Here is a 57,060-nt window from a genome sequence, read left to right as displayed (position 1 = left end):
GCATGGCCGAGGAGCCGCCCTCGCCCGCTCCGAGGCTCTCGCCGAGCTCGGCGGTCTCGGTGCGGGCGAGCAGGGTGACGTCGAGGGCCACGGCGCCCGCGGCTCCGGCGGCGAGCCCGAGTGCGGAGGCCAGCTCGACGACGGGGGTGCGGTCGGTGTGCCAGACGGCGGCCGGTGCGCGGAGTCCGAGGCGGTCGGCGTATCCGGCGACCACGCGGAGGGTCCGCTCGACGGCGTCGGCGGGGGAGGTGCGCTCGCCGACGACCGCCACGAGCGCCGCGAGGGTCCCGACCGCTCCGCCGAGCTGTGCGGGCAGGGCGGTCCGGGTGCGCCGGACGGCGGCGAGGGCGGCAGTGACTGCGCCGAGGCGCTCGGCGGAGACGGCTCCGAAGACGGTGGGGGCGGCGTGCTGACCGAGCGTCCGGCCGACCATCGGCGTCGCCCGGTGCCGGTCGGCGAGCGCCGCCAGGGCCTCGCCCAGCCGGACGAGCTCCTCGTCGATCCGCTCGAGGACGGCCGCGGCGCGGACCATCACGGCCGTGTCGAGGACGTCCTGGCTGGTCGCGCCCAGGTGGAGCGCGGCGCCGGAGCCGGGGGAGGCCGCCTCGGCGGCGGCGCGGAGGCGCGGCACGAGGGGGATGACCGGGTTGCCGCCGGCTCGGGCCTCCTCGGCGACGGCGTCGAGCTGCTCCAGCACCGCGGAGCGGATCTCCTCGGCGTGCGGAGAGAGGTCGGTGTCGACCACTCCCACCTCCCGGAGGGCGGCCGCGAGGGCGAGCTCGGCGTCGATCATCGCGCCGAGCAGCGCCTCGTCGCCGGTCAGCTCGCGGATCGCGGGCGAGGCCAGCGGGTCGACGAGGCTCCGCCGCTCAGCCATCGAGTCCTCCCGAGAGGTCGAGGAAGACGGTCTCGCCCTCGCCCTGCAGCCGGATGTCGAACCGCACGACGGGCAGACCGGTCGCCGCGCCCTCCTCGACGACGAGCAGGGTGCGCCCGCGGGCCGGGTCGAGCGAGCGGAGCAGCGCGTCCTCGCCCGAGAAGTAGGCGCGGGTCCCGAGGTGGTGGGTGACGCCGCGGGCGAAGACGGTGACGACGACGAACGCCGCGCCTCCCTCCGGAGCCCCCGGTCGGAGCGTGGTGAAGGCGTACTCGCCGGCGCGGGTCGTGGCCGTGCGGCCGAATCCCGTGAAGGCGATCCCGTCGCGCAGGAGGCTGCCGCGCTCGCGGGGGATGCGGCCCTCCGCGTCGCGCTGCCAGATCTCGACGACCGCGTCGGGGACGGGCTCGCCCGCGCCGTCGGTGATCGTGCCGCGGAGGCGGATCGCTCCGGGGTGCGTCGCCGCGACGAGCTCCGGCCCGCCGTCGTAGGGCAGCGCGTAGCCGAAGAAGGGGCCGACCGTCTGCGACGGCGTGGGTGCGCGCTCAGGCATCGTCGTCCTCCGCTTCGAGGGGGGTCGACCGCGCCCCGGTGAGCACGACGTCCCAGCGGTAGCCGAGCGAGGACTCGGGCGTGCTCGCCTCGTGGTCGTAGGCGCCGACGAGCCGCTCGCGCGCCGCCGGGTCGGTGATCGACTGCAGGATCGGGTCGAGCGGGAAGAGCGGATCGCCGGGGAAGTACATCTGCGTGATCAGGCGCTGCGTGAACGCGGTGCCGAAGAAGGAGAAGTGGATGTGCGCGGGCCGCCAGGCGTTCCGGTGGTTGCGCCACGGGTAGGCGCCCGGCTTGATCGTCGTGAAGCGGTAGCCGCCGTCCGGCCCGGTGATGAGCCTGCCGACCCCGGTGAAGTTCGGGTCGAGCGGCGCCGGGTGCTGGTCGCGCTTGTGCACGTAGCGGCCCGAGGCGTTCGCCTGCCAGAGCTCGACGAGCTGCCCGGCCACCGGCCGCCCGTCGCCGTCGAGCACACGGCCCGACACGGTGATCCGCTCGCCGAGGGGCTCGCCCGCGTGCTGGATCGTCAGGTCGCTCTCGTACTCGTCGACGTCGGTGTGGCCGAACGCCGGCGAGGTGAGCTCGATCTCCTCCGGATCGGCGCGCACCAGCTCGTGCGTCGGGTGCCGGAGGGCGGTGCTCCGGTACGGCGGGTAGTCGCGGCGGGGGTGCAGCTCGGCGGCGGCGCCGGAGCGGACGCGGTCGCGCGCCTCCTGCTCGATCGCGGCGATCTCTGCCGACACGGCGGCCTGGCCGAGCGGCTCCGGCGCGCTCACAGCGGCAGTCCCGTGTACTGCTCGGCGAGCGAGCGCTGGGCGTGCACCGAGCCGATCACGTAGTCGAGGCGCCCGAGCTGCGCGCGGAAGTCGAACTCGCCGCCCGCCTCGAGGGTCTGCCGGTGCAGCAGCTCGGTCATCCACACCGAGAACTGCTGGACCCGCCACTGGCGGGCGAGGGCGGCCGCCTCGTAGCCCTCCAGCAGCGTCTCGTCGCCCCCGTCGGCCGCGATGAGGCCGCGCACGAGCAGGACGACGTCGGCGATGGCCGAGTTCAGACCCTTGGCTCCCGTCGGCGGGACGATGTGGCCCGCGTCCCCGACGAGGAACAGGCGGCCGTGGGCGAGGCGGGACGAGACGAAGCTGCGCATCGGAGTGATCGACTTCTCGGTGATCGGCCCCTCCTGCAGGGACCAGCCCTCGACGCCCAGGCGCTCCTGCAGCGCCGCCCAGATCCGCTCGTCCGGCCAGGCCGCGATGTCGTCGTCGGGGTCGACCTGGAGGTAGAGGCGCGAGACCGAGGGGCTGCGCATCGAGTGCATGGCGAAGCCGTCGGGGTGCAGCGCGTAGATGAGCTCGTCGGTCGACGGCGCGACGTCGGCGAGGACGCCGAGCCAGGCGTAGGGGTAGGCGCGGTCGAGCTCGGCGCGCTCGGCCGCCGGGATGCTGGGTCGGCTGATCCCGTGGAAGCCGTCGGCCCCCACGATGTACGCCGCCTCGAGCCGGTGCTCCTCGCCGTCGTGCGTGAAGGTCACAGACGGCCGATCACTCTCGAGGTCGTGCAGCGCCACGTCGGAGACGCCGTAGCGGACGTCCGAGCCCTCGGCCTCGTGCGCGGCGACGAGGTCCTTGACCACCTCCTGCTGGCCGTAGACCGTGACGGTCCGGCCGATCAGCTCGTCGAAGTCGACGTGGTGGCGCCGGCTGACGCCCTGCGCGTCCGGGCCCTGGAGGTAGATGCCGCTGTGCTGCATCCCCTCGCGCGCCAGGCGCTCGCCGAGGCCGAGACCAGTGAGCACGTCGACCGAGCTCTGCTCGAGCACGCCGGCGCGGATGCGCGAGAGGACGTAGTCGCGCGAGCGGTTCTCGAGGACGACGGAGTCGATGCCGGCGCGCCGGAGCGCCCAGCTGAGCAGCAGGCCCGCGGGCCCGGCGCCGATGACGGCGACACGTGTGGTGGGAGTGGGCACGGGGTTCCTCGCGACGGTGACAGGGACACCACGATGCTCGGGGCGGGACCGGTCGCGGGGAGCGGGGTTTCCATCCAGTGGAAGGAACGTGCTCGAGCCCGCCTGGGGAGGAGCCTCGCCGGCCCCGCTCACGCGACCACCGAGCGCCGGTAGCCGAGCGCCCGGCTCACTCCGGCCGCAGCTGCGCGCACCTCGCGCTCGAGGAGGTCGTCCGGCCGCGGCTCCGAGCCAGTGACCACCGAGAGTGCAGCGACGACGCGGGAGGCGCGGTCGCGGATGGGAGCAGCCACCGAGCTCGTCCCCGCCGTCATCTCCTCGGAGGAGAGCGCGACGCCGCAGTGCCGGATCTCGGCCAGCCGCCGGCGCAGCGCGTCGGGCGAGGTCACCGTGCGCGGGAGGAAGCGCGGGAGGTCGCGGGCGACGTACTCCTCGAGGTCCTCGGCCGGGGCGTGCGCGAGCAGCACCAGTCCGACTCCGGTCGCGTGCAGGGGCAGGCGCGCCCCGACGCTCGAGACGACGGGCACCGCGCGGTGCGCCGACAGCTTCTCGATGTAGAGCGCCTCGGCGCCGTCGAGCACGGCGAGGTGGACGTGCTGGTGGGTCGCCTCGTACAGGTCCTCGAGGAACGGCAGGGCGATCGCGCGGAGCGACCGGGTCGCGGGGACCCGGGTCCCGAGCTCCCACAGGCGCAGGCCCAGCGTGTACCGGCCGTCGTCGCGACGCGCGAGCCCGCCCCACTCCACGAGCTCGGCGAGCATCCGGTGCACGGTCGACAGCGGCAGCCCCGTCCGCTGGGCGATCTCCGAGAGGCTGAGCGAGGCCCGCGCCCCGGGCTCGGCGAACACGTCGAGGATGGACAGCAGCCTCGACGCCACCGACACCGGCGCGGTCACGGGCTCAGTCCACGGCCGAGAGGACGAGCGCGGAGCCCTGGCCGCCGCCGCCGCAGATGCCCGCGGCGCCGATCGAGCCGGGTCCGAGCGCGGCGAGCCGGCGGGCGAGGTGGCCGACGATCCGGGCGCCGGACGCGCCGATGGGGTGACCGAGGGCGATCGCGCCGCCGTGCGGGTTCACCAGGGCGGGATCCACGCCGAGGTCGGCGGTCGACTGCACGGCCACCGCGGCGAAGGCCTCGTTGATCTCGACCGCGGCGAGGTCCGCGACGCTCCACGGCGTCCGCTCGAGGGCGCGGAGGATCGCGGCGGAGGGCTGCGAGTGCAGGGTGAGCCCGGGGCCGGCGACCATCGCGGCCGCCTCCACGCGGGCGAGCGGGACGAGGCCGCGGCGTCGCGCCTCCGACTCCTCCATCAGCACGAGGGCGGCGGCGCCGTCGGTGATCTGCGAGGAGTTGCCCGCCGTGATCGTGCCGTCGGCGGCGAACGCGGGGCGGAGGGCGCCGAGCGCCTCGACCGTGCTGTCGGGGCGCACGCCGTCGTCCGCCGATACGAGCGCTCCGTCGCGGCCGTGCGTGGTGAGCGGAGCGATCTCCTCGGCCAGCACGTCGGCCGCGGCCGCCGCCCGGGCGTGCGAGGAGGCGGCGAACGCGTCCTGCTCGGCACGGCCGAGGCCGAGCCGTCCGTTCTCCTCCTCGGTCGACGCTCCCATCGAGCGGCGCTCGAACGTGTCGCTCAGGCCGTCGACCTCCATCGAGTCCAGCATCGCCACCTCGCCGAAGCGGCGGCCGCGGCGCGAGCCCGGCCAGACGTGCGGGGCGAGCGACATCGACTCCTGGCCCCCGGCGACCGCGACGTCGACCTCGCCGAGGACGATGCGGCGCGCCGCGTCGGCGACCGCCTCCGCCCCCGAGAGGCAGACGGCGTTCAGCGTCAGGGCCGGGACGTGCAGCGGGACGCCCGCACCCCGGGCGGTCTGCCGTGCCGGGTTCTGGCCGGCGCCGGCCTGCAGCACCTGGCCCATCAGCACGATCTCGACGTCGTCGGGCGAGACGCCCGAGCGCGAGAGGGCCGCGGCGACGGCGTGGGCGCCGAGCTCCGTGGCGGGAAGGGAGGCGAAGCGGCCGAGGTACCGCGCGAACGGGGTCCGGGCGTAGCCGACGACGACGGCGCGGCGGGTGGGCGTGGTGATCATCGGCGATCCTCCGGTCGAGCAGGGCTGCCCTCATCCTCGCCGCGCGGATCGCGCCTGCGAAGACGCGATCGGTGATGCCGCGCTTCGTCCCCGTGGATGCGCTCGCGCGGCGGGCCGGATACGCAGCGTCGGAGCCGATCGGGGCGGCGGCCCCGGAGGAGCCTGCCGGGCCAGGCGCTACCGTGAGGGGGGCGCGCCGACGCGTCCGCGAGAGGAGCCGGACATGAGCCGGACAGCACCCGCTCCGCGCGACAGCACGACAGGGCGGTCGACCGCGTGAGCACCGGCCGGATGAGCCCGCGGCCCGACATGAACCTCCTCGTCGTCCTCGACGCCCTCCTCGCGGAGCGCAGTGTCACCCGGGCGGCCCGCAGCCTCGGCCTGAGCCAGCCCGCGGTCAGCGCCTCGCTCGCCCGCCTGCGCATCCACTTCGACGACGAGATCCTCACCCGGGTGGGAAACACCTACCGGCTGACTCCGCTCGCGATCCGGCTGATCGATCAGACGAGCTCGGCGCTGGAGGCGACCCGCGCGGTCTTCTCCACCGCCGCGCTGTTCGATCCGGCCACCTCGCCCCGGGAGTTCAGCCTCTACGGCTCCGACTACGCCTTCGCGATCGTCGGCAGCCGGGTCTCGCTCGCCGTGCGCGAGACCGCTCCGCACGTGCGCTTCCGCTTCGCCCTGCACAACCCGGCCATCGTCGAGGACCCGATGAACACCCTCCGCAACGTCGACGGCATGCTCCTGCCGCGCGGCTTCGCGAGCGATCTGCCCTCGATGGACCTCTACGAGGACGACTGGCTCGCCGTGGTCTGGGCGGGCAACGACGCCGTCGGCGACGCGCTGACCCTGGAGGACCTGCACCGGCTGCCGTGGGTGTTCACCTACAAGACCCGGAGCGCCTTCACCGCCGCGTCCCGCCAGCTCGAGACGATCGGCATCGAGCCGCGGGTCGACGTCGTGGTCGAGGGCTTCCTGGCGCTGCCGTACTTCATCGTCGGGACCGACCGGATCGGCATCGTGCAGAAGCGGCTGGCCGACCGGATGCTCGCGTCCGGAGACCTGCGCGTGCTGCCGCTGCCGTTCGAGGCGCTCCGGCTCTCGGGAGCGCTGTGGTGGCACCCGATGCACACCGACGACCCGGGCCACCAGTGGATGCGGCAGCAGTTCCGCCGGCACGGGCGGGTGCTCGAGGAGGAGTGACGGACGTCCCGCGCGATCCGCGGTCGCGCCGGGTCACGGCCGATGACATTACCAGCGCGGCTGGCGTCGGTGATGTTGCCAACCGGCCTGATGACGCCTCCGGACGCCTGCGCGGATCAGCCCGCGGAGCGCGCCCGGGCCGCGGGGGACCCCGGTCGGCGCCGGGCCCGCACCAACGGTGGCACCGGCTGAGACGCTCCGACCACGGTCGTGATCGTCCCGAGCAGGTCCACGGTCATCGTCACCTCGTCGCCCTCGCGGAGCGGAGGCGGCGGCGGCGTTCCCGCCCGGCCCCACAGCTCCGCCAGGCAGCCCGTTCCCGCCGTGCCCGAGCCGAGCACGTCGCCCGCCGCGAGCCGCGAGTCGCGCGACGCGTAGGCGACCAGCTCCGCGAACGGCCAGCCCATGTCGGCGAGCGTGTCGCGGCCGATCTCGACGCCGTTGACCGAGACGGTCATCGTCAGATCGAGGAACCCCTCCGCGTCGTGCCGCTCCGCCACCTCGTCGGCGGTCGTGATCCACGGGCCGAGCGTGCTGCCGAAGTCCTTGCCCTTGCAGGGCCCCAGGCGCACCTTCATCTCACGGGCCTGGACGTCGCGGGCCGACCAGTCGTTGAAGACCGCGTAGCCGAAGATCCGCTCGTGGGCGGCGGCCGCGTCGAGCGAGCGCGACGGCCCGGTGCCTCCGATGACGGCCGCGACCTCGAGCTCGAAGTCGAGGCGCTCGGAGGCGGGCGGCACGAGCTCCTCGCCGGTCGCGAGCAGGGTGTGCGGGTTGGTGAAGTAGAAGGTCGGCGCGTCGTACCACTCGGGGACCACGCCCTCGGAGGAGTCGATGCTCCGGACGACGCCCTCCACGTGCTCCTCGAAGGCCACGAAGTCGCGGACGCTCGGCGGGTCCAGCGGAGTCCGCAGGCGCACGGCCGACAGCGGCTCGCCGTCGCCCGAGACCAGCGAGGGGCCGCGGCGCAGCGCCTCCGGCAGACCGCCGCGGACGACGTCGAGCACAGTGAGCCCGTCAGCGAAGGCGATCACGCGGTCGTCGACGACGAGCCCCTCCGTGGAAGCGCCATCGGAGCCGATCCAGCGCGCGAGCCTCATCGCGGCACCGCGGGACCGGCGAGCAGCGCCTCCGCGTTCCCGCCGAGCACCGCCTCGAGCACCGGGGAGTCGAGCGCCTCCCGCGCCGCCCCCACCGGGTCCTCGACGCCCATGTCGAACGGGTAGTCCGACCCGAGCAGCACCCGGTCGGCTCCGGCGACCTCGACGAGGGCGCGCAGCTGCGAGGGCGAGTGGGTCAGCGAGTCGAACCAGAGGCGGCGCAGGTAGCTGGACGGCGGGTGCTCGCACGAGCGGGCCTCGGGGCGCACCCGCCAGCCGTGATCGCTCCGGCCGATCGAGGTGGGGAGGTAGCCGCCCGCGTGGGCCGCGACGATCCGCAGGTCCGGGAACCGGTCGAGGACGCCTCCGAAGATCAGGTGCGACAGCGCGATCGCGTTCTCGGCGGGCTGGCCGACGATGTTCGAGAGGTAGTGCTCGTCGATCCGCTCGTCGAGGGTGCAGCCGAAGGGGTGCAGGAACAGCACGGCGCCCGTCTCGGACGCGCGGGCCCAGAACGGGTCGAGCCGCGGATCCGAGAGCTCGACGCCGTTCGCGGTGGAGGAGATCTCGACGCCGGCGAGCCCGCGTCCGAGCGCGTCGTCCAGCAGATCGACGCAGAGCTCCGGGTGCTGCGCGGCGACCAGCCCGAGGCCGCGGAGCCGGGTGGGCGCCTGCGCGACCAGCTCGGCCACGAGGCGGTTCGCCTCCCGCGCCGACCAGTCGGCCAGCGCCGCGTCCGCCCAGGGGTAGTAGTGGGAGGGAGACGGGGAGACGACCTGCACGTCGACTCCGGCCTCGTCCATGTCGGCGAGGCGGCGCTCGAGCACGGTGAGACGGTCGAAGCGGGAGCGGATCATGCCGCCGGAGACGGCGAGCGACTCCGGTCCCTGGCGGCGCGCGTCGAGCGCCTGCGCGGCGGCGATGCCCTCGGGGTCGCGCGCGGCGACCGCGGCCTGGAGACCGGGGAGCAGGACGTGCGCGTGGACGTCGACGACGCTCATGCCGGCTGCCCCACGACGGCGGCGACGCGGCGCATCAGCCCGGGGACGTCGGCTCCGCGGTCGTGCGCGAAGAGCCAGTCGCACAGCTGCACCGACGCCTCGACGACCTGGCGGGCGCGGTCGAGGCGGCGGGCGGTGAAGGCCTGGAAGACCGACTCGTCGACGGTGTCCGCGGCGAGCAGCAGCTCCGAGAGCACCAGGGCGTCCTCGAGGGCCATCGCGGCGCCCTGGGCGACGGTGGGCGGGCAGGAGTGGGCGGCGTCGCCGATGACCACGACGCGGCCGCGGTTCCACGGCCCGTCGATGAGGTGGCTGGTGAACCAGGTGTAGTTGACCCGGGAGCTGTCGTCGAGGCTCTCGCGCACCTCGTCCCAGGGCCCGTGGTACGCCCGGGCGAGCTCCTTCATCGTCGCGACCTGCTCCTCCGCGGAGAGCAGCTGGCGCTCCTGCGCGTCCTCGACGAGGTAGGCGTACATCCGGTCCTCGCTCGTCGGGCAGTAGCCGGCGATGTAGCAGGGGCCGCCGTAGACGAGGTCGGTGTGGGTGACCTCGGCGGGGCGCGGCACGAAGGCGCGCCAGATGCCCATGCCGTTGCGCTGCGGGGTCGTCTCGATGCCGATCATCGAGCGGACCGCGGAGTGCAGGCCGTCGGCGCCGATCACGAGGTCGTAGCGGTCGCTGACGCGCTCCCCGCCGACGGTGGAGTGGAGGGTGACGGCGTCGCCGTGGTCGTCGAGCGCGTCCACGCGGGTCGACCACCGGACGCGGGCGCCGAGCTCCTCGGCCCGCGCGAGCAGGATCCGCGCCAGCTCGGGGCGGTACATCCCGATCGTCGCGGGGAAGTCCGGGCCGCCGGTCTTCGCGTCCGGGATCAGCGCGACCACCGTGGCCTGCGGATCGGGTGCGCGCAGGCCCAGCACGTCGGCCGGGTAGGAGCGCTCGAGCACCTCGTCCCAGACGCCCAGCCGGGCGAGGGTGCGGCAGGCGTTGCCCTGGATCGTGATGCCCGATCCGGTGTCGGAGAGGCCGTCGCGCGCGTCGAGGAGGTCGACGTCGACCCCTCCCTCGCGCAGGAGGATCGCGGCGGCGAGACCGGCGAAGCCGGCCCCGACGATGCCGACGGAGGAGAGTGCTGGCATGACCGGCTCCTTCAGAGTGGTGGTGCGGAGGCGACGAGCGCCGGGGAGGTGGGGCTACTTCAGGGCGATCGGGTTGACCGGGGCTCCGACGGCGCCCGTGAACGGGATCGGGGCGGCGACGAGGAGGAACTCCCACACGCCGTCCGCGCGGCAGTCGGCCGCGAGCGCGTCGAGGTCCCACATCTCGCCGATGGTGAGGCCCATGTTCGGGATGGCGACCTGGTGCAGCGGCTGGAAGGCCTCGTCGAACTCGTTGGGGCGGACCTCGAAGCCCCAGGTGTCGGTGGCGACCGCGGCGACGTCGCGCTCGCGCAGCCAGCCCGCGGTGGTGAAGGAGAGGCCGGCGCTGGGGCCGCCCGCGTACCCGTTCCAGCCCTCGCGCCTGGCGCGGGCGAGGCGTCCGGTGCGGACGAGCAGCAGGTCGCCCTCGCCGACGCGGGAACTCGCTCCCTGCACGGCGATCGTTCGCTCGAGGTCGGCGACGGTGATGGCGTAGCCGTCGGGCAGCTCGCCGCCCTCGCCGATCGCGCTGCCGACGTCGAGGAGCACGCCGCGGCCGTTGAGCAGGGCGCTCACGTGCTCGATCCCGGTCACTCCGTCGCCCTCGCTGGTGACGACCCGGCCGGCGGCGCGGCCGTTCCAGGCCTTCCCGCGGTCGAAGATGTGGCCGAGGCCGTCCCACTGGGTCGAGGCCTGGAGCGGCATGGCGACCACGTCGTCCGCGCCGCCGATGCCGTGCGGGAAGCCCTGGTCGCCGAACTCGGCGTCCAGGCCCGTGTCGAGCATCGTGTGCACGGGGTTCGTGCGGCGGCGCCAGCCGTTCTGCGGTCCCTCGGAGTCGAAGCGCTGCGAGAGGCTGAACGCCGCGCCGCGGGTGACGAGGCGGGCCGCGGCCAGGCGGCGCTCGTCGGTGATGAGGTTCGCGGTGCCGACGCGGTCGTCCTCGCCCCAGCGGCCCCAGTTGCGGTGGGCCTCGGCGGAGCGGCGGACCTCCTCGGCGGGGTCGCTGCGATCGAGATCCGCCGGGTCGCGGGTCGGCGGGGTGGTCATCGGGGCTGCTCCGCCACGCAGGTGAAGCGCTGCGTGCCGAGACCGGTCACCGAGCCCTCGAGGCGGTCGCCGGCCTTGAGGAAGATCCCGCGCGCCTGGCCGTTGCCGGCCGGGCTGCCCGTGAGCAGCAGGTCGCCGGGGAGGAGGGGGATCGTCTGCGAGGCGGCCGAGATCAGCCGCGGGATGTCGAAGAGGAGGTCGCTCGTGTCGGCGTCCTGCATCGTCTCGCCGTTGAGGTCGAGCCGCAGCTCGAAGGGGGCGTCCGTGAACTCGGACGCGGGCACCGCGAACGGGCCGGTGGGGTTGAAGCCGGGCGAGTTCTTCGCGCGGAACCAGTCGGTGCCGATCTCGGGCATGTCCTTGCGGAAGATCAGGTCGCGGGTGCTCACATCGTTGACGATCGTGTAGCCCCAGACGTGGTCCATGGCGTCCTCGGGCGAGACGTGGAACGCCTCCGTGCCGATGATCACGGCGAGCTCGAGCTCCCAGTCGTGGCGCTCGCTCGCGGCGGGCAGCACCAGGTCGGAGTCGGCGGCGACGACGGTCTGCGGCAGGCCGATGAAGAAGTAGGGCTCCCCGTGAGCGGCGCGGGCGTCCATCATCGCGGCGGCCTCGGCGCGGACCTGCTCCACGGGGCGGGGGTCGTCGGGGGAGCGGTGGCCGACGACCAGCCCGATGACGTGGGTGCGGTAGTTGGCGCCGGTCTGCAGCAGCTGGCGCGGAGCCACGGGGGCGAGGAGCTCGATCTCGTCGAGGGCGACGCCCTCTGAGCCGCCGGGGATCGCGCGGACCGCCTGCTCGAGCTCGGCCCAGCGGGCGAAGACCTCGTTCGCGTCCGCGACGCCCAGGGCGGAGAGGTCGACGCGGTGCACGCGTCCCTCCGAGAGGACGCCCAGCGCGGGGCCGTCAGGGGTGCGGAAGCGCACCAGTCCGAATCGGACGAGAGCGTCCTCGGGTCGCAGCGTCATCAGTGACGGTCCTTCCGGTCCAGCGGCGTCGTCACCGCTCCCTCACTCTGACCCCGCTCGGGGTGATCCGCCAGATCGATTCCCCGATGCGGCGCATCCACGGGATCGATGACCGAGGGCATCACCCGAGCTGATGCCGACGATAGGCAAGTGCAGGTTCCCGGATACCTCCGGCGTCGCGAGAGTGGGGAGCGCGGCACGCCGAGGCCGCCCGAGTCCCCGGAAAGGATCAACGATGATCAAGCTGCTCTCCCACCTCTCGTTCGTGACCATCACCGCCCCCGACGTCGAGGCGAGCGTGCGCTTCTACGAGGAGCAGGTCGGCCTCACCGTCGTCGACCGCACCGACGACGCCGTCTACCTCCGCTGCTGGGGCGACTACTACCGCTACAGCGTCGTGATCGTCGCCGGCGACGAGCCCTCGCTCGAGACCATGGCGTGGCGCACCTCCAGCGCCGAGGCCCTCGAGGAGGCGGCGCGCCGCATCGAGGAGGCCGGCTCCGCGGGCGAGTGGTTCGAGGGCGCCGGCATCGGCCGCGCCTACCGCTTCACCGGCCCCTACGGCCACTCGATGACGCTGCACTGGGACGTCGAGCACTTCCACGCCGAGGGCGACGCCGGCTCGATCTACCCCGACCGCCCCTCGCGCCGCAGCCGCCACCTCGGCGCGCCCCGCCAGCTCGACCACGTCACGATCGCCTCGCGCGACGTCGACGGTTTCGCGAAGTGGTACAACGATGTGCTCGGCTTCCGCATCATGGCGCGCACCGTCCTCGACGAGGCGCCGATCTCGGTCTTCTCGGTGCTGACCACCAACGAGAAGTCGCACGACCTCGGCGTCGTCCTGGACGGCTCCTCGCGCCCCGGCCGCGTCAACCACTACGCCTTCTGGGTCGACCAGCGCGAGGACCTCCTCCAGGCCGCCGACATCCTGATGGAGAACGGCGTGCCGATGGAGTACGGCCCCTCGATCCACGGCATCGGCGAGCAGAACTTCCTCTACTTCCGCGACCCGTCCACGCTCCGCATCGAGATGAACACGGGCGGCTACCGCAACTACGTGCCGGACTGGACGCCGAACACCTGGAAGCCCTCGCTCGGCTCGAACAACTTCTACCGCAACAGCGCCATGCCGATGTCGATGACGGAGTCGTTCCCGCCGGCCGACGGCCCGAGCGCGACCGAGGAGGGCGTGCCGGACGAGATCAAGGACGCGCTGCTCAACCCCTACAAGGTGCAGGGCCGCGGCTGACGCCGTCCCGTCCCACGAGGGCGCCGCAACCCGATCGGGTGCGGCGCCCTCGTTCGTCCCGGCCCGGTGAGCAGCCGCGGCGTCAGCTCGGCGGCGCCGCCGTCGACGCCCGCTCCACCAGCACCGGCGGCACCGGGCGGTCGACGGCGGGCTCCTCGCCGCGCAGCTCCGCGAGCACGACCCCGATCGTGCGGCGGCCGACCTCCGCGAAGTCCTGGCGGATGGTCGTCAGCGGCGGCTGGTAGTGCGCCGCCTCGGGCACGTCGTCGAAGCCGACGACGCTGAGGTCCTCGGGCACGCGCAGTCCCCGCTCGGTGCAGGCGTGCAGGAGTCCGAGGGCCATCTGGTCGTTGCCGGCGAACACCGCGGTCGGCAGAAGCGCGGCTCCGAGGAGGCGGAGGCCGGCGCGGTAGCCGGACTCGGCGCTCCAGTCGCCCTCCACGACAGCGACGGGGTCGAGGCCGGCCGCGCTCATCCCGGCGCCGAAGCCCTCGAGCCGGGCCTGCGCCTCCACCCAGTGCTGCGGACCGGCGAGGTGCGCGATGCGGGTGTGGCCGAGGCCGACGAGGTGCTCGGTCGCCAGTCGTGCTCCGGCCGCCTGGTCGACGAGGAGCAGGGAGTCGGCGCCGCGGTCCGTCGCGCCGAGCGTCACCGAGGGGACGCCGATCGCGAGGCTCTCGATCGCCTCCAGCGCGCGCTCCTGCGGGGCGAGGACCACGATCGCCTCCACCGACTCCCGCTGCAGGTGGGCGAGGCCGTCGGCCAGCGACTCCGCGTCCGGCGCCGCGTTCACGACCGGGACCCGGTAGCCCGCGTCGCGCGCCGCCTGCTCGATCGCGGCCATCGCGGTGGCGGTGCCGTAGAAGCTGTGGCTCTCGGCGGCGAGGATCCCGATCAGGCCGGAGCGGCTCGTCGCCAGGGCGCGGGCGGCGGCGCTGGGGCGGAAGCCGAGGTCCTCGATCGCGGCGAGCACGCGCTCCCGGGTGCGCGGCCGCAGCTGGGGGCTGTCGTTGAGCACCCGCGAGACCGTCTGGTACGACACTCCGGCCCGCACCGCGACGTCGCGGATGGTCGGCGCGCGGTCGAGGGGCATGGCCACACCGTAGCGGTGCGTGCGCCCCCGCCCCCTCCCGCGAGACGCCTCCCGGGTGCGCGTTCGTCGGCGGGTCGCGTACCGGAGCGGCGTCCCGCGGGCGCGGGTCAGGGGCCGCCGAGCCAGTGGTCGATGCGGTGGTGGTCGGGGGTGAAGCCGTGGTCGACGCCCCAGAGGACGGCCTGCGTGCGGCTGGTCGCGCCGATCTTGCCGTAGACGCTGCGGATGTAGGACTTCACCGTGTTGGGGCTGAGGTAGGTGAGGGCGGCGACGTCGGCGTTGCTCTTGCCCTGCGTGATGAGCGCGAGGATCTCCGACTCCCGGTCGGTGATGCCCTCGTGGCGGCCCGGCCAGTCGAGGCCCGGTGCGCTGCCCGCCCGCCGTGGAGGATCACTGACGACGACCTCGCCCGCGGCCACCCGCTCGAGCGCGGCCACCAGCTCCCGCGCCGGCAGGGTCTTGGAGAGGTAGCCGTGGACGCCCTGCTCGAGGGCGTCCGCGATGAGCGTCGGCGCGAAGTTCCACGTGTAGACGACCACGTGCTCGGCCCGCTCGTTGCGCACCAGCTCCGCGATCTCGTGGTGGTCCGACTCCGGCTGGGCGAACGAGTCGTAGAGGACGACGTCGATCCGGTCGGAGAGTGAGGCGTTCGCGTCGATCTCGGCGACGACCACCCGGTCGCGGTAGTGGTCGAACATGTGCGCGAGGCCCGTGAGGACGACGTCGTAGTCGTCGACGAGCGCGACGGTGAGGGGCGCACGGCGGGTCATGGTCGGACGCTACCGCACGGCTCGTCGGTGCGAGCACACCCCCAGGGGTGTACCGCCGCCTCCTCCGGGGTGGTTGCGTAGCCACCGGTCCCGCAACCGCGGAACCGATCAGCGGGCCCCCGCCCGCACAACGGAAGGACGACCGCCATGCTCGGTCTCATCATCAGCCTCATCGTCGTCGGACTCATCGCAGGAGCGCTGGCCCGCCTCATCGTCCCCGGGAAGCAGAGCATCAGCATCGGCATGACCATCGTGCTCGGCATCGTCGGCTCGTTCGTCGGCGGCTTCCTCGGGTTCCTGATCTTCCAGCACGACCCGATGGACGGCTTCTTCCAGCCCGCCGGCATCATCGGCTCGATCATCGGAGCGATCATCGTCCTGCTCGTCTACACCCGCTTCGCCGGCCGCTCCGCCGCGCGCCGCTGACCCGCAGCGCACGGCGACAGCGAGGTCACTGCCGACCCGCCCTCCGCGGGCGTGCAGGCACCACGCTGACCGGCGGCCCCGGCCCGGTTCCCTCCACGGGCCGGGCCGTCGTGCTGTGCGCGGGGTGCCCGGGCGTCGTCCGCGGTCTCCGACGCTGCGTCCGCGGGTGCCGACGCTCCCTCCGCGGAGCCCGCGCCGCGTCCTCCGACCTCCGCGGATCGGCGGCGGAGTCCGTGGCTGCCGCGTCGGTGGCTGCCGAGTCCGTCGTCGCAGAGTCCGCAGCCGCGCAGTCCGTCGCCGCCCAGCCGCTGCGCACCGGGGTGCGCGATGCTCGGGCGATGCCGCTCGTCGTCCCCGATGCCCTCGTCCCGCTCGCGCTCCGGCTCGCCCGCGCGAACCGCACCTTCGTCAGCGCGGAGGGAGCCCGTCGCCGCATCCGGGAGCGTGCGCTCCGTCCCGCCTCCTACGGCCCGCCGCCCCGCCTCCGGCCCGGCGTGCGCGTCGACGTGGAGCAGGTCGGCTCCTGGCCGGTCTACACGATCCGCCCGCGGGTGATCCGCGGCGGCGTCGTCTACGTCCACGGCGGCGGCTGGGTGAACGAGATCGCGCCCCAGCACTGGTGGCTCGCCGCCCGCATCGCCGACGAGGCCTCCGTCGCGGTGACCCTCCCGATCTACCCGCTCGTGCCCTTCGGCACGGCGCTCGAGGCGCGCGACGGTGTCCGCGCCCTGGTGCTGCGGAGTCTGGAGCGGCACGGGGCGACCTGCCTCGCCGGCGACTCGGCGGGCGGCCAGATCGCCCTCTCGACCGCTCTCGCCCTGCGCGACGACGGGGTGGTCCTGCCGCGCACGACCCTCGTCTCGCCCGCGCTCGACCTCTCCTGGAGCAACCCGCGGATCCCCGAGGTGCAGCCGACCGATCCCTGGCTCGGCACCCCGGGCGGTCGCGTCCTCGCCGAGAGCTGGCGCGGCGCCCTCGACCTGCTCGATCCCGCGGTCAGCCCGCTGTTCGGCGACCTGGCGGGCCTCGGCCCCCTCACCGTCTTCACGGGCACGCGTGACGTCCTCAATCCGGACGCCCACGTGCTGGCCGAGCGGGCGGCGGCCGCCGGGGTCCCGTTCGAGCTCCACGAGGCCGTCGGGCAGGTCCACGTGTACCCGCTCGTGCCCACGCGGGCCGGCCGCGAGGCGCAGCACGACCTGGTCGAGGGGCTCCGCGCGGCGGTCTGATCGGAGGCGGTACGTCCCTGCGAGTCGAGGCTGACGAGTTCGCCGTGCGGCTTGAGGAGAAACGGGAGGTTTCCACTGACGCGGCCCGAGCGCCGACAGCTTCTCAAGTCACATTTCTTGAGCTCCTTTTCGGCTGCTTACTTGCTTGAGAACCGCAACGAGCATCGAGCCGAAAAGGGAGAACAAGATACCGGACAAGAATATGCGAGCATCTCGCGACGCAGCAGCCGGTGATGACGTGTAGTTCAAAACGATATCGGGCAATGCCACTTCTGCCTTCCCGGAATCAAGTGCGCTGTTTCCGATCCGAGTTCCGTCTAGCCCGGGCCAGGTCTCGACGGAAGTCGAGTCATCGAGGCCTGAGCTACTGGAGTACGCACTCTCGGACAGCTCCTTTATTCTGAATACGCCTATCTCTGCATTCGTCAGCTGCCGGTCATTGCTGAAGGCATCGTTGACCACCAGCGCAGGGATCTCGAAGCGCGGACCGGTTGCCTGGGCGGTCCAAAGGCTGGTGAAGGGCACATCGCACTGGAAGGAGACGGCGTTCCCCCGTACTTCGACTACTGACTCCGCCACTTGCGTCTGCTGCGAGTCGCCGTCGGTCCCGGACGAATCCACCATTTCCCACTGCGTTGCGGGAAAAGATGTCGGTTCTACGAGGGTGAATGACATCGCTGCCGCGATATCGATCGCGGAAAGACCCTTTTCACTGTGCGGTCGACCGTACCGGGCTTCCCTGTTCTGAAGTTGTGAATCGATGCTTGTGACGATCGCGGTCTGCTCGGTAGGCGACAGTTCGGTGAACGAGAGGCCGGTCCAGATACTCGCTTCGACGCTTGGATCGCAGGCTTCGAAATCCTCGGCTGCATCTCCACCTATAACGAGGGTTGCCGCTTGTCGGCCTGGTGCGGTCGGCGCGGCGTCCGAACCGTCGAGACGACTCGGCAGGTCGACTGACACATTCGACGAACCATCGATTGCGCCGGCTACTCCTATGAACACCGAGACCCGGCCCTTGGGCCGGTCCTCTGGATCTATCCCTAGAAGGGAGAGCCTTCCCTCAACTGCTGCCCGATCGGTGAGCGAAGCAATCGCGAACGCTGATCGCACACCCTGGTCGATCGGGAGTGTACCTGTGTTCATCGCGACGAGTATCGCCCCGGCAACGGCAAGAACTCCAATCAGCGATGTGGCTGCGATCCTTGCGCGAGACGGAATGCTCACATCGTGCCCCATCTTGATCGCGAGACGGAGTAACTGACGGTTGCTATCAGTGCCGCGACTGTGAGCGATGCAGAGAGTCCAGCGCCGAGACGGAACCACTGGCGCCGGGTTTGAGCATCTCGAGATTCGAGCAGGGACGTTCCACCCGCGAGGGTGATTGCCTCCTTAGCGCGCGCTCCGCGCGCCCACCAGTCGTCGGAATAGGTCGATACAAGCGACCCGCCGTCGTCGTACTTCTGCTCGGTGGCGACGAAAGTGGAGCGGCTTTCGCTGACCGCGTCCGTGAATGCGGCTTCAATTCGGTACGACACCGTGAGCATTCCCATGCCGTCAGGTCGATTGTGCGCCGCGACGAGGTCAGGGGAACGAAAGCGATCTCGCTCTCGAACCGATCCGAGCACGGCGGTGGAGTCGAACGAGCATGTCAGGCGAGCTGTCGCGAGTTGGTAGGTGGTGGGTGCAGCGTTGTCATCTGCTGACCAGACTCGATCTTGGGTGTCGTGGACCTGGATACCTCGGGCCACGAGCAGCTTTTGTTGCTCGAGCCACCGGTTCGCGCTATCCGGCGCGAGGAGCGACCTGGCCGGATCGCTGTAGAGGCGGCCTGTTCCGGGGCGTCGAGCGACGTAGGAGTCGAGCATCTCGGCCAACGGGTCGCTCGTTGTCATTGATGAGACGCTGCCCAGATCTATGCCGTTGCCGGCGCAGTTCGGGTTCGCGGTCATGAATCCGCCGCCGAGGACGATGTCGACGAGTGCGCCTGGGCTCGCGAAGATGTCGAATGTCAGTTCTATGCGCTTATCGCGCTCACTCAGCGGTAGCGGCTTCGAACTTGTCATCTCGATCCACAAGCTCCCACCGTCGTGATCCGTGAAGGCCGCGAAAAATGACGGGTCGGACTTGACGTCGACAACTGGAACAGTCGAGAACAAGAAAAGGAATGTGGTAGTGGTGCCTAGTATCAGTGCTCCGACTGCGCCCTGGACGGTTCGACGCGATGCAGATGCCATGCCGGAGCCCCCTCCTCGTGTTCGAGTCAAGGTAGCGCGTCCTCAATGAGTTTGCACCGCTTGTCATCGATATTCCCGCAGCGGAAGGATCACGGCGGCTCTACAAGGAGCAGCAGAACCTCACCGAGCGCTGACGGTGGTCGAGGTCGCCGCCCGCTCGTCCACGACGTCGAGGCGAGCCAGCGCGTTCGCCGTCCCCCGGCGGCCCCGCGTCACGACCAGGCCGATCATCGCGGCCGCCGCGAGGACGAAGGCGAGCAGCGACCAGAACCCGCCCTCGACGGCGAGCAGGGTCGACCAGCCGCCCGATCCCGCCGCCCAGCGCACGAGCCGCTGCCAGAGGAGCGGTCGCGGCTCGGGACGCAGGCGCACCACCGTCTCGCCGAGGGTCCGCCCGGACCGCAGCACGATCACCAGCTGGAGCAGCGGAGCGACGAACGGCAGGGCTCCGAGAACCACGTCCCCGTGGCTCGAGCGCGTGTCCACCCCCGCGAGCACGAGGCCGACCCCGGTGATCGAGACGAGCGCGCCCGTGATGAGGCTCAGCGCGAGCACGTCGCAGAACATGCCGAACGCGCGGCGGCGGATCGTGACCGGGCGGGCCAGCTCCGGCACCGCGCCCTCGGTCCGGCGGGTGAAGACGAGGAGCACAGGGGAGAGGAGGGTGCCGAGCAGGGCGCCGGCCGTATTGGCCAGCAGGTCGTCGACGTCGAAGAGCCGGTAGGCGCACGGGTAGAGGAACCAGTCGCCCGTGAGCTGCGTGACCTCGATGAGGAGCGAGACGGCGAAGCCGACGACGGTGCCGCCGATCAGCCCGGCGACGAGGCGCCCGCGCAGAGCGAGGTGGCGGACGAGCATCCCGAGGGGGACGAAGAAGACCACGTTCAGGAGCACCTGCGCGGACGCGGGGTTCGTCAGCAGCGCGCGGGGCCCGTCGATCCCGCCCTCCTTCGCGATGTCCCCGACGAACGCGAACAGGCGCAGCTGCGGACCCGATCCGGTGCGGCAGGCGGCGGCGACCGTCGCCTCGTCGGGCAGGGGGAGGAGCGTGTAGGTGACGAGGGCGAGCGCGTAGACCACGGCGGCGAAGGCCAGCACCGCGTTGCCGATCCCGAGGACGCCGCGGCGCCGGTACTGCAGGGCGGCCCAGGGCACGAGGCCCACGAGGGCGACGGCGGAGCCGAACAGGAGGGCGAGCACGGCGGAGGTCATGCGTCGACAGTAGGAGAGCGGAGGCCGATCCCCACCGACAGGCGCGTCGGGGATCTCCGCCAGCGCGATTCGTCCCTCCCCAGCGCGGGATCCGGGCGCTCCTCCACGGATCCGAGCGATCCCCGCCCGCCGCCTCCACGCCCTGCTAGCGTTTCCTGGGTCGCGTCCAAGAAACGCGTGCACCCCCGACCCCTCCACGAAAGACGTCATGCCGCTGCGCTCCCGCCTCCTCGCCCTCCCCGCCGCCGTCGCGGCCGCCGCGCTCCTGCTCAGCGGCTGCACCGCCGAGACGCCCGACGCCTCCAGCACCCCCGTCGACGGCGGGACCCTCACCTACGCGTCCGGCGACGCCGAGCCCACCTGCCTCGACCCGCACGTCGGCGGCAACTACCCGCAGGCGCTCCTCGCGACACAGGTGCTCGAGTCGCTCGTCTCGCGCGACGCCGACGGCACCATCACGCCGTGGCTGGCCGAGTCGTGGACCGTCTCGGACGACGCGCTCAGCTACGACTTCACCCTGCGCGAGGGCGCGACCTTCACCGACGGCACCGCCCTCGACGCGGAGGCGGTCGCCGCGAACATCGCGCACCTGCAGGACCCGGCGACCAAGTCCTCCACCGGCTACCTCGCCGTGGCGAAGGTCGCCTCCGTCACCGCGGTCTCGCCGACCGTCGCCCGCTTCACCCTGACCGCGCCGGACAGTGCGCTGCTCGAGTCGCTCGCGCAGCCGTGGACCGCGATCGAGTCGCCCGCCGGCATCGCCCGCGGCGAAGAGGCCAACTGCGAGGCGCCCGTCGGCACCGGCCCCTTCACCGTCTCGGAGTGGGTCAGGCAGGACCACGTGACCCTCACCCGCAACGAGGCCTACGACGCGTCGACCGGCCCGACCGGGGACGGCCACGAGGGCCCCGCGCACCTGGCGAGCATCACCTGGCGCTTCATCCCCGACTCCGCCACCCGCTACGCGGCGCTGCAGTCGGGCGAGGTCGACGTGCTCGACAACGCCCAGCCCGACACTCTGAAGGCCGCGACCGGAGCCACGGACCTCGTCGAGCTCGACGCGCCCCGGCCCGGCTCGGTCAACCGCCTCGAGCTCAACTCCGGCCAGGCGCCGTTCGACGACGAGTCCGTCCGCGAGGCGTTCGTCCGCGGCGTCGGCGTGAACGACGCGATCGACTCCCTCTTCTTCGGCACCGCCGAGCGCTCCTACTCCCCGCTGTCCAGCCGCGAGGCGACCGCGTACTCCGACCCGTCGCTCTTCGAGGACGCCGGGTCCGACTCCGAGACGGCCGCCGCCGAGGACCTGCTCGAGAAGGCCGGCTGGGTGGACTCGGACGGCGACGGCATCCGCGAGAAGGACGGCACGCCGCTGACGCTGCGCTTCCCCGTCAGCACCAACCAGTCGATCCCGGCCGAGCAGTCGCTGTTCGAGCAGATCCAGGCCTCGGCGAAGACCCTCGGCTTCGACGTCCGGATCAGCCTGCTCGACCTGTCGAGCTGGTACACCGCGCTCGCGTCGAACGAGTACGAGCTGGTGAGCGCCCCGTACACGAAGGTCGGACCCGACGTTCTGCGGATCCTCTACTCCTCCTCGGGCATCACCCCCGCGCCGAGCGGCTACTTCGCCAACCACGCGCAGATCGCCGACCCCGCGCTCGACTCGCTGCTCGAGCAGGCGAGCGCCACCACCGACGAGGACGCCCGCGCCGACCTGTACGAGCAGGCCCAGCGGATCGTCCTCGAGGGCTACTGGATCCTGCCGCTCTACGACCAGCAGAACCACTACCTGCACCGGTCGGCCGTCCAGGGCCTCGTCGCCCTCGACACCGTGTCGACCCCCTGGTTCGCCGACGCCTGGGTCTGACCCGGCTCCGGAGAGCCGCCTGCACCGATCGATGAGCGGACGCATGCCGGTCGAGTAGTCGCCGCGGCGGCGCATCGAGACCCCGCGATCGGGACGGGCGGACCTCGATGCGCCCGCTCCGCGGGCTGCTCGATCAGCAGGGATCCGTCCTCCATGCTGGTCGAGTAGCCGCCGACGGTCGCGCATCGAGACCCCGTGCTCCGGAGGGAGCGGACCTCGACGAAGCCCCGCCCCCTCCATCGCCCCGACCAGAGAGGACGCCCGCCCGCATGATCCGCCGCGTGCTCCTCCGCCTCGGCGGCGCCCTCGTGGTGCTGTGGGCCGTCGCGACCGCCGTCTTCGTCCTCATCCGCCTCGTCCCCGGCGATCCGGCGCAGGCGATCCTCGGCGGTCCGGGCTCGCAGGCGTCGCCGGAGGCGCTCGCCGCGGTGCGGGAGCAGTACGGCCTCGACCAGCCGCTCCTCGTGCAGTACCTGGTGCAGCTCGGCAGGCTCGCGCGCGGCGACCTCGGTACCTCCTACTCCCTGCGCACCCCGGTCGCGCAGATCCTCGGCGAGCAGCTGCCCGGCACCCTCCTGCTCGCCGTGCTCGCGCTGACCGCCGCGTGGATCCTCGCGTTGGCGACCGCCCTCTGGTCGACCCGGGGCGGCCGGCTCGCCGCCGCGATCGGGTCCGGCCTCGAGCTCACGGCGGCCGCGCTCCCGCACTTCTGGCTGGCGACCGTGCTGATCGCCGTCTTCGCGACCGCGCTGCGCTGGCTGCCCCCGGTCAGCACCGGGTCGCCCGCCGGGCTGGTGCTGCCGACGCTCACCCTCGCGATCCCGCTGGCGGGCTTCCTCGGCCAGGTGATGCGCCGCTCCCTCCTCGACGCGCTGGAGTCGCCGTTCGTGCTCGCCGCTCGGGCGCGCGGCGAGGGCGAGCTCGGCGTCCGCGCCCGCCACGCCCTGCGCCACGCGGTGCTGCCGGGCGTCTCGCTCTCGGGCTGGGCGTTCGGCTACCTGATCGGCGGGGCCGTGGTGGTCGAGACGATCTTCGCGAGGCCGGGGCTCGGCCGGACTCTGCTCGCGGCGGTGACGGTCCGTGACGTGCCGGTGGTGACGGGTGTCGTGCTGGTCACGGCGCTGGCGTACATCGTCGTGACCCTCGCCACCGATCTGCTGACCCGCGTGATCGACCCGCGGCTGGCGCGGCGGGAGGCGGTCGCGTGAGCGAGCTCGAGCTGCGCGCCGCCCGCCCGCTCCGCCGGGGTCCCTCCCGCTTCCGCGCCGGCGAGGTGCTGGCCGCGGTCTTCGTGGTGCTGCTCCTGCTCGCCGCCGTCGTGCCCGGGCTGCTCGCCCCCTCCGATCCGCTCGCCGTCGCCCCGCGCGACGCCTTCACCCCACCGGGTGCCGCGCACCTGCTCGGCACCGACGAGTCCGGTCGCGACGTCCTCAGCCGCCTCATCGCGGGGGCCGGCGCATCCCTCCTGATCGGCGCCAGCGCCACCGCGATCGGCCTCGTCCTCGGCGCGGTGCTCGGGGTGGTCGCGGCGTTCGGCGGCCGCGTCGTCGACGGCGTGATCGGCCGCGTGCTCGAGGTGCTCTTCGCCTTCCCCGCGCTCCTGCTCGCGCTGCTCGTGATCGTGGTCACGGGTCCCGGAGTCGTCCCCGCCACCATCGCGGTCGGCCTCTCGACCGCGCCGGGGTACGCCCGCATCCTGCGCACGCAGCTGCTCGGCATCCGCGACTCCGGCTACGTCGAGGCGGCGCGCGTGCTGGGGCACGGACCCGTCCGCATCCTCGTCCGGCACGTCCTCCCCAACACCTTCGGGCCGCTCGCCGTGCTGGCGACCCTCGGCGTCGGCCAGGCGATCGTCTGGGCCTCGGCCCTCAGCTACCTGGGCCTGGGCGCGGAGCCGCCCGCGCCGGAGTGGGGCGCGATGCTCTCGGCGGGCCGCACCTACCTCGCGAGCGCGTGGTGGCTGACCGTGTTCCCGGGGCTGGCGATCGTGCTGACCACGATCGCGACGACGGTCCTCGGCGGGCGTCTGCGGGGTGCGCGGTGAGCGCGGTCGTCGTCGAGGGGCTCCGGGTCGCCTTCGACGGAGTCGAGGTGGTGCACGGGGTCTCGTTCCGCGTGGAGCCGGGGGAGTGCGTCGCGATCGTCGGCGAGTCCGGGTCGGGCAAGAGCGTCACCGCGCGAGCGCTGCTGGGGCTGAGCGGAGGCGCCGTGACCGGGAGCGTCCGCGTCGGCGGGACCGAGGTGGTCGGAGCGGGCGAGCGGGAGCTGCGGCGGCTGCGCGGCGGATCCGTCGGCTTCGTCCCTCAGGACGCGCTGCTCTCGCTCGACCCGCTGCGCCCGATCGGCCGCGAGATCGGCGACGTGCTCCGCCTCCACGGCCGCCTCCCCGCGGCCGAGCGCGCGCAGCGGACGGTCGAGGCCCTGGCGAGCGTCGGCATGCCGGAGCCGGCCGAGCGGATGCGGGAGCGCTCCGGCGACCTCTCCGGCGGGCTCCGCCAGCGCGCCCTCCTCGCGGCGGCCGTGGCGCTCGATCCGCCGCTGCTCGTCGCCGACGAGCCGACCACCGCGCTCGACGTCACCGTCCAGGCCCGCGTGCTCGAGCTCTTCGCCGAGCAGAAGGCGCGCGGCCGGGCGCTCGTCCTGGTCTCGCACGACCTCGCGGTGGTGGCGGGCCTCGCGGACCGCATCCTCGTGCTCGCCGACGGCCGCGTGGTGGAGGAGGGGACCGCGGCCGAGGTGCTGCGCGCGCCCCGCAGCCCCGAGGCCCGCGCGCTCGTGGCCGCCGTCCCCGCCGGGCGCCCGCGCGGCTCCCGGCTCACCGACCCGACCGCACCGGCGACCCCGCCCGAGACCCCCGGCGAGGTCGTGGTCGCGGCCCGCGGTCTCGCCGCCCGCTTCCCGCTGCCCGGCGGAGGAGTGCGGGTCGCGGTCGACGACGTCGACCTCCGGCTGCGGCGCGGCGAGACCGTGGGGCTCGTCGGCGAGTCCGGGTCGGGCAAGAGCACGGTGGCCCGGCTCGTGCTGGCGCTGCGGCGTCCGGACGCGGGCGCCGTCGAGCTGTTCGGCGAGCCGTGGTCGGCAGCGACCGAGCGCTCCCGCCGTCCCCGCCGCCCGCGGATCGGCGCCGTCTACCAGGACAGCCTCTCCTCGTTCGACCCGCGCTGGAGCGTCGGCCGCCTCCTCCGCGACGCCGGCGCCGCCTCCGTGCCCGCGCTGCTCGAGAGCGTGGGGCTCGACCCCGCCCTGGAGCGGCGCTCGCCGCGGACCCTCTCCGGCGGTCAGCGCCAGCGCGTCTCGATCGCCCGGGCGCTGGCGACGCGCCCCGACGTGCTGATCTGCGACGAGCCCGTCTCGGCCCTCGACGTGTCGGTGCAGGCGCAGATCCTCGACCTGCTCGACGACCTGCAGCGCCGTCACGGCCTCGCCCTCCTCCTCATCTCGCACGACCTCGGCGTGATCGCGCACATGAGCGATCGCATCGCGGTGATGCGCGAGGGCCGGATCGTCGAGGCGGGGCCGGCCGCGTCGCTCCTCGCCGCACCGCAGGAGGAGTACACGCGCCGCCTGCTCGCCGCCGCCCCGCGCCTCGAGCGCTGAGCCGTCCGCGGCGCGGCCCCCGCGCAAGCCCGCGCCGCGAATCCGCCGCACCTCCACCACGTGTCGGACCTGCGGCGTAGCGTTGCCGAGGTGATGCGCCCGACGACCCAGACCCTCGGCCAGCTCCGTGCCTCCGGGCACGTGCAGAAGAGCCTCCGCACCGAGATCCGCGACAACCTGCTCGACGCCCTGCGCGAGGGCCGCGATCCCTGGCCGGGCCTGCACGGCTTCGCCGAGACGGTCATCCCGCAGGTCGAGCGCGCCGTCATCGCCGGTCACGACATCGTCCTGCTGGGCGAGCGCGGCCAGGGCAAGACCCGCCTCCTGCGCACCCTCGTCGGCCTGCTCGACGAGTGGACGCCCGTCATCGAGGGGTCCGAGCTCGGCGAGCACCCCTACGAGCCGATCACCACGGAGAGCCGCCGCCGAGCGGAGGAGCTGGGCGAGGACCTGCCCGTCGCGTGGAAGCCCCGCGAGGAGCGCTACGTCGAGAAGCTGGCCACCCCCGACACCAGCGTCGCCGACCTCATCGGCGACGTCGACCCGATGAAGGTGGCCGAGGGCCGCAGCCTGGGCGACCCGGAGACCATCCACTTCGGCCTCATCCCGCGCAGCCACCGCGGTATCGTCGCGATCAACGAGCTGCCGGACCTGGCCGAGCGGATCCAGGTCGCCATGCTCAACGTGATGGAGGAGCGCGACATCCAGATCCGCGGCTACGTCCTCCGCCTCCCCCTCGACGTCCTCGTCGTCGCGAGCGCGAACCCGGAGGACTACACGAACCGCGGCCGGATCATCACGCCGCTGAAGGACCGCTTCGGCGCCGAGATCCGCACCCACTACCCGACCGCTCTCGTCGACGAGGTCGCCGTCATCCGGCAGGAGGCGGACCTCGTCGCGACCGTGCCCGATGCGCTCATCGAGATCCTCGCCCGCTTCACGCGGGCCCTGCGCGAGTCGAGCTCCGTCGACCAGCGCAGCGGCGTCAGCGCCCGCTTCGCCATCGCCGGCGCCGAGACGATCGCCGCCGCCGCCCTGCACCGCGCCACCCGCCGCGGCGAGGAGGAGGCGGTCGCCCGCCCCATCGACCTCGAGACCGCCGTCGACGTGCTCGGCGGCAAGATCGAGTTCGAGTCGGGGGAGGAGGGCCGCGAGGACGAGATCCTCGACCACCTGCTCCGTCAGGCCACCGCCGAGACCGTCCGCGCTCACCTGCGCGGCGTCGACCTCGGGCCGCTCGTCGAGGCGGTCGAGAACGGCGCGATGATCACGACCGGCGAGCAGGTGACCGCCCGCGAGTTCCTGGCCGGCCTGCCGCTGCTGGGCGAGGCCCGCGTGTACGACGAGGTCGCCGAGCGTCTCGACGCCGTGGGGGAGGGGCGCCGCGCCGGAGCGGTCGAGCTCGCCCTCGAGGGCCTCTACCTCTCGCGCAAGCTGAGCAAGGAGACGGGCGGGGGCGAGGCCGTCTATGGCTGATGCTCCGCGCGGCAACCGGCGGCTGAAGCGCGACGCGCGCTACGCGAAGTACGACGGGGGACCCGATCCGCTCGCTCCTCCGGTCGACCTGAAGGAGGCCCTCGACGCGATCGGCGAGGACGTGATGGGCGGCACCTCGCCCGAGCGCGCCCTGCGCGAGTTCCTCCGCCGTGGCACCCGCGACCGCGAGGGCCTGGACGACCTGGCCGCCCGCGTCGCCGAGCGGCGTCGCGAGCTCACGCAGAGGAACAACCTCGACGGCACGCTCCGCGAGATCCGCGAGCTCCTCGACAAGGCCGTCCTCGCCGAGCGCAAGCAGCTCGCCCGCGACACGCAGATGGACGACGGCGACCGCGCGCTCGCCGAGATCCAGCTCGACAGCCTCCCGCCCTCGCCGGCCGCGGCCGTCTCGGAGCTCCGCGACTACCGCTGGCAGAGCCCCGAGGCGCGCGCCGACTTCGAGCGGATCCGCGAGCTCCTGGGCCGCGAGATGCTCGATCAGCGCTTCGAGGGGATGAAGCAGGCCCTCGAGAACGCGAGCGACGAGGACCGCGCCGCGATCGACGCGATGCTCCGCGACCTGAACGAGCTGCTCGAGGCGCACGCGCGCGGGGAGGACACCCCCGAGCAGTTCGACGCCTTCATGGAGCAGCACGGCGAGTACTTCCCCGAGGGCCCTAAGTCGGTGGACGAGCTGATCGACGCGCTCGCCGCCCGCGCGGCCGCGGCCCAGCGGATGCGCAACTCGATGACCGCCGAGCAGCGCGCCGAGCTCGACGCCCTCGCCCAGGAGGCCTTCGGCACGCCGGAGCTCATGCAGTCCCTCGGCCGCCTCGACGAGACCCTGCGGGGGCTCCGTCCCGGCGAGGACTGGGGCGGCTCCGAGCGGATGGACGGCGAGCAGGGGCTCGGCCTCGGCGACGGGACGGGCGTGTTCCAGGAGCTGGCCGACCTCGACGCCCTCGCCGACCAGCTCGCGCAGACGGACCGCTCCTCCCTCGACGACCTCGACCTCGACCTGCTGGCGAAGCGCCTCGGCGAGGACGCCTCGGTCGACGCGCAGACGCTGAAGCGCCTGGAGCGGGCCCTGCGCGACTCCGGGACCCTGCGCCGCGGCTCCGACGGCCGCCTCGCCCTCAGCCCGAAGGCCATGCGCCAGCTCGGGAAGGCGCTCCTGCGCGACATCGCCGAGACCGTCTCCGGCCGTCAGGGCGCCCGCGACGTCCGGCGTGCGGGCGCGGCGGGCGAGCGCTCCGGAGCGACGCGCTCGTGGGAGTTCGGCGACACCGAGGCCTGGGACATCCCCCGCACGGTGACCAACGCCCTCACCCGCACCGCCGGCGAGGGCAGGCCGGTCGGCTCGGGGGTGCGCATCCGGATCGACGACGTCGAGGTGCAGGAGACGGAGGCGCGCACGCAGGCCTGTGTCGCGCTCCTCGTCGACACCTCGTTCTCGATGGCGATGGACGGCCGCTGGGTGCCGATGAAGCGCACTGCGCTCGCCCTGCACACCCTGATCAGCAGCCGGTTCCGAGGAGACGCGCTGCAGCTCGTCGCCTTCGGCCGACGCGCCGAGGTGATGGACGTCGAGCAGCTGGTGGGCCTGGACGCCGAGTGGGACAAGGGCACGAACCTGCACCACGCGCTGCTGCTGGCCAACCGGCACTTCCGCAAGCACCCGAACGCGCAGCCGGTGCTGCTCATCGTCACCGACGGCGAGCCGACCGCGCACCTCGAGCCCGACGGCGGCGTCTTCTTCGACTACCCGCCGGACCCGCTGACGGTCGCCGTCTCGGTCCGCGAGCTCGACGCGTCGCTCCGCCTCGGCGCGCACACCACGTTCTTCCGCCTGGGCGACGACCCGGGCCTCGCGCGCTTCATCGACTCGCTCGCCCGCCGGGTCGGCGGCTCGGTGGTGAACCCGGAGGCGGAGGACCTGGGAGCGGCCGTCGTCTCCTCCTACCTCGGCGCTCGCGGCGCGGGTCCGGGAGGCGGCGGGACGCCGGGCGAGGAGCTGTTCGGCCGCGGCTGGAGCTTCTGAGCCGCTCAGGATGCAGGAGGGACCCGCTCCCGCGCCTGAGGATCAGCGCGTCCCCGTCGCTCCGGAGGCGTTCGTCCTGAGTTCTGACCGCGCCCGGCTCAGAACAGCGGCCAGGGCACCGCGGGCATCCCGCCCCGCGGGCCCGGGAAGCGGCCGAAGGAGCCGAGCCGCTCGCAGCGCTTCGCGAACGCGGCGACCTCGTCCTCGGTGAGCAGCTCCGAGAGCGCCTCGCCGAGCGGTCCGTCGATCTGCGCGCGCAGGAGCGCCAGCGCCGTCAGCTCCTCCTCGAGCAGCGGTTCGCCGATCCAGCCCCAGAGGACCGTGCGCAGCTTGTGCTCGGAGTGGAAGGTGAGGCCGTGGTCGACCCCGTAGCGGTGGCCGTCGGGCAGCGCGAGCACGTGCCCGCCCTTCCGGTCCGCGTTGTTGGCGACCACGTCGAACACGGCCATCCGGCGCAGCGCCGTCGAGTCCTCGTGCACGAGGGAGATGTCGCGGTCCTCCTCGTCGCTGCCGTCGAGGACGTGCCGCCATCCGTCGGGCACGGCGTCGGCGGGCACCAGGTCGACCGCGTCCTGGTCCGGATCGATGTCCTGCCAGAGCTGGACCATGCCCGGCCCGAGCGGACCGTCGCGGAGCCACGTGCGCGGCACCACGTTCCAGCCGAGCGCCTCCGAGACGAGGTAGGCGGCGACCTCGCGGCCCGCCAGCACGCCGTCCGGGAAGTCCCACAGCGGCTTCTCGCCCGAGATCGGCTTGTAGACGACGGACGTCTCGCCGAGCTGCGCGAGGAACGTCGCGTTCGAGGCGATCGTGATCCGGCCGGCCAGCTCCAGCTCGCCGTCGAGCCCGCCCGGGTCGCTCATGCGAGCGGGCAGTCGTGCCCGTCGGGATCCATCGGCTCGCCGCAGCGGGGGCAGAGCGGACGTCCGGCGCCGACGACCTCGAGGGTGCGCTTCGCGAAGGCGCGCGCCGTGCCGACCGGGATCTTCACCTGCAGCATCTCGGTGGGCTCGGGCTCCTCCTCGGAGTCGTCCTCCGCCTCGGTCAGCGGGTAGGCCTCGATCACGATCTGCGCGGTGGACGGGTCCCAGCCGAGGCTGAGACCGCCGACGCGGAACTCGGGCTCCACGGGCTGGTCGAGCGGGTCGTTGTCGACGAGCTCCGGGGGAGTGCCGGCGGGGACGCTGACCGGGTTGCCCTGGGCGGTCATCAGCTGGTCGAGGATCTCGTCGATCTTCTCGGCGAGGAGGGCCGACTGCTGCTTCTCGAGGCCGACGCTGACCACGCGGGGCCCGGTCTTGGCCTGGAGGTAGAAGGAGCGCGAGCCGGGTGAGCCGACGGTCCCCACGACGACGCGATCGGGCCAGTCGAATCCGTGCACGATCGGAGGCATGCCCCCAGTCTACGAGCGCCCGCCTCCGCAGTGGCTGCGCGCGTCGGGCTCGGGCGGCCTGCTGATCGAGCAGCCGTCTCTTCTGCTGACCGAGCCCCCCGCGGAGCGGACGCATCGAGATCCGCCGCCGCCGAGCACCCGCATCCCTGCCGCTCGATCGAGCCCTGAAGCGGCCCTCCCGAACCCGCGCCTACTCGTGCCCCGCCCCGCCCCCCACGGCGGCGTCCGCCACGGGGGCCGCCTTCCGCAGCCAGCCCAGGTCCCCGGCGTCCGTGTTCATCGCGACGACCTCGGGCCGCCCCGCGCCGTAGCGGATGATCGACACCGACGCCGGTCCGACGCTGAGCCTCTGGAACAGGTCGAGGTGCATGCCGAGCGCGTCCGCGAGGATCGCCTTGATCGTGTCTCCGTGGCTGACCGCCGCCCACACCGCGCCGGCCCCGTGCTCCTCCGCCACCGCCGCGTCGTGCCGGCGGATCGCGGACACGGCCCGGGCCTGCATCGCGAGCATCCCCTCGCCGCCGGGGAAGACCACCGCGGAGGGCTGGTTCTGCACCGTCGCCCAGAGCGGCTCCGTCGCGAGATCCCGCAGCGAGCGCCCCGACCAGTCGCCGTAGTCGCACTCGGTGATGCCCTTGTCGATCACGGTCGCCGGCGATCCCGTCTGCCGCTCGAGGACGAAGCGCGTGGTCTGCCGGCACCGCTCGAGCGGGCTCGACACCACGGTCGCGAGCTCGACCGCCGCCAGCCGCTCCCCGGTGCGCGCCGCCTGCGTGCGTCCGACGTCGTCGAGCCGCACTCCGGCGGTGCGTCCGGCGAGGATCCCCGCGGTGTTCGCGGTGGTGCGTCCGTGCCGGACGAGGAGGAGCGTGGGCATGGGGCCAGCGTAGGCGGCCGTGCTCCCGCCCCGCCCCGTCGAGGGGCCGGGGCCGCGCGACTCCATCGCGGGACGGATGCCCCGGCCGCAGCGCCTGCCTAGGGTGGAGGAGCGGCCGCCCACCGCGGCCCGGAAGGGACACACATGGACGGGACGACGCCCCCCGGCATTCCCCAGGACGGCACGGACACCGAGAGCCCCGCCGCGCGCACCGCCGCCGACGGCACCGCTGCCGAGCACACCGACTCCGCGCACACCGACTCCGCGACCCCCGCATGGGTCGCCCCCGAGGCCTCCGGCCGCCACGGCGAGGTCGCCCTGCGGATCCGCGGCCTCCGCAAGCGCTTCGGCGACAAGGAGGCCGTGAAGGACATCGACCTCGACGTCCCCGCCGGGTCCTTCTTCGGGCTCGTCGGCCCCAATGGCGCGGGCAAGACGACGACCCTCTCGATGGCCACGGCCCTGCTCCGCCCCGACAGCGGCGTCGTCACGATCCACGAGGTCGACGTCTGGAAGGACACCCTCGAGGCGAAGCGGCTGATCGGCGTCCTCGCCGACGGCGTCAAGCTGTTCGACCGCCTCACCGGTCTCCAGCTCGTCACCTACTACGGCCTGCTCTGCGGGCTCGAGCGCTCCGTCGTCGTCGAGCGGACCGACGACCTCCTCGCCCTGCTCGGCCTCGATCCGGCCGACCGCACGCTCGTCGTGGACTACTCCGCGGGCATGACCAAGAAGATCGCGCTCGCCTGCGCGCTCGTGCGCGCCCCGCGCCTCCTGGTGCTCGACGAGCCGTTCGAGTCGGTCGACCCGGTCTCAGCGGCGAACATCCGCGACATCCTGACCGGCTTCGTCGCATCGGGCGGCACGGTCATCGTGTCGTCCCACTCCATGGACCTCGTCGAGCGGATGTGCGACCGCGTCGCCGTCATCGCCGACGGCCGCGTGCTCGCCTCCGGCACCCTCGAGGAGGTCCGCGCCGGCTCCAGCCTCGAGGAGCGCTTCGTCGAGCTGGTCGGCGGCCGCACCCACCAGGAGGGACCGGCATGGTTGCGCATCTCCTGAGGCTGCGGCTGCTCCTGCTCCGCAACTCGCTGACGCGGAACGTGTGGCAGCTGATCGGCGTGATCCTCGGCGGTCTCTACGCGATCGCGGTGCTCGGCCTGGTCGCGGCCGGCCTGGTCGCGCTCGGAGGCACGGACCCGGCGTTCGCGAACGTCGCGATCGTCCTCGGCGGATCCGCTCTGATCCTCGGCTGGGTGCTCGGGCCGATCTTCCTGTCCGGCTCCGACCAGAGCCTCGACCTGCCCACCCTCGCGACGTTCCCGATCCCGCTGCGTACCCTCCTCCTCGGGCTCGCCGCCGCGGGCCTCGCGGGCATCCCCGGCGTGGTGACCACGCTCGGGGCGCTCGCCTCCGCCGCCGCCTGGTGGAGCCGTCCGATCGGCATCCTTCCCGGCCTCGTCGCCGCGGTGATCGGCGTCGCGACCTGCGTGGTCGCGTCGCGCCTGATCGGCGCGCTCACCACGGGCCTGGGCTCGAGCCGCCGCTACCGCGAGGTGATCGGCGGCGTCGTGCTCGTCGTCGTCATCCTGCTCGGACCGCTCTTCTTCGGCCTGACCAACGTGATCCGCGACGGCCTGGACGTCCTGCCCGTGATCGCGGGCGCCCTCGGCTGGTCGCCGCTCGGCGCGATCTGGGCCGTCCCCGGATCCGTCGTCGCGGGCGACTGGGTCGCGGCGATCGCGCGCCTGCTGATCGGGCTCGCGACGCTGGCCGTCCTCGTCTGGGCGTGGACCCGGGCGCTGCGGCACGCGCTCGCGGAGCCCGCCGCGTCCGGCGCGCACTCCGCCTCCGGATCCGCGGGCCTCGGCCTGTTCGGGCGCTTCCCCGGCACCCCGACCGGCGCCGTCGCCGCGCGTGCCCTCGGCTACTGGTGGCGCGACCCGCGCTACAGCCGCGGGCTGCTCGTCATCCCCGCCGTCGTCGTCCTCGCGGTGTTCTACTCCGCGATCGGCAGCGGCGGCGACGCCTTCGTGCTGCTCTCGGCCGTGCTCGTCGGCCTGATCTTCGGCGTGACCCTCTGCGCCGACGTGTCGTACGACGGCACCGCCTGGGCGGCGCACGTCAGCTCCGGAGTGACGGGGTCGGCCGACCGCGCCGGTCGCGTCGTCGCCGCCGCGATCATCGGCGTCCCTGCGGTGGTCGTCGTGGCGGTGGGCACCGCGCTGTACGCGGGACGCGCCGACGCGATCCCGGCCGTGCTGGGCATGGCGCTGGCCCTCGTTCTCAGCGGGTTCGGAGTGTCGAGCGTCGCCTCGTCGCTCGTCGTCTACCCCGTGCCCGGGCCGGGGGACAGCCCGCTGAAGACGCCGCCGGGCTCCGGGATGATCTCGAGCGTCGTGATGCTGGGGAGCATGGCCGCGACCGGTCTGCTGGCGCTCCCGTCGATCGTCCTCGGCGCGATCTCGCTCATCGGCGGCGACCCGGCCTTCGGCCTGATCGGACTGGCGGCCGCCCTCGTGCTGGGCACCGTCTTCGCGCTGGTCGGCATCCGCGTCGGCGGTCGGATCGTCGACCGCCGAGCGCCGGAGCTGTTCGCCGCCCTCGTGACGATCGGCTGACGCGGGTGGCGGGGCGCGGGTGGGCGGTGCCCGCCCGCTGCCCGTCTCCGCCCCGCTCCCCGCCCCCGCGAGTGCGCGGAAGTCGTCGCACTCGAGCTCGAGTGCGACAACTCCTGCACACTCGCGGGAGCGCCGAGTGCCGAGTGCCGAGTGCCAAGCACTCAAGAGTCGTCGTAGTCGAGCGCGAGCACGATGACTTCTGCGCACTCGAGGGTCGCTCGAGTGGACGAGTGTCGAGTCTCCAAGAGTCGTCGCAGTCGAGGGCGAGTGCGACAACTCCTGCGTGCTTGCGAGTGCGACGACTCCTGCGCACTCGCGGGAGCCGACGAGGACCGCGCGCCCGCGAGTGGCCGCGCGCCCGCGAAGGCCCGCACGCAGGAGCCGCGGCAGAATGTGGACATGCGCAGCCTCGAAGTCCTCCTCGATCCGGAGTCGGAGGCTCGCGTCCGCGGCCAGTGGGAGGCGCTCGAGGCGGCCGGCATCTCGAGCCTCGCGCTGCACACGTCCGCCAGCAACCGCCCGCACCTCACCCTGGTCGCCGGGCCCGAGCTGACCGCCCCGGAGCCGGGCGCGCTCGGTCCGCTGCCGGCGACGGTCGACTTGGGCGCCGTCCTCCTCTTCCCGCACGCCGGGCGCTTCGTCCTCGCCTGGGGAGTGGTCCGCTCGCCCGCCCTCGACGCTCTGCACGACCGGGCCACGCGCCTCGTGCCGGGCGGCGTCGACACCTCGCTGCCGGACGCCTGGACGCCGCACATCAGCGTCTCGCGCCGCCTCCGCGCCGAGCAGCTCGGCGACGCCGTCCCCCTCCTCGGCGAGCCGTTCACCGTCGGCCTCGCGGGCGTCCGCTTCTGGGACGGCGACACCCGCACCCTCACCGACCTCTGATCCGGGCGCCGCAGAAGCCCCCCGACGCTCCTTGCAGCCGCCTCCCCAGGTCCCTCCCTGCAGCCCTTCTCCACAGTTCCCCGTACCCCCGGGGCGGCGTCGGAGGCGGCGGGTAGAGTTCCCCGGGTGACAGAGCCCACCGCGACAGCCCTCCCCGCCCCGCCGCTCGCCGACCCCTCGGCGGAGTCCCGCGGCGGCGTCCGGAGCGACGCGGCGAGCGGCGCTGCGGGCTCCGGATCCTCCGAGGCGCAGGCGATCCTCGAGAAGGTCTTCGGCTACGGCTCCTTCCGCGGCGAGCAGCAGGCCATCGTCGAGCAGGTGATCGGAGGCGGCGACGCCGTCGTCCTGATGCCCACCGGCGGCGGCAAGTCGCTCTGCTACCAGATCCCCGCCATCGTGCGCACCGGCACCGGCGTGGTCGTGTCCCCGCTCATCGCGCTGATGCAGGACCAGGTCGACGCCCTCCGCGCGAACGGCGTCCGCGCCGAGTTCCTCAACTCCACCCAGGACGCGGGCGAGCGCAGCCGCGTCGAGCGCGCCTACCTGGACGGCGAGCTCGACCTGCTCTACGTCGCTCCGGAGCGCCTGGGCAACGAGGGCACGAAGCAGTTCCTCGCCCGCGGCCGGATCGCCCTCTTCGCGATCGACGAGGCCCACTGCGTCAGCCAGTGGGGCCACGACTTCCGCCCCGACTATCTCGCCCTCGGCGAGCTCGCCGAGCGCTGGCCCGACGTCCCGCGCATCGCCCTCACCGCGACCGCCACCGAGGCGACGCACCGCGAGATCACCTCGCGCCTGCACCTCGGCGCCGCCCGCCACTTCGTTTCGAGCTTCGACCGCCCGAACATCCAGTACCGGATCGTCAACAAGGTCGAGCCGCGCAAGCAGCTGATCGACTTCCTGCGGCGCGAGCACGCGCACGACGCGGGCATCGTCTACGCACTCTCCCGCAAGAGCGTCGAGGCGACGGCCGAGGCGCTGCGCTCGGCGGGCTTCGACGCCGTCGCGTACCACGCGGGCCTCGACTCGCGGGTGCGCGCCGCCGCCCAGTCGCGGTTCCTCCGCGAGGAGGGCGTCATCGTCTGCGCGACCATCGCCTTCGGCATGGGGATCGACAAGCCGGACGTGCGGTTCGTCGCGCACATCGACCTGCCCAAGTCGGTCGAGGGCTACTACCAGGAGACGGGTCGCGCCGGCCGCGACGGACTGCCGTCCACCGCCTGGCTCGCCTACGGCCTGCAGGACGTGGTGCAGCAGCGCCGGATGATCGACGAGTCGCCGGGAGACCTGGCGCACCGTCGGCGGATGTCCGCGCACCTGGACGCGATGCTCGCGCTCTCCGAGACGGTCCAGTGCCGCCGGGTGAACCTGCTCGCCTACTTCGGCCAGGAGAGCACCGCCTGCGGCAACTGCGACACCTGCCTCGAGCCTCCCGCCTCCTGGGACGGCACGGTCGCGGCGCAGAAGTTCCTGTCGACGGTCGTCCGCCTCAAGCGCGAGCGCAACCAGCAGTTCGGCGCCGGTCACATCATCGACGTCCTCCGCGGCAAGACCACGCCGCGCACCACCCAGCACCAGCACGACGGCCTGGCCACCTGGGGCATCGGCGCCGAGCTCAGCGACACCCAGTGGCGCGGAGTCGCCCGCCAGCTCCTCGCGCAGGGCCTTCTCGGCGTGAACGACGACGGCTTCGGCACGCTCGTGCTCACGCCCGCGTCCGGCTCCGTCCTCAGCGGCGAGCGGAAGGTCGAGCTGCGGCAGGAGCCGGAGAAGCCGGCCCGCTCCAGCGGATCCTCCCGCGCCGGACGGTCCACCGTGGCCGAGCTGTCGGGTGAGGCTCAGCCGCTGTTCGAGCGGCTCCGGGAGTGGCGCGCCGCGCAGGCCCGCGCGCAGGCGGTCCCGGCCTACATCGTCTTCAACGACGCGACCCTCCGCGAGATCGCGACCGCCGAGCCGGCGACGATGGACGCGCTCAGCATCATCGGCGGCGTCGGCCAGAAGAAGCTGCTCACCTACGGCGAGGCCGTGCTCGCCGTCGTCGCGGGGGAGAGCCCCGAGATCGCCGTCCCGGAACCCGGTGAGGAGGCTCCCGCTCCCCGCCGCGCGCCGGCCGCTCGTGGCGGGTCGTCCCGCTCGCAAGGGGCGAAGCCCTCGTTCGGCCGCGAGTCGTCCGGTCCGCCGGTGTCCGCCGCGCAGCCGCCGGAGGACGACTGGGTGCCGCCGGACGAGCCCGACTGGGAGCCCGGCTGGGACAGCTACTGATCCGTCGCTGAGGCGCGCGGTTCACCGCCCGCGACGGAGGCGGGCGCCGGCGCGGGAGATCGTGTTCCGGGCTCCGCGTCGGCGATCGTGCCCATCTCGTCACCGACGCGAGCGACCTCGGCCCGAGGCGCCGGCGAGCGCCCTCAGCCGTTCGCGCCGGTCGACGCCATCCACCCGCCGAGCAGCGTGCAGCAGAACGACACCGCGAGGCCCGCCACCGGCACCCAGAACGCGATGCGCCGCCGCACCAGCAGCACGATCGAGACGGCCAGCGCCGCGAGGAACGGCACCCACACTCCTCCTGCGGCGAGGACCATCCCGCCCTCGATCAGGCCGATGTCGCAGGCGTTCGATCCGCCGCACGAGTCGCTGGCCATCGCGAAGAACAGCCCGAAGAACGACAGCAGCAGCGTCACCGCGGAGGCCACGAGGATCAGCACGATCGTCAGCACCAGGTCCCAGACGCGGACCGGGCGCCGATGGGGCACACCGGATCCCGGCGCGGCCGGAGGCGCGGGAGGCGCGGCCGCGACGTCCACGGGCGGCGCACCCGGAGTCCGGGGAGGCGCTGCCGCGACGTCCGCGGGCGGCCCGGCCGCCGGGTGTCGGGCGGGCGGAGGGGGAGGCAGCGGCGGCTCGCTCATGCCGAGAGACTAGCGAGGCGGCCTCCGGTGCGGCGTCGCTCCTCTGTTGGGATCCGCAGGGACAGTCCGTTCAGCACACGGACGAGCCTCCCCCTCCTCCGCTCCCGTCGGCAGGGACAGCCCCAGCGCACAGACGAGGCGCCCCGCCCCCGCCTGGTCGGTTCCGACAACGCGCTTCCGCCTCCGCCTGGCGCCGTTTGTGCCCGGGCGACGGAACGTTTCCGCCGCGCCGCCGAGCGACCTACCGTGCGAGGACCGCCTCCGCTGCCGCGCCCGTCGGCGCACGACGCACCGGGAGCGGCCCGAACCGCAGACGGTCGAAGGGACACGAACACCATGGTCAGCACCGCTCCCCACCCCCGCTCCGCCGCCGACGCCGCCGACCGGGCGGCCACCGGGCGCACGGGGGCCCGGCGCTCCCGCTCGGGCTCCATCGCGCCCACGCCGCCGGTGGACTCCCTCGGCTCCGAGGTCGACGCGCGCCTGGACGAGGACGGCGCCCCCGCCGTCGACGTCGCCGCCCTCGGCGAGACCCTCCTCGGCGCCTGGCGCGAGCAGCGCCTCGCCAGCCGCGCTCTGACCGCCCGCCCCGAGCTGCACCGCACCGACGGCCTCCCGATGAAGGAGCACCGCCTCCGCGTCTCGGAGCAGATGCGCGTGCTCGCGGCCGAGGGCGGCGTGCACCGCGCCTTCCCGGTCGACCTCGGCGGCGAGGCCGACCACGGCGGCAACATCGCCGGCTTCGAGGAGCTGGTCACCGCCGACCCCTCGCTGCAGATCAAGTCCGGCGTGCAGTGGGGGCTCTTCGGCGCCGCGGTCCTGCACCTGGGCACCCGCCCGCACCACGAGAAGTGGCTGCCGGGGATCATGAGCCTCGAGATCCCGGGCGCCTTCGCGATGACCGAGACCGGGCACGGCTCCGACGTCGCGTCGATCGCCACGACCGCCACCTACGAGGACGGCGAGTTCGTGCTGCGGACCCCGTTCCGCGCGGCCTGGAAGGACTACCTCGGCAACGCGGCGGTGGACGGGCGTGCGGCCGTCGTCTTCGCGCAGCTGGTCACCCTAGGGGTGAACCACGGCGTCCACGCCTTCTTCGTCCCGATCCGCGACGAGCAGGGCGCGTTCCTGCCCGGCGTCGGCGGGGAGGACGACGGCCTCAAGGGCGGTCTGAACGGGATCGACAACGGCCGCCTCCACTTCGACGGCGTCCGCGTCCCGCGCGAGAACCTGCTGAACCGCTACGGCGACGTCGCCGCCGACGGCACCTACTCCTCGCCGATCGCGAGCCCGGGCCGCCGCTTCTTCACCATGCTCGGCACGCTGGTGCAGGGCCGTGTCTCGCTCGACGGAGCCTCGGTCGCCGCGGCGAAGATCGCGCTGACGGTCGCCGTCACCTACGGCGATCAGCGCCGCCAGTTCACCGGCGGCGGCGAGCGGGAGGAGGTGCTGCTCGACTACCAGCGGCACCAGCGCCGCCTCCTGCCGCGCCTGGCCACCACCTACGCCGCCGCCTTCGCGCACGAGAAGCTGCTGACGGCGTTCGACGAGGTGTTCTCCGGCGCGAACGACACCGAGCAGTCGCGGCAGGACCTCGAGACCCTCGCCGCGGGGCTGAAGGCGCTCTCGACCTGGCACGCTCTCGACACGCTGCAGGAGGCGCGCGAGGCCTGCGGTGGCGCGGGCTTCCTCGCGGAGAACCGGCTCACGCAGCTGCGCGCCGACCTCGACGTGTACGCGACCTTCGAGGGCGACAACACCGTGCTCCTCCAGCTGGTCGCCAAGCGCCTGCTGACCGACGTCGGACGCCGCTTCAAGGGCGCCCAGCCCGCGGAGCTGGCGCGCTATGCCGCCTCGCAGGTCGCGGGGGCGACCGTCGACAACTCGGGTCTGCGCCGTCTGGCCCAGGTCGTCGCCGATCGCGGATCGACGGCCCGCTCGGTCGGCCAGCTGCGGGAGGACCAGCGCGAGCTGCTCACCGGCCGCGTCGAGAGCATGGTCGCGGGGATCGCCTCACGGCTGCGCCCGGCGTCGAAGCTGCCCTCCGACGAGGCGGCCCGCCTGTTCAACGCGCACCAGAGCGAGCTCATCGAGGCGGCGCGCGCGCATGCCGAGCTGCTGCAGTGGGAGGCGTTCACGGAGGCGCTCGCCGGCGTCGAGGACGCGGGCACGCGCACCGTCCTCACCTGGCTCCGCGACCTGTTCGGCCTGGGCCTGATCGAGAAGCACCTCGACTGGTACCTCATCCACGGGCGCCTGTCGTCGCAGCGAGCGGTCGCGGTGACGTCCTACATCGACCGCCTGCTCGCCCGCATCCGCCCGCACGCCGCCGACCTGGTCGCGTCGTTCGGCTACGGGCCCGAGCACGTGCGCGCGGCGATCGCGACCGGCGCCGAGGCGGAGCGCCAGGAGGAGGCGCACGCCTGGTACGAGGCCGCCCGCGCCTCCGGCACCCTCCCCACTCCGGAGAAGCGCCGCTGAGCCCCTCCGCGGGATGCCGCTCCGGTACGCGACACGCCGCGCGAGGCGTACCGGAGTGGGATCCCGCGGAGACAGGACGGGCAGGGGCGCGTCAGGACGCGAGAAACGCCAGTGCCTGGTCGCGCTCGGCGCGCAGCTCGAGCACGGACTCGTCGATGCGCGCGCGGGAGTGCGCGTCGATCTCGAGCCCCTCGATGATCCGCCACTCGCCGTCGACGGAGCGGACCGGGAACGAGGAGATCAGCCCCTCCTCCACCCCGTAGGAGCCGTCCGACTCGACGGCGGCCGAGGTCCACGACGTGCCGTCGACCCAGTCGCGCACGTGGTCGATCGCGGCGGAGGCGGCGGACGCGGCCGAGGAGGCTCCACGGACCTCGATGATCTCGGCGCCGCGCTTGGCGACCCGCGGCTCGAACTCCGTGTGCAGCCACTCGGCGTCGACCAGCTCGGGCACCGGCCGTCCGCCGACGGTGGCGTGCGTCGCGTCGGGGTACTGCGAGGCGGAGTGGTTGCCCCAGATCGCGACGCCCTCGATCGCGTCGACGGGGGCGTCGAGCTTCGCGGCGAGCTGCGCGACCGCCCGGTTGTGGTCGAGTCGCGTCATCGCGGTGAAGCGGCCGGCGGGGATGTCCGGGGCGCTGCGCCGCGCGATCCAGGCGTTGGTGTTGGCCGGGTTGCCGACGACCAGCACGCGGATGTCGGAGGCGGCGTGCGCGTTCAGCGCGGCGCCCTGAGGTCCGAAGATGCCCGCGTTCGCGGCGAGCAGGTCGGCGCGCTCCATGCCCGCGCTGCGCGGCCGGGCGCCCACGAGGAGGGCGACGCTCGCGCCGTCGAACGCGGCGGCCGGGTCGTCCGTCGCCTCGATCCCGCGGAGGAGGGGGAAGGCGCCGTCCTGCAGCTCGAGCGCCGTGCCCGCGGCCGCGCGGAGGCCGGAGGGGATCTCGAGCAGGTTCAGGCGGACGGGGACGTCCGGCCCGAGGAGCTGACCCGAGGCGATGCGGAACAGGAGCGCGTAGCCGATGGCGCCTCCCGCTCCCGTGACCGTGACCGTGACCGGAGTGCGCTGCTGGTTCATGCGCCGAGCGTATTCCCGCCGGCTGGGGGAGGGGGAGGAGTCAGCCGGACGGCGGGCCCTCGGCGGGAGGCGCCGTCGACCCGCGGAGCACGAGCTTGTTGCGCAGCCGCACGTGCGGCTCGGCCACGCTCCCGCCGTCGATGAGCGTCAGGAGCGCCCGGGCGGCAGCGCGCCCGACGCGGTGCAGCGGCTGCCTCACCGTCGTGAGCGCGGGGACCACCCGGGAGGCGTCGGGCACGTCGTCGTAGCCCACGACCGACAGCTGCCCCGGCACCGAGAGGCCCAGCGCCCGGGCCGCCTCGATCACGGCGATGGCGGAGGCGTCGTTCGCGGCGAAGACCGCCGTCGGCCGGTCGGGCAGCAGCAGCAGCTCGTGGGCGGCGACGAGGGAGGGGTCGTGCCGGTAGTAGCCGATCCGCACGAGCGCGGGGTCGTAGGGGAGGCCGGCGTCCGCGAGCGCCCGCTGGTAGCCGGCGCCGCGCCGGTGCGACGACTCCAGGTCGGGTCGGCCCGCGACGAAGCCGATGCGGCGGTGGCCGAGCCCGATCAGGTGGCTCGTCGCCAGCTGCGCTCCGCCGAAGTCGTCGGTCGCCACCGAGTGCAGCTCGGTCTGCGCGGTCAGCGGATCCACGACGACGAGCGGCAGGTCCGACGGGGGGATCACGCCGGAGGGAGTCACCAGGATCGCTCCCGCTACGTGCGCCTCGGTGAGGCGCCGCAGGGACTCCTGCTCCCATCCCGCCCGGCCCCGGCGGCTCGCCCCGCTGCCGGCGAGGAGGTCGAACCGGGTCCCCCGGAGCGCCGTCGCCACTCCCTGCAGCACCTCCGTGCCGAACGGCTCGAAATCGCCCAGGAGCACGCCGATGACACCCGAGCGCTCCGCGCACTCCGTCGTCACGACCTCCTGCTCGGCCTCCGCCGTCGCCGCCCCTGCGGACATCCTCGTCCCCTCCCGCCGTCCCCGCCCGGCCGCGGCGGAACGCGGTCATCGCCTCGCTGCGCTGCTCCGGACGGTTGGGAACACGTCCTTGCAATCGGGAATGTTCCCGGTAACATTGCCCGCAAGACTAGCTGAGGGAAAGCTCAGCAGTCGAGAGAGACGAGTGTCGGGCAGCCTTTCTCCCCTCAGTGCTGAGGGGGTCGAGAGCTGGAGCTCGCGTGGCCACGCTGTGGAAGCCGCCGCGCACGAGCCGTCCGCCGCTCTCCGCGCGTCCTGCGCTCCAGGCGCGGCCGAACGCCCCTCGGGCTGCGCCGCGCTCCGTCATCTCGCGGCCTCGGGCCGCGCCACCACTCCGCGCCGTCCGGCGCTCGACCTGATCGGCGACGATGCCGATCGAGTGAGGAACACCATGTCCACGCGACGCACCCCCCGACCCCTCTGGCTCGTCCGCTCGGGCGCCGCTCTCGCCGGCTGCCTGCTCCTGTCCGGCGTCGCCGCCGCGGCTGCGGCCGCCGACACCGAGTACGGCTCCGACGACGTCGACGTGAACGTCAGCATCGAGGAGCTGGAGCAGCCCGGCGCCCTCTCGATGTCGATCGACGGCACCTCCGCCACGCTCACCGAGGAGGGCTCCACCCCGACCGTGCGCGCGTTCACCGGGCAGCTGCCCGACGTGACCGTGACGGACACCCGGACCGTCGACGAGATCCCGGCCGGAGCCGGCTGGTACGTCCTCGGCTCGGCGAGCGCCTTCACCGGCGACGCGGACCAGGAGGACATCTCCTCCGACCACCTCGGCTGGACGCCCGTCCTCGTGGACGGCGGCGAGTCGGGCCTGGTGTCCGAGGGCGACCCGGTCGACACGATCCTCGACGAGGGCGCCGACGCCGTGGGGCTGTTCGACCAGGAGCTGCTCGCGCTGTCGCTCGACTCGCAGGAGACCGCGACGGACGGGTCCTGGACCGTGTCCGCGGGCCTCACTCTGAAGACCGAGGCCGACGTCGCCCCCGGCGACTACTCCTCCGTCCTGACGCTGTCGCTGTTCGAATGACCCCGATGCGCGCAGTCGCCTCCACGGCGATCGGCGCCCTCCTCGCGGCGGGCCTGCTCGCCTCCGGCGCGGCTCCGGCGACCGCGGCCGGCGCGTGGTCGCCGAAGGCCTCGTACACGTCGACGGACCGCGGCGACGGCACCTACTCCGTGCCGCTGCTGAACGCCGACGTGCCCGACGTCAGCGTCGAGCGCGTGCCCGCGTCCGAGAACGACGAGGGCCGCGACATCTACTACATGATCAGCACCACGATGCACCTGAGCCCGGGCGCCCCGATCATGAAGTCCTACGACCTCGTCAACTGGGAGATCGTCAACTACGTCTTCGACCGGCTCGAGATCGGCGACCGCTTCTCGCTCCGCAACGGGCAGAACTCCTACGGCAACGGCCAGTGGGCCTCGTCGCTGCGGTACCACGACGGCCGCTACTACGCGGTCTTCAACACCAACAACCTCGGCGGCTCCTACCTCTACTCGACCGACGACATCGAGGACGGGGCCTGGACCCGCACGGCCCTCGGCCGCGCCTTCCACGACCCGTCGCTCTTCTTCGACGACGCGGACGGCGGCACGCCGTACATCTTCTACGGCTCCGGATCCACCAGCGCCGTGAAGCTGAGCGAGGACCTGACGACCGTCGTCGCCGAGTACCCGAACATCCTCCGCACCTCCGACTACCCGGGAGCCGGCTACCTCGGCGGCCTCTTCGAGGGCGCGCAGGTGCAGTACATCGACGGGCAGTACTACATCGTCATCATCACCTGGCCCTCGGGCCAGGGCCGCCAGGTGGCGCTGTTCCGCTCGTCCGAGCTGCTGGGCCGCTACGCGACCGCCGACGGCAGCAACCCCTACGAAGGCAAGGGCGTGCTGAACTCCAGCGGGTTCGCCCAGGGGAGCCTCGTGCCGATCGCGAAGGAGGACGGCTCGACCGCCTGGCACGGCATGTTCTTCCGCGACAGCTTCCCGACCGGCCGCATCCCCGGGCTCATCCCGGCGACGTGGAAGGACGGCTGGCCGACGTTCGGGACGAACGGCTCGGTGCCGGTGGGCGGGAGCTTCCCGAAGCCGATCCGCCTCAGCCCCGAGGAGGAGCTGTTCGAGCGGCAGAAGAGCATCGTCGTCTCGGACGACTTCGACAACGACGCCCCGGCGAAGGCCTACCAGGACGAGTCGTGGACGATCCCGCCCGCGCCCGCTTACGACGCGTCGCTGCTCGGCGTGCAGCTGCTCCAGAACCCGGGAGCGGAGTCGGGGACGGCGCCGTGGGCAGGCCAGTTCGGCGCGACGCTGTCGGCCGACACGACCGACCCGGCGTCCGGCACCGCCGCGCTCCGCGTGGGCACCCGCACGCTCAACGGCTCCGGCCCGAGCCAGGTGCTGGCGAACAAGCTGCAGCGCGGCGTGACCTACACCGTGTCCGCGAAGGTGAAGTACACGACCGGCCCCGCGTCGGTCCGCTTCAACCTCTGCGCCGACTTCGGCGCGGGACCCGTGACGATGGCGTCCGCCGCCGTCACGCAGGGGCAGTGGACGACGATCACGGGAACCTACACGGTGCCCGAGACCGCGAACGTCGGCAGCGTGAAGTTCGCCGTCGAGACGCCGTGGGGCAATCCGCAGCCGGCGTCCTCGAGCACCGAGTACCTGCTCGACGACGTCTCGCTCGTCGGTGCCGCTCCCACCCTCGAGCGCCCGACGGCCGCCGAGATCGAGCCGAACGGCTCGACCCTCGCCCTCCCCTGGCAGTGGAACCACGCCCCCGACAACCGCTACTGGTCGCTGACCGAGCGCGAGGGCTGGCTCCGCCTCACCAACGGGAAGGTGCTCAGCGGAACAGCCGCGCACACGCGTCTCTCGGGCTCGCCCGAGATGACGTACCTGGAGGAGGCGCGAAACACGCTCTCCCAGCGCATCGTGGCTCCGAAGCAGTCGGCGGAGGCGGCGTTCGACGTCTCCGGGATGAAGGACGGCGACGTCGCCGGCCTCGCGGCCTACAACCGCGGCTTCTCCTACGTCGCGGTCAAGCGCGTGGACGGCGTCACCACCGTCGGCGTCGTGAACCGCAGCCAGCCGTTCGCGACCACGTTCGATCAGGCGGCCGTCGAGTCCTTCCTCCCCGGCACCACCGCCGCCCTCGGCGACGCCTCGCAGTTGCGCCTGAAGGCCGACCTCGAGCTCTCGGCCCCGGCCGGACAGCTCTGGACGACCTTCTCGTACAGCCTCGACGGGACGAGCTGGACGAAGCTCGGCAGCCGCGTCGGCCCGCAGACCCTCGACGGTCAGCTCACGCACTTCATGGGCCACCGCCTCGGGCTGTTCAGCTACGCGACGAAGACCGCCGGCGGCCACGTCGACGTCGACGAGTTCCTCCTGAGCGACACCCTCTCCTCGGAGGGGAAGGCGCTCGACCGCTCGCAGCTCGACGCGGCCGTCGCCCACGCGGCGACGCTCCGCTCCGACGACTACCCGGCCGACGCCTGGTCCGACCTCCAGTCGGTCCTCGCGAAGGCGCAGGCGGTCGGCACCGCGGGAACGCAGAACCAGATCGACGCCCCGGAGCGCGCGCTCAGCTACCAGCTGGCCCGCCTCGGGACGCTGAAGGAGGCGTCGCTCGACGTGACCGCCGCCGCCGCGACCCGCTGCATCGCGGGGAAGGTCGTCGTGACCGTGCGGGCGACCAACGCCGACGACGTGCCCGTCGCCCTCCGGATGGAGAGCGCCTCCGGCACGAAGACGGTCGCCGCGCTCGCACCCGGCGCCACGACGAGCCACGCCTTCACCACGCGGGCGGCCTCGGTCCCCGCCGCCGAGGTGGTCGTGACCGCGACCGCCACCCTCGACGGCGAGCCGGTGACGACCACGGTGAGAGCGCCCCATCCGGCCGCGTCCTGCGGCTGAGCACTCCGGGGGCGGCCCGCGCGGCCGCCCCCGCCCCCGAACGCGTCAGCGGCACCCGTCGCCGACGATCTCCTGCACGACACGATCAAGGAGGATCCGTGAGATCACCACAACGAGAAGCCGCTCCGAAGGGGCGGTTGCGGCTGAGGCTGCTGGCCACGGCCGCGCTGACCGCGCTCCTGGTGGCACCCTTCGCCGCCCAGACCTCGTCCGCCGCTGAGGCGGAGCTCATCGTCAACGGCGGCTTCGAGAGCGGCATCAGCAGCTGGTTCGTCAACAACGGCAACGCCGCCGACGCCGGCACCATCGCGACGACCACGGACGCGCGCACCGGCACCGCCGCAGCGCTCGTCACCGGCCGCACGACCACCGGCGCGGGCGCCATGCAGGACCTCAGCGGCAAGGTCGTCGCCGGCCAGACCTACCAGGTCAAGGCGCAGATCAAGTACGAGAACGCCGCGAGCCCCGCGACCAAGCAGTTCTTCGCCACCATGCACTACGGCGGAGGCACCTACACGAACCTCGCGAGCGTCACCGCCACGAAGGGGCAGTGGGCGACGATCAACGGATCGTTCACCATCCCCGCCGGGCAGAGCGTCGCGACCGCGCGCCTCTTCTTCGAGACGCCGTGGACCGCGACTCCCTCGGCCGCGCCCGAGACGCACCTCATGGACTACAAGCTCGACGACGTCTCGCTGGTCGGAGCGGCGCCGCCCGCGCCCGCCTCGCGCACCATCGAGGTCGTGGGCAAGATCCCGGGCGACCACAACCCGCTCATGGGCTGGAAGTTCGGCGCCGACGGCTTCGGCTTCGTCGAGAACGGCCGCGTGTACATGTACATGACGAACGACACCCAGGGCTACGCTCCGAACCCCGCCACGGGCGTCTCGGCGGGCATCGACTACGGCAAGATCAACCAGATCACCGTGATCTCCTCGGACGACCTCGTCAACTGGACCGACCACGGCGAGATCCAGGTCGCCGGCTCCACCGGAGTCGCGCCCTACACCGGCAACTCGTGGGCTCCCGGCATGGCGAAGAAGACCGTGAACGGCGTCGACAAGTACTTCCTCTACTACGCCAACGGCGGCGGCTCCAGCAACGTGATCACCGGCGACTCGCCGGTGGGCCCGTGGACCAGCCAGCGGACCTCCACGCTCATCAACGCGTCCACCCCGGGCGCCGAGGCGGTCGCGTGGAAGTTCGACCCGGCACCGCTCGTCGACGACGACGGCCAGGGCTACCTGTTCTTCGGAGGCGGACCCGCCTCGACCGCACTGCCCGCGGCCGAGCGCTTCAACAACCCGAAGAACATCCGCGTGATCGAGCTCGGCGACGACATGATCTCGACCCAGGGCACCTCCGCCGTCGTGGACGCGCCCGTCGCGTTCGAGGCGGCCCAGGTGTTCAAGCGCCAGGACAAGTACTACCTCTCGTACTCGTCCCACTTCGGCGGCAACGATTTCGGCGGCAACCAGACCCGCGAGCCCGGCTACCCGGGCGGCGGCGAGATCGGCTACATGATCTCGGACGACCCGATGTCCTGGCCCAAGGAGAACTACGCCGGCGTGATGTTCCCGAACCAGAGCCGCTTCTTCGGAGCCGGCACCGGCGGCAACAACCACCAGTCGGTCTTCGAGCTGGGCGGCAAGTACTACTTCACCTACCACGCGCCGACGCTCAACAAGCGGATCAACGGCGACACCACCCAGGGGTACCGCAGCCCGCACATCCAGGAGCTGCAGTTCAACGCCGACGGCACGGTGCAGCAGGTGGTCGGCGACTACAAGGGCGTCGACCAGGTGAAGGACTTCGATCCGTACCGCACCTTCCCGGCCGAGACCATCGGCTGGAGCAAGGGCATCGCGACGGCGCCGCTCGGCACCCCCGCCGCGGGCGCGACCCAGAACCTCGTGCTGAAGGACCTCGACAACGGCGACTGGACCGCGCTGTCGGCCGTCGACTTCGGGGACACCGGAGCCGCGACGTTCACCGCGAAGGCCAAGGCGCTGCAGGCCGGCGGCACCGTCACCGTCCGCCTCGACTCCGAGACCGGGCCCGTCGCGGGCACCGTCGCGGTGAACGGGACGACCGGTGAGTGGACCGACGTCAGCGCAGCGCTGACCGGAGCGACCGGAGTGCACGACGTGTTCTTCAGCTACTCCGGACCCTCCGGCGACCTGTTCGAGCTCGACACCTTCGCCTTCACCGAGGGCGAGGCGGCTCCGGCTCTCGACATCACGGCGAGCGCGGCGACCCGCTGCATCGCGGGCAAGGCGATCGTCACCGTCCAGGCGAGCAACGGCTCCGACGTCCCCGTCGGCGTGACCTTCACGTCGACGACCGGCACGAAGTCGTTCACCTCGGTGGCGCCCGGCAAGACCGTGTCGCACGCCTTCACCACCCGTCAGGCGAACCTGCCCGCCGGTGCGGTGACCGTCGAGGCCACGGCCACGATGAACGGCGCCCCCGTCGAGACGGAGGTGAGCGCTCCGTACGCGGCGCGCCCGTGCTCGTAGCGCACGGCTGAACCACCGGGGAGCGCCCCCGGCCCTGCGGGGCCGGGGGCGCTCCTGCGCGTGCGGGGGGAGATCTCGATACGCCCTCCGGGGCTGCTCGATCAGCATGTTCGCCGTACTGCTGGTCGAGCAGCGGCGCCTCGAGACCCCAGCTCGGTCAGCGGGCGTCGGCCAGGCGCATCGTGCCGCCGGCCTGGGCGGCGAAGGCGCGGGCGGTCGCCGCGATGGTGCGCTGCATGACCCGCGCCGCGGCGGGCGGCGCGAGGTCCGCCGGGCGCGCGAGGCTGATCGTCCGGGTCAGAGTGGGCTTCTCGAGCGTCGGCTCCTCGATGCGGATCGAGCGCAGGCCCGGGCGCCCCTGCAGCACCATCGCCGGGACGACCGCGACGCCCAGGCCCCGCTCGGCGAAGCGCAGCACCGCGTCCATCTCGGCGCCCTCCAGCACCACGTCCGGCTCCAGGCCCGCGGCGGCGAACGCGGCGTCGGTCGTGCGGCGCAGGTCGTAGCTGGAGTTGAAGACGATCTGCGGGAGGCGGGCGACCGCGGCCAGGTCGAGCGCGCCGGTCGCGGCGAGGGGAGGCTCTGCGGCGGAGGAGACCACGACGAGCTCCTCGACGAGCAGCGGCGTCACCGTGAAGGCGCCGGGAGCGGCCGCGGTCGAGGTCGTCACCAGCGCCAGGTCGAGCTCGCCCCGTGCCAGCCGGTCGAAGAGGCTCCGCGACCCGTCCTCGGCGAGGTGCAGCTCCACGGCGGGATGCGCGGAGTGGAACGCGTGCAGCACCTCCGCGACGAGGCTGATGCAGAGCGTCGGCGTCGCGCCGAACCGCACCCGGCCGCGCTCGAGCCCGGCCAGCTCGGCCAGCTCGCGGCGCACCGATCCGGCGTCGGCGAGCATGCGCCGGGCGAGCGGCAGCAGCAGCTCCCCGGCCGGTGTGAGGGTGCTGCCGGAGCGCGCCCGGTGGAAGAGCTCGGAGCCGAGGTCCTGCTCCAGCGCGGCGATCCGGCGGCTCAGCGAGGGCTGCGCGAGATGCAGCTCCTCGGCGGCCCGGGTGAAGCTGCCGAGGCGGGCGACCTCGACGAATCCGGTGAGCTGCTCGAGATCCACATGCATACCCTATGCGCATGTCCGTGCCCAGCATTATGCATTGGAGTAATCGAAGCGCCGTGCCTAGCGTGGAGGCATGACCACTTCAGAGACCACCGCACCGGAGCGTCGGATCTCCACCTCCGTCCTCGTCATCGGCACCGGCGGATCGGGCCTGCGCGCCGCGATCGAGCTCGCCGAGGCGGGCGTGGACGTCCTCGCGCTCGGCAAGCGCTCGAAGTCGGACGCGCACACCTCCCTCGCCGCCGGCGGCATCAACGCCGCCCTCGCCACGATGGACCCCGACGACAGCTGGCAGCAGCACGCGGCCGACACCATCACCGAGTCCTACCAGCTCGCCAACCCGCACACGGTCGAGATCGTCACCTCCAACGCCGCCCGCGGCATCCAGGACCTCGAGCGCTACGGCATGCCGTTCGCCCGCGAGGACGACGGCCGCATCTCGCAGCGCTTCTTCGGCGCGCACACCTACCGCCGGACCGCCTTCGCGGGCGACTACACCGGCCTCGAGATCCAGCGCACGCTCGTCAACCGGGCCGCCCAGCTCGAGATCCCGATCCTGGACACCGTGTACGTCACGCGCATCCTCGTCAACGAGGACGGAGCAGTGTTCGGCGCCTACGGCTTCGACCTCGTCGACGGCACCCGCTACCTGATCCACGCCGACGCGGTGATCCTCGCCGCGGGCGGGCACAACCGCATCTGGCGCCGCACCTCCTCCCGCCGGGACGAGAACACGGGCGACTCGTTCCGCCTGGCCGTCGAGGCCGGCGGGCGCCTGCGCGACCCGGAGCTGGTCCAGTTCCACCCGTCTGGCATCATCGAGCCCGAGAACGCGGCCGGCACGCTGATCTCCGAGGCCGCGCGCGGCGAGGGCGGCATCCTCCGCAACGGCCTCGGCGAGCGCTTCATGGGGAAGTACGACGCCGAGCGCCTCGAGCTCTCGACCCGCGACCGCGTCGCCCTCGCCTGCTACACCGAGATCAAGGAGGGTCGCGGCACGCCCAACGGCGGGGTCTGGCTCGACGTCTCGCATCTGCCGCGCGAGACGATCATGACCCGGCTGCCGCGGGTGTACCAGACGATGCTCGAGCTGCAGATGCTCGACATCACGAAGGATCCGATCGAGATCGCGCCCACGGCGCACTACTCGATGGGCGGGGTCTGGGTGCGCTCGGACGACCACAGCACCGACGTCCCCGGGCTCTACGCGATCGGAGAGGCCTCCAGCGGACTGCACGGCGCCAACCGCCTCGGCGGCAACTCGCTGATCGAGCTGCTGGTGTTCGGCCGGATCGTCGGGCAGGCGGCGGCGGAGTACTCCGCCTCGTTGACGGCCCAGACCCGCTCGGCCGCGTCCGTCCGGGTCGCCCGCGACGAGATCGCCGGCCTGCTCGCGGCCGACGGCACCGAGAACGTCCGCGCCCTGCAGCGCGCGATCCGCAACACGATGACCGAGCACGCCGGAGTCGTCCGCGACGAGGAGGGCCTGCTCGCCGGGCTCGCCGAGCTGGACGCGATCGAGGCGCGCATCGCCGGCATCGGCGTGCACCCGGACATCGCCGGGTTCCAGGACCTCGCCCACGCCTTCGACCTCAAGTCGGCCGCGATGGCCGCGCGGGCCACCCTCGAGGCAGCGCTCGAGCGCCGGGAGAGCCGCGGCTGCCACAACCGCAGCGACTACCCGGACATTGACCCGGCCCTCCAGGTGAACCTCGTCTGGTCGCCCTCCACGGGGATCACGCGCGAGGAGATCCCCGCGGTGCCGGAGGAGATCCAGACGCTGATCAGCGGCGAGGTCGCCACCGCGGGCAAGCTGCTCGAGTAGCCGGAACCGCGACGGCACGACGCCGGCTCCCTTCCGAGGGGCCGGCGTCGTGCTGTGCGCGGCGCTCGCCGCCCCGCCCGGATCCGCACCGCCGGTTCGTCGGCGCAGGCGCCGCGCTGGTCTACGGTGAAGCCACGGTGCCGCCGGAGCATCCGTCCAGGAGGAGCAGACGATGCCGCCCGAAGGCCAAGGATTCTCGCCCGAGCCGCTCCAGAACATCGTCGAGCGCCTGGCGGGGGTGCTGGGGCGCTCGGTCGCCGTCGACGACGCGGAGCTGCAGCTCCTCGCGCACAGCGCCCACTTCGGCGACGAGGACTCCGCCCGGGTGGAGTCGCTGGTGGGGCGCTCGGTGACGCCGGAGCGGGCGGAGTGGGCCCGGCGTGCGGGCGTGCTGCGCGCGACCGCGGCGTTCTTCACCGACGCGGCGCCCGAGCTGGGCCTCCGGCGGCGGTACGTCGCTCCCGTGCGGGTCGACCGCGAGCTCGCCGCGGTGATCTGGATCATCGACGACGAGACCCTCACGGCCGCGGACTTCGACGCCGTCGACCGCGCGGTCGACGACATGCGGACGGTGCTCGTCCGCCGCGCGATGACCTTCGACGACGGTCTCCAGCAGGTCGAGGCGCAGGTGCTCGCGCTCCTCTCGGACCGGTCGGACGACCGGGTCGACGCGGCCGAGGAGATCGCGGCGGCGGGGATCTTCCGCGGCTGCGTCGCGTACCAGGTGCTCGGCCTGGTGATCGCGAAGGGCGAGGGCGACCGCTCGATCGGCGCCCCGGTCCGGGTGATCGCGCGGGCCGTCGCCCAGCACAGCTCCGGTGCCGCCGTCGCGCGGACCGACCAGGGCGTCGTCGTGCTGGTCGGCTACTCGGTCGCGCCCGCCGAGGACCGGATCGCCGCGCTCGTCGAGTCGCTCCGCCGCGGCCTCGACGGCGCGGGCATCGCGGCGACGATCGGGGTCGGGGCGCTCGTGCCCGGGCTCGACGGCGTGCTGCACTCGCACGAGCAGGCCGAGTGCGCGGCGCGGGTCGCGGGAGCGACGGAGGCGGGCGCGGTCCGCTGGGACGAGTCGGGGCTCGACGGGATGCTCGCGGCGCTGCTCCCCGAGGCGCTGCGGTCGCACCTGGTGCCGCCCGAGCTCGGGCGGGCCATGCAGGAGCAGTCCGAGGACAACATCCTCGCGGTGCGGACCTTCCTGGCGAACGCGGGCAACGTCGTGCAGACCGGCGCCGACCTGCATCTGCACCGCACCACCGTCTACTACCGGCTCGGCCGCTTCGCCGAGACGACCGGGCTCGACCTCGCCGACGGCGACACCCGGCTGATGCTGCAGCTCTGGTTCCGGATGTCGCCCTACGTCCGGATCACCGAGGGCTGACCCTCCGACAGCCGTCGAGCCGCCCCCTCCGCCCCTTCGACAGCAGCACGTGCCCCCGGGACCCCCGCTCTGCCTACCATCGGGCATGCCTTCGAATCCTGGACCCGTCTGCGTCGTCGGCGCGGGCATCATCGGCGCCTCGGCCGCCCTCCACCTGATCGAGCTCGGCGCCCGCGACGTCACGGTGATCGACGCCGGCTCGCCGCTGAGCGGCACCACCCCGGCCGGAGCCGGCTTCGTCGCCCGCTACGGCGCCGACAGCAACCGCCGGATCGGCACCCACGCCGTGCCCCTCGAGGAGTACGGCCTCTCCTTCTACCGGGGCCTGCACGACGCCGGCGTCGAGATCGAGTTCGCCGCCAACGGCAACATCGCGATCGCCCGCACCGAGACGACCCTCACCACCCTCGTCGAGGGCATCGTGCGCCACTCGCTGGCGTCCCCCGGGACCCGCGCGCTGGACGCGGACGAGGTCGCGTCGATGACCTTCGGCGCGGTCGACCCGGCGAGCGTCGTCGGCGGAGTGCTGCTCCCCGAGGCGATCCAGGTCACCACCGGGCTCGCGCTCCAGGAGGTCCTCCGCCGCGCGGAGGCGCTGGGCGTCCGCTTCTCGTGGGGCACCGAGGCGACCGGGATCCGCCGGGACGGCGACCGGGTGACCGGTGTCGAGACCACGGCGGGCGTCGTCGACGCGGCGACCGTGGTGCTCGCCGCCGGAGCCTGGACCCCGGCGCTCCTGGGCACCGTGGGCCGGACGCTCCCGCTCATCCCCACCGTCGCCACCCGCTTCGTCTCGGAGCAGGCCGGCCTCTCGCCGCTGATGCCGACGATCCAGAGCCTCGACCTGGGCCTGTGGCTGCGCGAGCTGCGCGGTGCGTTCTCGTGGGGCGGCGGCTTCGCCTACCGCCGCGTCTCGGTGCTGGAGCGCGAGGAGGGGCTGGAGCGCGCGTTCGCCCGCCCCGTCTCGCCGCAGCTGATCGAGGCTCAGCGCGACTACCAGGCGGCCGTCGCCGAGGTGTTCCCGGCGCTCGCAGGGCTCGGCACCGCCGAGATCATCCAGGGCATGCCCGTCTACTCCGTCGACGGCGGCCTCTACATCGGGCCCGTCCCCGCGTGCGACGGCCTCTGGGTGCTGGCGGGCGACAACGAGTCCGGAGTGACGCACGGGCCGGGCATGGGCCGTCTCGTCGCCGAGATGATCACCGGCACCGAGCCCTTCGCCGATCCGGAGCCGTTCCGCCTCGACCGCGTCGACCCCGCCCTCTACCCGGACGAGGCGTCGATGATCGCCGAGATGGCCGGCGACCGGGTGCTGAAGGCGATGCGCTGAAGGCCGTGCGCTGCCACCCGTGCGCTGAAGGCCCGGCGCTGAGCCGCTGACGTGCACGAGAGCCGGCCGTCCCTCCCGCTGAGCGGTGGGGGCGGCCGGCTCTCGTCAGTCCTGCGGCAGGGCCAGGGCGTCGAGGACCGCGGCCTCCGCGGCGACGGCGCGGTCCAGCTCCCGCAGGTCGACGTTCTCGTCGGGCCCGTGGACCCTCGACTCGGCGTCGGCGACGGCCGTGATGCAGAGGACCGACTCCGGGAACGCCGCGGAGAGGGCGCTGACGACGGGGATGCCGCCGCCGCCTCCGAGCAGGTCGGGCGAGCGCCCCCACGCGTCCTGCAGCGCGGCGACCACGACGCCGGAGATGCGCGCGTCGCTCCACGGCTCGCTCCGGCTCACCTCGTCCACGCGCACGTGCGCGCCGAAGGGCCGCTGCGCGAGCAGGTGCGCCCGGAGCGCGGCGGCCGCGTCGTCCATCGCGAGTCCCGGCGGCACCCGGAGCGAGAGGCGCGCGCGCACCCGGGGGACCAGCACGTTCGCCGACTCCGCGATCCGCGGCGCGTCGATCGCGAGCACGGAGAGGGCGGGAGAGGCCCACAGGGCGGTCGCGAGGTCGTCGGCGACGTGCACCCCGTCGAGCAGTCCGAGCCGGGCCCGGAAGGCGTCCGGATCGACGCGGGCGGTCGCCGGGGCGCCGACCCGCAGCCCCGGCACGGCCACCTCGCCCCGCTCGTCGTGGAGGGAGGCGGCCAGCCGGCAGAGCGCGGTCAGGGCGTCGACCGCTCCTCCGCCGTTCACGCCGCTGTGCGCGGGCTCGTCCATCACGGCGACCTCGACGTCGACGGCGAGCAGCCCGCGGAGCGACTGCGTCAGCGACGGAGTGCCGCGGGCCGCGTTCACGCCGTCGTTCACGAGGACGAGCGCGGGCGCCTCCTCCAGGGCGAGTCCGGCGAGCAGGGCGGGCGCACCGGGGGAGCCGACCTCCTCGCCGCCGTCGAGGACGACGACCAGGCCGAGCCGCCGGTCGGGGCCGAGCTCGTCGATCGCTGCGAGGTGTGCCACGACCCCGGCCTTGTTGTCGGCGCTGCCGCGTCCGGTGACCACGTCCCCCCGGTGCAGCGGCACGAAGGGGTCGGAGGTCCAGCCGGCGCCCGCGGGCTGCACGTCGTGATGCGCGTAGAGCAGAGCGGAGGGGACGCCGGGGAGCAGTCCGCGCGTGCCCACGACCGAGGGGCGGCCGGCGTCGTCCTCGACGAGCCGGGCGTCGAAGCCGCGCTCCCGCAGGGCATCGGCGAGCAGGGTGGCGCTCCGGCGCAGGTCGCCGAGGCGCGAGGGATCGGCCGAGACGGTCGGCAGGGCGATGAGCTCGTCGAGCAGCCGGGCGCGCTCCCGCCGGTCCATCAGGCCACCGCCCGGACGGCGTCGTCCTCGGCCGCGACCTCGGCCAGCGCGGAGGCGAGCCGGTCGACCGCGGTCCGGGGGACGCCGGCCAGGTTGATCCGCCCCGACGGGAGCCCGTAGGCGCCGAAGTCGTGCTGGAGGCGGTGCATGGCCGTCGGCGACAGCGGGAGGGAGAGGAACAGGCCCCGCTGGTCGCGGAGGGCGGCGAAGCGGGCGGGGGCGCCGGCCGCGAGAGCGCCGCCGATGAGGCCGTCCCGGAGCCGGGTGACCCGGTTCCGCATCCGCTCGAGCTCGTCGCGCCACGAGCGCTCGAGCTCCTCGTCGCCGAGGATCGTCGCCACGATCGCCGCTCCGTGGTGCGGGGGCTGCGAGTAGGCCGCCCGCGCGATCGCCTCGAGGGTGCTCATCGCACCCGGAGTGCCGGACGGGTCCAGGAGGAGGAGGGCGCAGCCGACGCGCTCGCTGTAGAGGCTGAACGCCTTCGAGCAGCTGACCGAGACGACGCCCTCCGGCACGCGGGCGAGCAGCCGCCGCATCCCCGCGAGGTCCTCCTCGAGGCCGTCGCCCAGCCCGTAGTAGGCCTGGTCGATGAAGGGGATCACGCCCGCCCGGACGATCTCGTCGGTCAGCCGGTCCCACATCGCGGGCGTCAGCGAGGCTCCGGAGGGGTTGTGGCAGTTGCCCTGGAGGAGCACCGCGTCGCCGGGCCGGGCGGAGCGCAGGGCGTCGACGGTCGGCTCCAGCCAGGGGCGGCCCGACGCGTCCAGGAAGGGGACGGCGTGGATGTCGAGGCCGGCCGCGCGCAGCACGGGGGCGTGGTTCACGTAGGAGGGGGCGCCGAGGATCACGCGCCGCCCCGGCTCGAAGTGCGCGAGGAACTCGGCCAGCAGCCGCAGCGCGCCGGTGCCCGCCACGGTCTGCACGCCGATCGCCCGCTGCGCCAGCTCGTCGCCGAGGAGGAGCGAGCTCATCCGCGCCGTGAAGGCGGGGTGCCCGCTCGGCCCCCGGTACTGCTTCGACTCGCGCCGCCCGAGCAGGAGGCGCTCCGCGTCGTGGACGGCGTCCATCACGGGGGCCTGCAGGTTCTCGTCGCGGTAGACGCCGAGGGTCAGGTCGAGGCGGTCGGGCCGGGGGTCGGCGGCGTAGCGGCGGGTGAGCTCCCAGACGGGGTCGGGAGCGAGGCTGTGCGCGGTGACGATCATCGGTGGCTCCTGGAGGGGGTCGGACGGGGGAGGGAG

The 57,060-nt window shown here is 73.4% G+C and carries 46 protein-coding genes (1 of these 46 only partly in view); 21 read left to right on the top strand and 25 right to left on the bottom strand.

Going from position 1 to position 57,060, the window contains the following annotated elements; genetic code table 11:
• The 6 genes from C5D50_RS01555 to C5D50_RS01530 form a co-directional block, all read right to left on the bottom strand.
• Window positions 1-877, bottom strand: the 5' portion of a protein-coding gene (locus C5D50_RS01555) for a lyase family protein (protein ID WP_104282553.1). It extends 545 nt beyond the left edge of the window; 877 of the gene's 1,422 nt are visible here — the first part of the coding sequence; it begins with the start codon at window positions 875-877; its stop codon lies off the left edge, out of view.
• Window positions 870-1,430 (bottom strand): protocatechuate 3,4-dioxygenase subunit alpha, encoded by a 561-nt coding sequence (gene pcaG, locus C5D50_RS01550; RefSeq protein ID WP_104282552.1) that lies wholly within the window; start codon window positions 1,428-1,430, stop codon window positions 870-872. Before pcaG ends, C5D50_RS01555 begins: the two co-directional genes overlap by 8 nt.
• Window positions 1,423-2,205: a protocatechuate 3,4-dioxygenase subunit beta gene (gene pcaH / locus C5D50_RS01545; RefSeq protein ID WP_104282551.1), complete on the bottom strand. Its 783-nt coding sequence runs from the start codon at window positions 2,203-2,205 to the stop codon at window positions 1,423-1,425. The genes pcaG and pcaH overlap by 8 nt, the downstream gene beginning before the upstream one ends.
• A complete protein-coding gene (locus C5D50_RS01540; RefSeq protein ID WP_104282550.1) occupies window positions 2,202-3,395 on the bottom strand; it encodes a 4-hydroxybenzoate 3-monooxygenase in 1,194 nt (397 codons plus the stop codon). The genes pcaH and C5D50_RS01540 overlap by 4 nt, the downstream gene beginning before the upstream one ends.
• Before the next feature lie 128 nt (window positions 3,396-3,523).
• Window positions 3,524-4,288 (bottom strand): IclR family transcriptional regulator, encoded by a 765-nt coding sequence (locus C5D50_RS01535; RefSeq protein ID WP_104282549.1) that lies wholly within the window; start codon window positions 4,286-4,288, stop codon window positions 3,524-3,526.
• 4 nt (window positions 4,289-4,292) lie between these two features.
• On the bottom strand, window positions 4,293-5,483 hold the full coding sequence (locus C5D50_RS01530) for an acetyl-CoA C-acyltransferase (protein ID WP_104282548.1): 1,191 nt from the start codon (window positions 5,481-5,483) through the stop codon (window positions 4,293-4,295).
• 291 nt (window positions 5,484-5,774) lie between these two features.
• On the opposite strand from C5D50_RS01530, the gene C5D50_RS01525 reads away from it, so the two are divergent.
• Complete coding sequence (locus tag C5D50_RS01525; protein ID WP_104282577.1) at window positions 5,775-6,686, top strand: LysR family transcriptional regulator; 912 nt, start codon at window positions 5,775-5,777, stop codon at window positions 6,684-6,686.
• 116 nt (window positions 6,687-6,802) lie between these two features.
• On the opposite strand, the gene C5D50_RS01520 is transcribed toward C5D50_RS01525, so the two are convergent.
• The 5 genes from C5D50_RS01520 to C5D50_RS01500 are packed head-to-tail and all read right to left on the bottom strand — an operon-like array spanning window position 6,803 to window position 11,944.
• Window positions 6,803-7,786, bottom strand: a complete 984-nt coding sequence (locus C5D50_RS01520; protein ID WP_104282547.1) for a fumarylacetoacetate hydrolase family protein — start codon at window positions 7,784-7,786, stop codon at window positions 6,803-6,805.
• Window positions 7,783-8,787 (bottom strand): amidohydrolase family protein, encoded by a 1,005-nt coding sequence (locus C5D50_RS01515; RefSeq protein ID WP_104282546.1) that lies wholly within the window; start codon window positions 8,785-8,787, stop codon window positions 7,783-7,785. The genes C5D50_RS01520 and C5D50_RS01515 overlap by 4 nt, the downstream gene beginning before the upstream one ends.
• Window positions 8,784-9,926 (bottom strand): FAD-dependent monooxygenase, encoded by a 1,143-nt coding sequence (locus C5D50_RS01510; protein WP_104282545.1) that lies wholly within the window; start codon window positions 9,924-9,926, stop codon window positions 8,784-8,786. Before C5D50_RS01510 ends, C5D50_RS01515 begins: the two co-directional genes overlap by 4 nt.
• Window positions 9,927-9,980: 54 nt before the next feature.
• Window positions 9,981-10,976, bottom strand: a complete 996-nt coding sequence (locus C5D50_RS01505; RefSeq protein WP_104282544.1) for a cyclase family protein — start codon at window positions 10,974-10,976, stop codon at window positions 9,981-9,983.
• A complete protein-coding gene (locus tag C5D50_RS01500; protein WP_104282543.1) occupies window positions 10,973-11,944 on the bottom strand; it encodes a fumarylacetoacetate hydrolase family protein in 972 nt (323 codons plus the stop codon). Before C5D50_RS01500 ends, C5D50_RS01505 begins: the two co-directional genes overlap by 4 nt.
• Before the next feature lie 235 nt (window positions 11,945-12,179).
• Between C5D50_RS01500 and C5D50_RS01495 the strand changes: the two genes are divergently transcribed.
• Window positions 12,180-13,196: a VOC family protein gene (locus C5D50_RS01495; protein WP_104282542.1), complete on the top strand. Its 1,017-nt coding sequence runs from the start codon at window positions 12,180-12,182 to the stop codon at window positions 13,194-13,196.
• A gap of 82 nt (window positions 13,197-13,278) precedes the next feature.
• Here the strand turns inward: C5D50_RS01495 and C5D50_RS01490 are convergent, their stop codons facing one another.
• Both C5D50_RS01490 and C5D50_RS01485 read right to left on the bottom strand, forming a co-directional pair.
• Window positions 13,279-14,289, bottom strand: a complete 1,011-nt coding sequence (locus C5D50_RS01490; RefSeq protein ID WP_104282541.1) for a LacI family DNA-binding transcriptional regulator — start codon at window positions 14,287-14,289, stop codon at window positions 13,279-13,281.
• A 107-nt stretch (window positions 14,290-14,396) separates the two neighbouring features.
• A complete protein-coding gene (locus C5D50_RS01485) occupies window positions 14,397-15,059 on the bottom strand; it encodes a response regulator transcription factor (protein ID WP_104225041.1) in 663 nt (220 codons plus the stop codon).
• Between the two features lie 147 nt (window positions 15,060-15,206).
• Between C5D50_RS01485 and C5D50_RS01480 the strand changes: the two genes are divergently transcribed.
• On the top strand, window positions 15,207-15,485 hold the full coding sequence (locus C5D50_RS01480; RefSeq protein ID WP_104225042.1) for a GlsB/YeaQ/YmgE family stress response membrane protein: 279 nt from the start codon (window positions 15,207-15,209) through the stop codon (window positions 15,483-15,485).
• A gap of 248 nt (window positions 15,486-15,733) precedes the next feature.
• The gene (locus C5D50_RS01470; protein ID WP_258069521.1) at window positions 15,734-16,714 is read left to right on the top strand and encodes an alpha/beta hydrolase; all 981 of its coding nucleotides are present in this window, start codon (window positions 15,734-15,736) and stop codon (window positions 16,712-16,714) included.
• 108 nt (window positions 16,715-16,822) lie between these two features.
• Here the strand turns inward: C5D50_RS01470 and C5D50_RS16280 are convergent, their stop codons facing one another.
• The 3 genes from C5D50_RS16280 to C5D50_RS01465 form a co-directional block, all read right to left on the bottom strand.
• Window positions 16,823-17,941: a hypothetical protein gene (locus C5D50_RS16280; protein ID WP_146086864.1), complete on the bottom strand. Its 1,119-nt coding sequence runs from the start codon at window positions 17,939-17,941 to the stop codon at window positions 16,823-16,825.
• Window positions 17,938-18,873, bottom strand: coding sequence for a hypothetical protein (locus tag C5D50_RS16275; RefSeq protein WP_146086863.1), 936 nt, complete (start codon window positions 18,871-18,873; stop codon window positions 17,938-17,940). The genes C5D50_RS16280 and C5D50_RS16275 overlap by 4 nt, the downstream gene beginning before the upstream one ends.
• A gap of 198 nt (window positions 18,874-19,071) precedes the next feature.
• Window positions 19,072-20,163 (bottom strand): VanZ family protein, encoded by a 1,092-nt coding sequence (locus C5D50_RS01465; RefSeq protein ID WP_181137264.1) that lies wholly within the window; start codon window positions 20,161-20,163, stop codon window positions 19,072-19,074.
• 208 nt (window positions 20,164-20,371) lie between these two features.
• Between C5D50_RS01465 and C5D50_RS01460 the strand changes: the two genes are divergently transcribed.
• The 6 genes from C5D50_RS01460 (at window position 20,372) to C5D50_RS01435 (ending at window position 29,141) form a co-directional block, all read left to right on the top strand.
• The gene (locus C5D50_RS01460) at window positions 20,372-22,027 is read left to right on the top strand and encodes an ABC transporter substrate-binding protein (RefSeq protein ID WP_104282538.1); all 1,656 of its coding nucleotides are present in this window, start codon (window positions 20,372-20,374) and stop codon (window positions 22,025-22,027) included.
• Between the two features lie 269 nt (window positions 22,028-22,296).
• A complete protein-coding gene (locus C5D50_RS01455) occupies window positions 22,297-23,235 on the top strand; it encodes an ABC transporter permease (protein WP_104249670.1) in 939 nt (312 codons plus the stop codon).
• Window positions 23,232-24,071: an ABC transporter permease gene (locus C5D50_RS01450; RefSeq protein ID WP_104282537.1), complete on the top strand. Its 840-nt coding sequence runs from the start codon at window positions 23,232-23,234 to the stop codon at window positions 24,069-24,071. Before C5D50_RS01455 ends, C5D50_RS01450 begins: the two co-directional genes overlap by 4 nt.
• Complete coding sequence (locus C5D50_RS01445; RefSeq protein WP_104238832.1) at window positions 24,068-25,624, top strand: ABC transporter ATP-binding protein; 1,557 nt, start codon at window positions 24,068-24,070, stop codon at window positions 25,622-25,624. The genes C5D50_RS01450 and C5D50_RS01445 overlap by 4 nt, the downstream gene beginning before the upstream one ends.
• A 93-nt stretch (window positions 25,625-25,717) precedes the next feature.
• Window positions 25,718-27,100: a magnesium chelatase gene (locus C5D50_RS01440; protein ID WP_104262318.1), complete on the top strand. Its 1,383-nt coding sequence runs from the start codon at window positions 25,718-25,720 to the stop codon at window positions 27,098-27,100.
• A complete protein-coding gene (locus tag C5D50_RS01435; protein ID WP_104282535.1) occupies window positions 27,093-29,141 on the top strand; it encodes a VWA domain-containing protein in 2,049 nt (682 codons plus the stop codon). Before C5D50_RS01440 ends, C5D50_RS01435 begins: the two co-directional genes overlap by 8 nt.
• 98 nt (window positions 29,142-29,239) lie before the next feature.
• Here the strand turns inward: C5D50_RS01435 and C5D50_RS01430 are convergent, their stop codons facing one another.
• From C5D50_RS01430 to C5D50_RS01420, 3 genes are all read right to left on the bottom strand, one after another.
• Window positions 29,240-30,004 (bottom strand): SCO1664 family protein, encoded by a 765-nt coding sequence (locus tag C5D50_RS01430; RefSeq protein WP_104226043.1) that lies wholly within the window; start codon window positions 30,002-30,004, stop codon window positions 29,240-29,242.
• Window positions 30,001-30,534, bottom strand: a complete 534-nt coding sequence (locus C5D50_RS01425; protein ID WP_104225051.1) for a DUF3090 domain-containing protein — start codon at window positions 30,532-30,534, stop codon at window positions 30,001-30,003. Before C5D50_RS01425 ends, C5D50_RS01430 begins: the two co-directional genes overlap by 4 nt.
• 190 nt (window positions 30,535-30,724) lie before the next feature.
• Window positions 30,725-31,411: a histidine phosphatase family protein gene (locus C5D50_RS01420; protein WP_104226042.1), complete on the bottom strand. Its 687-nt coding sequence runs from the start codon at window positions 31,409-31,411 to the stop codon at window positions 30,725-30,727.
• A gap of 144 nt (window positions 31,412-31,555) precedes the next feature.
• Between C5D50_RS01420 and C5D50_RS01415 the strand changes: the two genes are divergently transcribed.
• The 4 genes from C5D50_RS01415 (at window position 31,556) to recQ (ending at window position 37,179) form a co-directional block, all read left to right on the top strand.
• Window positions 31,556-32,473 (top strand): ABC transporter ATP-binding protein, encoded by a 918-nt coding sequence (locus C5D50_RS01415; protein ID WP_104282534.1) that lies wholly within the window; start codon window positions 31,556-31,558, stop codon window positions 32,471-32,473.
• Window positions 32,455-34,032 (top strand): transporter, encoded by a 1,578-nt coding sequence (locus C5D50_RS01410; protein WP_104282533.1) that lies wholly within the window; start codon window positions 32,455-32,457, stop codon window positions 34,030-34,032. The genes C5D50_RS01415 and C5D50_RS01410 overlap by 19 nt, the downstream gene beginning before the upstream one ends.
• A gap of 399 nt (window positions 34,033-34,431) precedes the next feature.
• Window positions 34,432-34,917 carry a 2'-5' RNA ligase family protein gene (locus C5D50_RS01405; protein WP_146086862.1) on the top strand — a complete coding sequence of 162 codons (486 nt, stop codon included), beginning with the start codon at window positions 34,432-34,434 and terminating at the stop codon, window positions 34,915-34,917.
• A 126-nt stretch (window positions 34,918-35,043) separates the two neighbouring features.
• A complete protein-coding gene (gene recQ / locus C5D50_RS01400) occupies window positions 35,044-37,179 on the top strand; it encodes a DNA helicase RecQ (RefSeq protein ID WP_181137263.1) in 2,136 nt (711 codons plus the stop codon).
• A gap of 143 nt (window positions 37,180-37,322) precedes the next feature.
• Here the strand turns inward: recQ and C5D50_RS01395 are convergent, their stop codons facing one another.
• Window positions 37,323-37,823 carry a DUF6264 family protein gene (locus C5D50_RS01395; RefSeq protein ID WP_219814681.1) on the bottom strand — a complete coding sequence of 167 codons (501 nt, stop codon included), beginning with the start codon at window positions 37,821-37,823 and terminating at the stop codon, window positions 37,323-37,325.
• Window positions 37,824-38,159: 336 nt separating this feature from the next.
• Here C5D50_RS01395 and C5D50_RS01390 point away from each other — a divergent pair, with 336 nt between their 5' ends.
• On the top strand, window positions 38,160-40,304 hold the full coding sequence (locus tag C5D50_RS01390; RefSeq protein ID WP_104282529.1) for an acyl-CoA dehydrogenase: 2,145 nt from the start codon (window positions 38,160-38,162) through the stop codon (window positions 40,302-40,304).
• A 91-nt stretch (window positions 40,305-40,395) separates the two neighbouring features.
• Here C5D50_RS01390 and C5D50_RS01385 read toward each other — a convergent pair whose 3' ends face one another.
• A complete protein-coding gene (locus C5D50_RS01385; RefSeq protein ID WP_104224379.1) occupies window positions 40,396-41,379 on the bottom strand; it encodes a malate dehydrogenase in 984 nt (327 codons plus the stop codon).
• A 40-nt stretch (window positions 41,380-41,419) separates the two neighbouring features.
• The gene (locus C5D50_RS01380; protein ID WP_104282528.1) at window positions 41,420-42,319 is read right to left on the bottom strand and encodes a LacI family DNA-binding transcriptional regulator; all 900 of its coding nucleotides are present in this window, start codon (window positions 42,317-42,319) and stop codon (window positions 41,420-41,422) included.
• Window positions 42,320-42,728: 409 nt separating this feature from the next.
• Between C5D50_RS01380 and C5D50_RS01375 the strand changes: the two genes are divergently transcribed.
• The 3 genes from C5D50_RS01375 to C5D50_RS01365 all read left to right on the top strand — a co-directional run bounded on the left by C5D50_RS01375 (window position 42,729) and on the right by C5D50_RS01365 (window position 48,786).
• Window positions 42,729-43,370 (top strand): hypothetical protein, encoded by a 642-nt coding sequence (locus C5D50_RS01375; RefSeq protein WP_104224406.1) that lies wholly within the window; start codon window positions 42,729-42,731, stop codon window positions 43,368-43,370.
• Between the two features lie 5 nt (window positions 43,371-43,375).
• Window positions 43,376-46,267, top strand: a complete 2,892-nt coding sequence (locus C5D50_RS01370; protein ID WP_258069520.1) for a family 43 glycosylhydrolase — start codon at window positions 43,376-43,378, stop codon at window positions 46,265-46,267.
• A gap of 137 nt (window positions 46,268-46,404) precedes the next feature.
• Complete coding sequence (locus C5D50_RS01365) at window positions 46,405-48,786, top strand: family 43 glycosylhydrolase (RefSeq protein WP_104282526.1); 2,382 nt, start codon at window positions 46,405-46,407, stop codon at window positions 48,784-48,786.
• 157 nt (window positions 48,787-48,943) lie between these two features.
• Here the strand turns inward: C5D50_RS01365 and C5D50_RS01360 are convergent, their stop codons facing one another.
• A complete protein-coding gene (locus C5D50_RS01360) occupies window positions 48,944-49,897 on the bottom strand; it encodes a LysR family transcriptional regulator (protein ID WP_104282525.1) in 954 nt (317 codons plus the stop codon).
• A 70-nt stretch (window positions 49,898-49,967) separates the two neighbouring features.
• Here C5D50_RS01360 and C5D50_RS01355 point away from each other — a divergent pair, with 70 nt between their 5' ends.
• From C5D50_RS01355 to C5D50_RS01345, 3 genes are all read left to right on the top strand, one after another.
• A complete protein-coding gene (locus C5D50_RS01355) occupies window positions 49,968-51,719 on the top strand; it encodes an L-aspartate oxidase (RefSeq protein ID WP_104282524.1) in 1,752 nt (583 codons plus the stop codon).
• A gap of 172 nt (window positions 51,720-51,891) precedes the next feature.
• Window positions 51,892-53,097, top strand: a complete 1,206-nt coding sequence (locus tag C5D50_RS01350) for a CdaR family transcriptional regulator (RefSeq protein ID WP_104282523.1) — start codon at window positions 51,892-51,894, stop codon at window positions 53,095-53,097.
• Between the two features lie 85 nt (window positions 53,098-53,182).
• Complete coding sequence (locus tag C5D50_RS01345; RefSeq protein ID WP_104284032.1) at window positions 53,183-54,427, top strand: FAD-binding oxidoreductase; 1,245 nt, start codon at window positions 53,183-53,185, stop codon at window positions 54,425-54,427.
• A gap of 105 nt (window positions 54,428-54,532) precedes the next feature.
• On the opposite strand, the gene C5D50_RS01340 is transcribed toward C5D50_RS01345, so the two are convergent.
• Together C5D50_RS01340 and C5D50_RS01335 are read right to left on the bottom strand one after the other, a co-directional pair.
• Window positions 54,533-55,822 carry a M20/M25/M40 family metallo-hydrolase gene (locus C5D50_RS01340; RefSeq protein ID WP_104284033.1) on the bottom strand — a complete coding sequence of 430 codons (1,290 nt, stop codon included), beginning with the start codon at window positions 55,820-55,822 and terminating at the stop codon, window positions 54,533-54,535.
• Entirely contained in the window at window positions 55,822-57,024 is a 1,203-nt protein-coding gene (locus C5D50_RS01335; RefSeq protein ID WP_104284034.1) for an aromatic amino acid transaminase, read from the bottom strand. The genes C5D50_RS01340 and C5D50_RS01335 overlap by 1 nt, the downstream gene beginning before the upstream one ends.
• Window positions 57,025-57,060 lie beyond the last annotated feature (36 nt).

The organism is Rathayibacter sp. RFBD1, from assembly GCF_002932915.1.
Classification (GTDB): domain Bacteria; phylum Actinomycetota; class Actinomycetes; order Actinomycetales; family Microbacteriaceae; genus Rathayibacter.
This window is presented reverse-complemented; position numbering and strand designations above follow the sequence as displayed.

Excerpts from the sequence above, each read along its gene's own strand:
- C5D50_RS01440 (WP_104262318.1), top strand. The coding sequence starts at position 25,718 with ATGCGCCCGACGACCCAGACCCTCGGCCAGCTCCGTGCCTCCGGGCAC.
- C5D50_RS01405 (WP_146086862.1), top strand. The coding sequence starts at position 34,432 with ATGCGCAGCCTCGAAGTCCTCCTCGATCCGGAGTCGGAGGCTCGCGTC.
- C5D50_RS01335 (WP_104284034.1), bottom strand. The coding sequence starts at position 57,024 with ATGATCGTCACCGCGCACAGCCTCGCTCCCGACCCCGTCTGGGAGCTC.
- C5D50_RS01435 (WP_104282535.1), top strand. The coding sequence starts at position 27,093 with ATGGCTGATGCTCCGCGCGGCAACCGGCGGCTGAAGCGCGACGCGCGC.
- C5D50_RS01525 (WP_104282577.1), top strand. The coding sequence starts at position 5,775 with ATGAGCCCGCGGCCCGACATGAACCTCCTCGTCGTCCTCGACGCCCTC.
- C5D50_RS01430 (WP_104226043.1), bottom strand. The coding sequence starts at position 30,004 with ATGAGCGACCCGGGCGGGCTCGACGGCGAGCTGGAGCTGGCCGGCCGG.
- C5D50_RS01485 (WP_104225041.1), bottom strand. The coding sequence starts at position 15,059 with ATGACCCGCCGTGCGCCCCTCACCGTCGCGCTCGTCGACGACTACGAC.
- C5D50_RS01520 (WP_104282547.1), bottom strand. The coding sequence starts at position 7,786 with ATGAGGCTCGCGCGCTGGATCGGCTCCGATGGCGCTTCCACGGAGGGG.
- C5D50_RS01490 (WP_104282541.1), bottom strand. The coding sequence starts at position 14,289 with ATGCCCCTCGACCGCGCGCCGACCATCCGCGACGTCGCGGTGCGGGCC.
- C5D50_RS01460 (WP_104282538.1), top strand. The coding sequence starts at position 20,372 with ATGCCGCTGCGCTCCCGCCTCCTCGCCCTCCCCGCCGCCGTCGCGGCC.
- C5D50_RS01455 (WP_104249670.1), top strand. The coding sequence starts at position 22,297 with ATGATCCGCCGCGTGCTCCTCCGCCTCGGCGGCGCCCTCGTGGTGCTG.
- C5D50_RS01515 (WP_104282546.1), bottom strand. The coding sequence starts at position 8,787 with ATGAGCGTCGTCGACGTCCACGCGCACGTCCTGCTCCCCGGTCTCCAG.
- C5D50_RS01340 (WP_104284033.1), bottom strand. The coding sequence starts at position 55,822 with ATGGACCGGCGGGAGCGCGCCCGGCTGCTCGACGAGCTCATCGCCCTG.
- C5D50_RS01415 (WP_104282534.1), top strand. The coding sequence starts at position 31,556 with ATGGACGGGACGACGCCCCCCGGCATTCCCCAGGACGGCACGGACACC.
- pcaG (WP_104282552.1), bottom strand. The coding sequence starts at position 1,430 with ATGCCTGAGCGCGCACCCACGCCGTCGCAGACGGTCGGCCCCTTCTTC.
- C5D50_RS01385 (WP_104224379.1), bottom strand. The coding sequence starts at position 41,379 with ATGAACCAGCAGCGCACTCCGGTCACGGTCACGGTCACGGGAGCGGGA.
- C5D50_RS01360 (WP_104282525.1), bottom strand. The coding sequence starts at position 49,897 with ATGCATGTGGATCTCGAGCAGCTCACCGGATTCGTCGAGGTCGCCCGC.
- C5D50_RS01530 (WP_104282548.1), bottom strand. The coding sequence starts at position 5,483 with ATGATCACCACGCCCACCCGCCGCGCCGTCGTCGTCGGCTACGCCCGG.
- C5D50_RS01355 (WP_104282524.1), top strand. The coding sequence starts at position 49,968 with ATGACCACTTCAGAGACCACCGCACCGGAGCGTCGGATCTCCACCTCC.
- C5D50_RS01500 (WP_104282543.1), bottom strand. The coding sequence starts at position 11,944 with ATGACGCTGCGACCCGAGGACGCTCTCGTCCGATTCGGACTGGTGCGC.
- C5D50_RS01350 (WP_104282523.1), top strand. The coding sequence starts at position 51,892 with ATGCCGCCCGAAGGCCAAGGATTCTCGCCCGAGCCGCTCCAGAACATC.
- C5D50_RS01425 (WP_104225051.1), bottom strand. The coding sequence starts at position 30,534 with ATGCCTCCGATCGTGCACGGATTCGACTGGCCCGATCGCGTCGTCGTG.
- C5D50_RS01395 (WP_219814681.1), bottom strand. The coding sequence starts at position 37,823 with ATGAGCGAGCCGCCGCTGCCTCCCCCTCCGCCCGCCCGACACCCGGCG.
- C5D50_RS01370 (WP_258069520.1), top strand. The coding sequence starts at position 43,376 with ATGCGCGCAGTCGCCTCCACGGCGATCGGCGCCCTCCTCGCGGCGGGC.
- C5D50_RS01375 (WP_104224406.1), top strand. The coding sequence starts at position 42,729 with ATGTCCACGCGACGCACCCCCCGACCCCTCTGGCTCGTCCGCTCGGGC.
- C5D50_RS01390 (WP_104282529.1), top strand. The coding sequence starts at position 38,160 with ATGGTCAGCACCGCTCCCCACCCCCGCTCCGCCGCCGACGCCGCCGAC.
- C5D50_RS01345 (WP_104284032.1), top strand. The coding sequence starts at position 53,183 with ATGCCTTCGAATCCTGGACCCGTCTGCGTCGTCGGCGCGGGCATCATC.
- C5D50_RS01465 (WP_181137264.1), bottom strand. The coding sequence starts at position 20,163 with ATGACCTCCGCCGTGCTCGCCCTCCTGTTCGGCTCCGCCGTCGCCCTC.
- C5D50_RS01380 (WP_104282528.1), bottom strand. The coding sequence starts at position 42,319 with ATGTCCGCAGGGGCGGCGACGGCGGAGGCCGAGCAGGAGGTCGTGACG.
- C5D50_RS01505 (WP_104282544.1), bottom strand. The coding sequence starts at position 10,976 with ATGACCACCCCGCCGACCCGCGACCCGGCGGATCTCGATCGCAGCGAC.
- C5D50_RS01495 (WP_104282542.1), top strand. The coding sequence starts at position 12,180 with ATGATCAAGCTGCTCTCCCACCTCTCGTTCGTGACCATCACCGCCCCC.
- C5D50_RS01480 (WP_104225042.1), top strand. The coding sequence starts at position 15,207 with ATGCTCGGTCTCATCATCAGCCTCATCGTCGTCGGACTCATCGCAGGA.
- C5D50_RS01410 (WP_104282533.1), top strand. The coding sequence starts at position 32,455 with ATGGTTGCGCATCTCCTGAGGCTGCGGCTGCTCCTGCTCCGCAACTCG.
- C5D50_RS01510 (WP_104282545.1), bottom strand. The coding sequence starts at position 9,926 with ATGCCAGCACTCTCCTCCGTCGGCATCGTCGGGGCCGGCTTCGCCGGT.
- C5D50_RS01420 (WP_104226042.1), bottom strand. The coding sequence starts at position 31,411 with ATGCCCACGCTCCTCCTCGTCCGGCACGGACGCACCACCGCGAACACC.